The 57671-nt window shown below is 39.7% G+C and carries 49 protein-coding genes and 4 tRNA genes; 27 read left to right on the top strand and 26 right to left on the bottom strand.

Annotation, left to right across the window (positions count from 1 at the left end):
* Position 1: 1 nt before the first annotated feature.
* The 4 genes from uvrD (at position 2) to pgi (ending at position 6569) form a co-directional block, all read left to right on the top strand.
* Positions 2-2182, top strand: a complete 2181-nt coding sequence (uvrD, locus tag ACWIT3_RS08795; RefSeq protein ID WP_457162345.1) for a DNA helicase II — start codon at positions 2-4, stop codon at positions 2180-2182.
* A gap of 208 nt (positions 2183-2390) precedes the next feature.
* The gene (locus ACWIT3_RS08790; RefSeq protein ID WP_457162344.1) at positions 2391-3794 is read left to right on the top strand and encodes a replicative DNA helicase; all 1404 of its coding nucleotides are present in this window, start codon (positions 2391-2393) and stop codon (positions 3792-3794) included.
* 5 nt (positions 3795-3799) lie between these two features.
* A complete protein-coding gene (alr, locus tag ACWIT3_RS08785; protein WP_457162358.1) occupies positions 3800-4876 on the top strand; it encodes an alanine racemase in 1077 nt (358 codons plus the stop codon).
* A gap of 43 nt (positions 4877-4919) precedes the next feature.
* The gene (gene pgi / locus ACWIT3_RS08780) at positions 4920-6569 is read left to right on the top strand and encodes a glucose-6-phosphate isomerase (RefSeq protein WP_457162343.1); all 1650 of its coding nucleotides are present in this window, start codon (positions 4920-4922) and stop codon (positions 6567-6569) included.
* A 112-nt stretch (positions 6570-6681) separates the two neighbouring features.
* Here pgi and ACWIT3_RS08775 read toward each other — a convergent pair whose 3' ends face one another.
* Positions 6682-7383, bottom strand: coding sequence for a helix-turn-helix domain-containing protein (locus ACWIT3_RS08775; protein ID WP_457162342.1), 702 nt, complete (start codon positions 7381-7383; stop codon positions 6682-6684).
* A 198-nt stretch (positions 7384-7581) separates the two neighbouring features.
* Here ACWIT3_RS08775 and ACWIT3_RS08770 point away from each other — a divergent pair, with 198 nt between their 5' ends.
* Positions 7582-7791 carry a helix-turn-helix domain-containing protein gene (locus tag ACWIT3_RS08770; protein ID WP_457162341.1) on the top strand — a complete coding sequence of 70 codons (210 nt, stop codon included), beginning with the start codon at positions 7582-7584 and terminating at the stop codon, positions 7789-7791.
* A 1635-nt stretch (positions 7792-9426) separates the two neighbouring features.
* A complete protein-coding gene (locus ACWIT3_RS08765; protein ID WP_457162340.1) occupies positions 9427-9651 on the top strand; it encodes a hypothetical protein in 225 nt (74 codons plus the stop codon).
* 49 nt (positions 9652-9700) lie between these two features.
* Here ACWIT3_RS08765 and ettA read toward each other — a convergent pair whose 3' ends face one another.
* Positions 9701-11371, bottom strand: coding sequence for an energy-dependent translational throttle protein EttA (gene ettA / locus ACWIT3_RS08760; protein ID WP_457162339.1), 1671 nt, complete (start codon positions 11369-11371; stop codon positions 9701-9703).
* Positions 11372-11771: 400 nt separating this feature from the next.
* Here ettA and zevA point away from each other — a divergent pair, with 400 nt between their 5' ends.
* Both zevA and zevB read left to right on the top strand, forming a co-directional pair.
* Positions 11772-12419 carry a zinc transporter binding subunit ZevA gene (gene zevA / locus ACWIT3_RS08755; RefSeq protein ID WP_457162338.1) on the top strand — a complete coding sequence of 216 codons (648 nt, stop codon included), beginning with the start codon at positions 11772-11774 and terminating at the stop codon, positions 12417-12419.
* Positions 12410-13423 carry a zinc transporter permease subunit ZevB gene (zevB, locus tag ACWIT3_RS08750; RefSeq protein WP_457162337.1) on the top strand — a complete coding sequence of 338 codons (1014 nt, stop codon included), beginning with the start codon at positions 12410-12412 and terminating at the stop codon, positions 13421-13423. Before zevA ends, zevB begins: the two co-directional genes overlap by 10 nt.
* Before the next feature lie 81 nt (positions 13424-13504).
* On the opposite strand, the gene ACWIT3_RS08745 is transcribed toward zevB, so the two are convergent.
* Positions 13505-14473 (bottom strand): calcium/sodium antiporter, encoded by a 969-nt coding sequence (locus ACWIT3_RS08745; RefSeq protein ID WP_457162336.1) that lies wholly within the window; start codon positions 14471-14473, stop codon positions 13505-13507.
* A 180-nt stretch (positions 14474-14653) separates the two neighbouring features.
* A tRNA-Asn gene (locus ACWIT3_RS08740) sits at positions 14654-14729 on the bottom strand.
* Between the two features lie 398 nt (positions 14730-15127).
* Here ACWIT3_RS08740 and uvrB point away from each other — a divergent pair.
* The 3 genes from uvrB (at position 15128) to ACWIT3_RS08725 (ending at position 20356) form a co-directional block, all read left to right on the top strand.
* Positions 15128-17161 carry an excinuclease ABC subunit UvrB gene (uvrB, locus tag ACWIT3_RS08735; protein WP_457162335.1) on the top strand — a complete coding sequence of 678 codons (2034 nt, stop codon included), beginning with the start codon at positions 15128-15130 and terminating at the stop codon, positions 17159-17161.
* A gap of 14 nt (positions 17162-17175) precedes the next feature.
* Entirely contained in the window at positions 17176-17955 is a 780-nt protein-coding gene (locus ACWIT3_RS08730; protein ID WP_457162334.1) for a hypothetical protein, read from the top strand.
* Positions 17956-18586: 631 nt separating this feature from the next.
* Entirely contained in the window at positions 18587-20356 is a 1770-nt protein-coding gene (locus ACWIT3_RS08725) for a TadE/TadG family type IV pilus assembly protein (RefSeq protein WP_457162333.1), read from the top strand.
* 54 nt (positions 20357-20410) lie between these two features.
* On the opposite strand, the gene phoR is transcribed toward ACWIT3_RS08725, so the two are convergent.
* From phoR to pstS, 8 genes are all read right to left on the bottom strand, one after another.
* Complete coding sequence (gene phoR, locus ACWIT3_RS08720; RefSeq protein ID WP_457162332.1) at positions 20411-21706, bottom strand: phosphate regulon sensor histidine kinase PhoR; 1296 nt, start codon at positions 21704-21706, stop codon at positions 20411-20413.
* A complete protein-coding gene (gene phoB / locus ACWIT3_RS08715) occupies positions 21703-22398 on the bottom strand; it encodes a phosphate regulon transcriptional regulator PhoB (RefSeq protein WP_457162331.1) in 696 nt (231 codons plus the stop codon). Before phoB ends, phoR begins: the two co-directional genes overlap by 4 nt.
* A 43-nt stretch (positions 22399-22441) precedes the next feature.
* Positions 22442-23263: an ATP-binding cassette domain-containing protein gene (locus tag ACWIT3_RS08710; RefSeq protein ID WP_457162330.1), complete on the bottom strand. Its 822-nt coding sequence runs from the start codon at positions 23261-23263 to the stop codon at positions 22442-22444.
* Positions 23260-25116, bottom strand: a complete 1857-nt coding sequence (locus ACWIT3_RS08705) for a glycine betaine ABC transporter substrate-binding protein (protein ID WP_457162329.1) — start codon at positions 25114-25116, stop codon at positions 23260-23262. The genes ACWIT3_RS08710 and ACWIT3_RS08705 overlap by 4 nt, the downstream gene beginning before the upstream one ends.
* Before the next feature lie 77 nt (positions 25117-25193).
* Positions 25194-25973 (bottom strand): phosphate ABC transporter ATP-binding protein PstB, encoded by a 780-nt coding sequence (gene pstB, locus ACWIT3_RS08700; RefSeq protein ID WP_046340033.1) that lies wholly within the window; start codon positions 25971-25973, stop codon positions 25194-25196.
* 18 nt (positions 25974-25991) lie between these two features.
* Complete coding sequence (pstA, locus tag ACWIT3_RS08695) at positions 25992-26834, bottom strand: phosphate ABC transporter permease PstA (RefSeq protein ID WP_457162328.1); 843 nt, start codon at positions 26832-26834, stop codon at positions 25992-25994.
* The gene (pstC, locus tag ACWIT3_RS08690; protein WP_457162327.1) at positions 26834-27799 is read right to left on the bottom strand and encodes a phosphate ABC transporter permease subunit PstC; all 966 of its coding nucleotides are present in this window, start codon (positions 27797-27799) and stop codon (positions 26834-26836) included. Before pstC ends, pstA begins: the two co-directional genes overlap by 1 nt.
* 55 nt (positions 27800-27854) lie before the next feature.
* Positions 27855-28889 carry a phosphate ABC transporter substrate-binding protein PstS gene (pstS, locus tag ACWIT3_RS08685; protein ID WP_457162326.1) on the bottom strand — a complete coding sequence of 345 codons (1035 nt, stop codon included), beginning with the start codon at positions 28887-28889 and terminating at the stop codon, positions 27855-27857.
* Between the two features lie 266 nt (positions 28890-29155).
* On the opposite strand from pstS, the gene rlmE reads away from it, so the two are divergent.
* The 6 genes from rlmE to ACWIT3_RS08655 all read left to right on the top strand — a co-directional run bounded on the left by rlmE (position 29156) and on the right by ACWIT3_RS08655 (position 35692).
* Complete coding sequence (gene rlmE / locus ACWIT3_RS08680; RefSeq protein WP_457162325.1) at positions 29156-29785, top strand: 23S rRNA (uridine(2552)-2'-O)-methyltransferase RlmE; 630 nt, start codon at positions 29156-29158, stop codon at positions 29783-29785.
* Between the two features lie 134 nt (positions 29786-29919).
* The gene (gene ftsH / locus ACWIT3_RS08675) at positions 29920-31824 is read left to right on the top strand and encodes an ATP-dependent zinc metalloprotease FtsH (RefSeq protein WP_457162324.1); all 1905 of its coding nucleotides are present in this window, start codon (positions 29920-29922) and stop codon (positions 31822-31824) included.
* 142 nt (positions 31825-31966) lie between these two features.
* Complete coding sequence (folP, locus tag ACWIT3_RS08670) at positions 31967-32794, top strand: dihydropteroate synthase (protein ID WP_457162323.1); 828 nt, start codon at positions 31967-31969, stop codon at positions 32792-32794.
* A gap of 17 nt (positions 32795-32811) precedes the next feature.
* Entirely contained in the window at positions 32812-34146 is a 1335-nt protein-coding gene (gene glmM / locus ACWIT3_RS08665) for a phosphoglucosamine mutase (RefSeq protein WP_457162322.1), read from the top strand.
* Between the two features lie 63 nt (positions 34147-34209).
* Positions 34210-34668: a phosphohistidine phosphatase SixA gene (gene sixA, locus ACWIT3_RS08660; RefSeq protein WP_457162321.1), complete on the top strand. Its 459-nt coding sequence runs from the start codon at positions 34210-34212 to the stop codon at positions 34666-34668.
* Between the two features lie 301 nt (positions 34669-34969).
* Positions 34970-35692, top strand: coding sequence for a hypothetical protein (locus tag ACWIT3_RS08655; RefSeq protein ID WP_457162320.1), 723 nt, complete (start codon positions 34970-34972; stop codon positions 35690-35692).
* Between the two features lie 62 nt (positions 35693-35754).
* Here ACWIT3_RS08655 and minC read toward each other — a convergent pair whose 3' ends face one another.
* Positions 35755-36426, bottom strand: coding sequence for a septum site-determining protein MinC (gene minC / locus ACWIT3_RS08650; protein WP_457162319.1), 672 nt, complete (start codon positions 36424-36426; stop codon positions 35755-35757).
* A gap of 93 nt (positions 36427-36519) precedes the next feature.
* Between minC and ACWIT3_RS08645 the strand changes: the two genes are divergently transcribed.
* On the top strand, positions 36520-36771 hold the full coding sequence (locus ACWIT3_RS08645) for a YcgL domain-containing protein (protein ID WP_046340052.1): 252 nt from the start codon (positions 36520-36522) through the stop codon (positions 36769-36771).
* Here the strand turns inward: ACWIT3_RS08645 and ACWIT3_RS08640 are convergent.
* From ACWIT3_RS08640 to ACWIT3_RS08600, 9 genes are all read right to left on the bottom strand, one after another.
* Positions 36766-37149, bottom strand: a complete 384-nt coding sequence (locus ACWIT3_RS08640; protein ID WP_457162318.1) for a pyrimidine dimer DNA glycosylase/endonuclease V — start codon at positions 37147-37149, stop codon at positions 36766-36768. The genes ACWIT3_RS08645 and ACWIT3_RS08640 overlap by 6 nt on opposite strands.
* A gap of 55 nt (positions 37150-37204) precedes the next feature.
* Positions 37205-37510, bottom strand: coding sequence for a c-type cytochrome (locus ACWIT3_RS08635; protein WP_046340054.1), 306 nt, complete (start codon positions 37508-37510; stop codon positions 37205-37207).
* Positions 37511-37513: 3 nt separating this feature from the next.
* On the bottom strand, positions 37514-38014 hold the full coding sequence (locus ACWIT3_RS08630; protein WP_457162317.1) for a TlpA family protein disulfide reductase: 501 nt from the start codon (positions 38012-38014) through the stop codon (positions 37514-37516).
* Complete coding sequence (locus ACWIT3_RS08625) at positions 38004-38675, bottom strand: ABC transporter ATP-binding protein (protein ID WP_457162316.1); 672 nt, start codon at positions 38673-38675, stop codon at positions 38004-38006. The genes ACWIT3_RS08630 and ACWIT3_RS08625 overlap by 11 nt, the downstream gene beginning before the upstream one ends.
* A 70-nt stretch (positions 38676-38745) precedes the next feature.
* Positions 38746-39888: an ABC transporter permease gene (locus tag ACWIT3_RS08620; protein ID WP_457162315.1), complete on the bottom strand. Its 1143-nt coding sequence runs from the start codon at positions 39886-39888 to the stop codon at positions 38746-38748.
* The gene (locus ACWIT3_RS08615) at positions 39875-41197 is read right to left on the bottom strand and encodes an ABC transporter permease (protein ID WP_457162314.1); all 1323 of its coding nucleotides are present in this window, start codon (positions 41195-41197) and stop codon (positions 39875-39877) included. The genes ACWIT3_RS08620 and ACWIT3_RS08615 overlap by 14 nt, the downstream gene beginning before the upstream one ends.
* Complete coding sequence (locus ACWIT3_RS08610) at positions 41197-42594, bottom strand: Fe-S-containing protein (RefSeq protein ID WP_457162313.1); 1398 nt, start codon at positions 42592-42594, stop codon at positions 41197-41199. The genes ACWIT3_RS08615 and ACWIT3_RS08610 overlap by 1 nt, the downstream gene beginning before the upstream one ends.
* 136 nt (positions 42595-42730) lie before the next feature.
* Positions 42731-43252 (bottom strand): iron transporter, encoded by a 522-nt coding sequence (locus tag ACWIT3_RS08605; protein ID WP_457162312.1) that lies wholly within the window; start codon positions 43250-43252, stop codon positions 42731-42733.
* Between the two features lie 39 nt (positions 43253-43291).
* Positions 43292-45163: an FTR1 family iron permease gene (locus ACWIT3_RS08600; RefSeq protein WP_457162357.1), complete on the bottom strand. Its 1872-nt coding sequence runs from the start codon at positions 45161-45163 to the stop codon at positions 43292-43294.
* Positions 45164-45468: 305 nt separating this feature from the next.
* On the opposite strand from ACWIT3_RS08600, the gene pepE reads away from it, so the two are divergent.
* Together pepE and ACWIT3_RS08590 are read left to right on the top strand one after the other, a co-directional pair.
* Positions 45469-46173: a dipeptidase PepE gene (gene pepE, locus ACWIT3_RS08595; RefSeq protein ID WP_457162311.1), complete on the top strand. Its 705-nt coding sequence runs from the start codon at positions 45469-45471 to the stop codon at positions 46171-46173.
* A gap of 95 nt (positions 46174-46268) precedes the next feature.
* Positions 46269-47159 carry a Dyp-type peroxidase gene (locus ACWIT3_RS08590; RefSeq protein WP_457162310.1) on the top strand — a complete coding sequence of 297 codons (891 nt, stop codon included), beginning with the start codon at positions 46269-46271 and terminating at the stop codon, positions 47157-47159.
* Positions 47160-47229: 70 nt separating this feature from the next.
* Here ACWIT3_RS08590 and mrcB read toward each other — a convergent pair whose 3' ends face one another.
* The 3 genes from mrcB to erpA are packed head-to-tail and all read right to left on the bottom strand — an operon-like array spanning position 47230 to position 50290.
* Positions 47230-49560: a penicillin-binding protein 1B gene (mrcB, locus tag ACWIT3_RS08585; protein ID WP_457162309.1), complete on the bottom strand. Its 2331-nt coding sequence runs from the start codon at positions 49558-49560 to the stop codon at positions 47230-47232.
* 28 nt (positions 49561-49588) lie between these two features.
* Complete coding sequence (locus tag ACWIT3_RS08580) at positions 49589-49945, bottom strand: YacL family protein (protein ID WP_457162308.1); 357 nt, start codon at positions 49943-49945, stop codon at positions 49589-49591.
* A gap of 3 nt (positions 49946-49948) precedes the next feature.
* The gene (gene erpA / locus ACWIT3_RS08575) at positions 49949-50290 is read right to left on the bottom strand and encodes an iron-sulfur cluster insertion protein ErpA (RefSeq protein WP_046340066.1); all 342 of its coding nucleotides are present in this window, start codon (positions 50288-50290) and stop codon (positions 49949-49951) included.
* Between the two features lie 138 nt (positions 50291-50428).
* Between erpA and map the strand changes: the two genes are divergently transcribed.
* Positions 50429-51232 (top strand): type I methionyl aminopeptidase, encoded by an 804-nt coding sequence (gene map / locus ACWIT3_RS08570; protein ID WP_457162307.1) that lies wholly within the window; start codon positions 50429-50431, stop codon positions 51230-51232.
* Between the two features lie 61 nt (positions 51233-51293).
* Positions 51294-53882, top strand: a complete 2589-nt coding sequence (gene glnD / locus ACWIT3_RS08565; protein ID WP_457162306.1) for a bifunctional uridylyltransferase/uridylyl-removing protein GlnD — start codon at positions 51294-51296, stop codon at positions 53880-53882.
* Positions 53883-53929: 47 nt separating this feature from the next.
* On the opposite strand, the gene hemL is transcribed toward glnD, so the two are convergent.
* The gene (gene hemL, locus ACWIT3_RS08560) at positions 53930-55213 is read right to left on the bottom strand and encodes a glutamate-1-semialdehyde 2,1-aminomutase (protein ID WP_457162305.1); all 1284 of its coding nucleotides are present in this window, start codon (positions 55211-55213) and stop codon (positions 53930-53932) included.
* Between the two features lie 131 nt (positions 55214-55344).
* On the opposite strand from hemL, the gene wecA reads away from it, so the two are divergent.
* From wecA to ACWIT3_RS08535, 5 genes are all read left to right on the top strand, one after another.
* Positions 55345-56424 (top strand): UDP-N-acetylglucosamine--undecaprenyl-phosphate N-acetylglucosaminephosphotransferase, encoded by a 1080-nt coding sequence (gene wecA, locus ACWIT3_RS08555; RefSeq protein ID WP_457162304.1) that lies wholly within the window; start codon positions 55345-55347, stop codon positions 56422-56424.
* On the top strand, positions 56421-57245 hold the full coding sequence (locus ACWIT3_RS08550; RefSeq protein ID WP_457162303.1) for an LPS O-antigen chain length determinant protein WzzB: 825 nt from the start codon (positions 56421-56423) through the stop codon (positions 57243-57245). The genes wecA and ACWIT3_RS08550 overlap by 4 nt, the downstream gene beginning before the upstream one ends.
* A gap of 147 nt (positions 57246-57392) precedes the next feature.
* Positions 57393-57469: transfer RNA gene (locus tag ACWIT3_RS08545), tRNA-Arg, on the top strand.
* A 42-nt stretch (positions 57470-57511) separates the two neighbouring features.
* A tRNA-His gene (locus ACWIT3_RS08540) sits at positions 57512-57587 on the top strand.
* Positions 57588-57595: 8 nt separating this feature from the next.
* Positions 57596-57669 (top strand) — tRNA-Pro (locus ACWIT3_RS08535).
* Positions 57670-57671: the final 2 nt, after the last annotated feature.

Raw genomic sequence — 57671 nt, 5'->3', positions numbered from 1 at the left:
CATGGATATTTCAGAATTATTAGATGGACTAAATGATAAACAGCGTGAGGCAGTCGCTGCACCATTAGGCAACTATTTAGTCTTGGCGGGAGCAGGCAGTGGTAAAACGCGCGTGTTAACTCATCGTATTGCTTGGTTAATTGCTGTCGAACGGATTTCTGAAGGGAGCATTATGGCGGTGACATTCACCAATAAAGCCGCGGCAGAAATGCGTCATCGTATTGAACAGACACTTGCAAATCATGAGGCTCAACGTCTATTCGGCATGTGGGTCGGGACATTTCACAGTATTGCCCATCGTTTATTACGGGCGCATCACCTCGATGCAAACTTGCCACAAGATTTTCAAATATTAGATTCTGACGATCAACTTCGTTTAGTCAAACGCTTACTGAAATTACACAATTTTGATGAAAAAGTATTTGTACCAAAACAAGTATGCTGGTACATCAACAATAAAAAAGACGATGGTTTAAGAGCACATCAAATTGATGATAATAACGATAAGCATGAGCGAGAATGGATCAAAATTTATCAAATTTACCAAGAAACTTGTGATCGTGCTGGACTGGTGGATTTTGCTGAGTTGTTATTACGTGCTTATGAATTATGGCTGAAAAAACCAGTTATTTTGCAACGTTATCAGCAACGTTTTCAGCATATTTTAGTTGATGAATTTCAGGATACCAACAAAATTCAATATGCCTGGGTGAAATTGTTAGCTGGCGAGCAAGGCCACGTTATGATTGTCGGAGATGATGATCAATCTATCTATGGCTGGCGTGGTGCAAAAATTGAAAATATCCAACGTTTTCTTGATGATTTTCCAAACGCTAAAACAATTCGTTTGGAACAAAATTATCGTTCAACAAGCAATATTCTCGAAAGTGCAAACCATTTAATTGCAAATAACAGTAACCGCTTAGGTAAGAATCTATGGACTGATGGCGAAAAAGGCGAGCCTGTGGGGATTTATGCAGCGTTTAATGAGCTGGATGAAGCCCTATTTGTTGCATCACAAATCAAACAATGGGTGGAGACAGGTGGAAAATTAAATGATTGTGCTATTTTATACCGTAGTAATAGCCAATCACGTGTTATCGAAGAAGCCCTTATTCGTGCGCAGATTCCATACCGTATTTATGGCGGTATGCGATTCTTCGAGCGCCAAGAAATCAAAGATGCTTTGGCATACCTTCGCTTAATTGCAAATCGTCATGATGATGCAGCCTTTGAACGTGTGATTAATACGCCTGCGAGGGGGATCGGCGATCGTACATTAGATACTTTGCGCCAATTGACCCGCGAGCGTTCAGTGACATTGTGGCAGGCAACACGTTTAGCGATCGATGAAAATCGATTAACAGGACGTGCGGCAACGGCGTTGCAGCGTTTTATGGAATTAATTCATTCATTACAACAAGATAGTGCAGAAATGCCTTTATTTGCGCAAACAGACTTCGTGATTAAGCATTCTGGTTTATATGAAATGTATAAACAAGAAAAAGGTGAAAAAGGCGAGGTACGTATTGAAAACTTGGAAGAGCTTGTGACTGCGACAAAAGAGTTTGTGAAGCCAGATGAGGCCGAAGATCTTTCCGATCTTACTGCATTCTTAACTCATGCATCACTTGAAGCAGGTGAAGAACAAGCTTCACCACATCAAGACTATGTGGAAATGATGACATTACATTCAGCAAAAGGCTTGGAGTTTCCACGTGTACTTATGGTGGGCGTTGAAGAGGGACTTTTTCCAAGCTTTCGTTCTTTTGAAGAACCTGGACGCTTAGAAGAAGAGCGCCGTCTTGCTTATGTGGGCATTACTCGTGCAAAACAAAAACTGACAATTTGCTATGCAGAGAGTCGTCGATTATATGCTAAAGAAGAGCGTCATTTACCTTCTCGTTTTATCGCAGAATTACCAGCCGAGTGTATTCAGGAAATTCGTTTGCGTGGTACCGTGACACGTGCCATGAATCAACAAAAAGTTGGAACACTGACGCCTTCGCTCAGTGATAGTGAATGGAAAATGGGACAAAAAGTGTTACATGCTAAATTTGGTCAAGGGACGATCATTAATGTCGAGGGCGCAGAGAACAATACACGTTTACAAATTGCTTTTCAAAATCAAGGTATTAAATGGCTAATTGCTCACTTAGCAAAATTAGAAAAAATTCGTTAAGGAATGGATTTCGTGCTGCCGCACTTCAATAACACCTTTGGAAAAAGATCGCCTTAAGTAGACCAAAAAGTGCGGTCTTTTTTTAATGCCATGTTGTATCAACTAATAAATCGTTTTCCTCTGTTTTATCGTGAATTGGTGCTTAAACAAAAAGGAGAATTGGTATATGATATAGGCTAATTTTGACTCGACTAATAAACCAATTCTTATGGCAAAAAAAAACGCCCCACTTTCGACCAAACCTCATGAGCAAGGTATTGTCCCCCCTCATTCTTTAGAAGCTGAACAGTCTGTTTTGGGGGGAATTTTGATTCATCCTGCACACTGGGATAGCATCAGTGATATGTTGATTGCTGATGATTTCTATTTGGCAGCACATCGTGTTATTTTTCAGGAAATGGAAAATTTGGTTCGTCAAGGAAAACCGATTGACTTAATCAATATTTATGAATTTCTTAGAGAGAAAAATTTAAGCGAAGACGTTGGGGGATTTGCCTATTTAGCAGAGCTGTCTAAAAACACACCAAGTGTATCTAACATTGTTTCTTATGCTACGATTGTGCGTGACCGTGCGATCCTGCGTGATTTAATTAGTGTGAGTAATGATGTTGCCCAGAGTTGTTACACAACAAAAGGGATGGAAGTGAAAGATATTTTGGATGAAGCAGAGCGGAAAGTATTTGCAATTTCTGAAAAACGGACAACCTCGCATGAAGGGCCACAAAATATTTGTGCCATTTTAGAAAAGACCATTGACCGTATTGAACTCTTAAGTAAAGCAGAAGGGCATAATGGGATTACTGGGGTGAGCACAGGGTTTGATGCGCTTGATAAAAAAACAGCAGGGTTACAACCCTCAGACTTAATTATTGTTGCCGCCCGTCCATCTATGGGGAAAACCACATTTGCGATGAACTTGTGTGAAAATGCAGCATTGAAAAGTGACAAACCTGTTCTAGTATTTAGTTTAGAGATGCCCGCAGAACAAATTATGATGCGTTCACTTGCCTCATTATCGCGCGTGGATCAAACGAAAATTCGTACGGGACAGGGGTTAGATCAAAGCGATTGGTCTAAGATTGGAAGTACAATGGGACTTTTCGCAAATAAACCTAATTTATATATTGATGATTCTTCTGGACTGACGCCTACTGAATTACGCTCAAGAGCAAGGCGTATCTATCGTGAAAACGGTGGGTTAAGTTTAATTATGGTCGATTATTTACAATTAATGCGTGCGCCAGGATTTGCGGATAATCGTACACTTGAGATTGCTGAGATTTCTCGTTCTTTAAAAGCATTAGCGAAAGAATTAGAGGTCCCTGTTATCGCCTTGTCGCAGCTTAACCGTACGCTTGAAAACCGCGCTGATAAACGCCCTGTGAACTCAGACTTGCGTGAATCTGGCTCTATTGAACAAGATGCGGACTTAATTATGTTTATTTATCGTGATGAAGTGTATAACGAAAACTCGGAAGATAAAGGGATTGCCGAAATCATCATTGGTAAACAACGTAATGGACCGATTGGGCGTGTCAGACTGGCTTTCCGAGGACAATATTCCCGCTTTGATAATTTAGCGGATCAACGAGATATGAGAGACGATTACTAATGGATATGAAACCCGCAACGGCAAAAATCAGTTCCGTTGCATTAAAACACAACATTCAAACAATTAAACAAAAAGCCCCGAATGCAAAAATTATTGCAGTAGTAAAAGCGAATGCGTATGGGCACGGCGTGGTTTTCGTGTCTTCTGCGGTTGAGCAAATGGTGGATTGCTTTGGGGTCGCCCGTTTAGAAGAAGCGTTAAGTTTACGTTCAAATGGGATTACCAAGCCAATTTTGTTATTAGAAGGCTTTTTTTGCAGCAAAGATTTACCGATTTTAGCCGTAAATAATATTCAAACTGTGGTGCATAACATTGAGCAATTACAGGCATTACAAGACGCTGAATTACCTCATCCAATTAAGGTATGGCTAAAAATTGATACGGGGATGCACCGATTGGGCGTGGATTTAGATCAGGTAGATGACTTCTATCAAGCGCTCAAAAACTCCCCAAATGTCGATCCTAACATTGGTTTTGTCAGCCATTTCAGCCGTGCTGATGAAATTCATTCTGATTACACCGCACTTCAATTAAGCCGTTTTTTACAAGCGACAAAAGATAAAAAAGGCGAGCGCAGTATCGCTGCTTCAGGCGGTATCTTATTTTGGGAAGATTCTCACTTAGACTGGATTCGCCCAGGTATCATTATGTATGGCATCGCGCCAATTAATGTGCCAGCACAGGAATATGATTTAACGCCAGTTATGACCCTAACGTCTTCGTTAATTTCCGTCAAAGCACATAAAAAAGGCGAGCCTGTAGGTTATGGTGGTGTTTGGGTGAGTGAGAAAGACACCAAAATTGGTGTGGTTGCGATCGGTTATGGTGATGGTTATCCGCGCGACATTCCAACTGGTACGCCTGTTTATTTAAATGGTCGTCGTGTGCCAATCGTTGGTAAAGTCTCAATGGATATGCTCACCGTGGATTTAGGTCAAGACAGTCAAGATAACGTGGGCGATGAAGTGATTTTATGGGGCAAAGAATTGCCAATTGAGGAAATCGCTGAACTTAGTGGTGTGATTAGCTATGAGTTGATCACAAAATTAACTCCGCGTGTGCTTACAGAATATGTCGATTAATTAAATTAGTTATTTTTATATTTGGAAATTAAGGAAAACAACAATGAAAAACATCAACCCAACTCAGACAAATGCGTGGAAGGCATTAGAACAGCACCATAAAGCGCAAAGTGCGGTCACAATTCAACACCTTTTTGCGCAAGAAAAAGATCGTTTTACAGATTATTCCTTGTCTTTTAACAATGAAGTGTTAGTAGATTTCTCAAAAAACAATATCACAAAAGAAACATTAGGTTTATTACGTCAGCTTGCAAATGAATGTGCATTATCTGATGCGGTTGAAGCAATGTTTACTGGTGCAAAAATCAATAAAACAGAAGATCGCGCTGTATTACACACTGCACTTCGTAACCGTTCGAATACCCCAGTTTTAGTTGATGGCAAAGATGTGATGCCAGAAGTGAATGCTGTGTTAGCAAAAATGAAAGACTTCTGTCATCGTGTGATTTCAGGTGAATGGAAAGGGTATACTGGCAAAGCAATTACTGATGTGATCAATATCGGTATCGGTGGTTCAGACTTAGGTCCTTATATGGTAACTGAAGCATTACGTCCATATAAAAACCATTTGAATTTACACTTTGTGTCTAACGTTGATGGTACACACATTGCAGAAGTATTGAAAAAAGTCAATCCAGAAACGACCTTATTCTTAGTTGCGTCAAAAACCTTTACTACACAAGAAACCATGACTAACGCATTGTCTGCACGTGATTGGTTCTTAGCAAGTGCAAAAGAAGAAAGCCACGTGGCAAAACACTTTGCAGCACTTTCAACAAACGGTAAAGCGGTTGCTGAATTTGGTATTGATACCAATAATATGTTTGAGTTCTGGGACTGGGTTGGTGGTCGTTATTCATTATGGTCTGCAATCGGCTTATCTATCGCATTATCCATCGGTTTTGACAACTTTGAAGCACTTTTAGCCGGTGCGCACGAAATGGATAAACACTTCCGCAATGCGCCAATTGAGCAAAATATTCCAACTACATTGGCATTAGTCGGTTTATGGAACACTAATTTCTTAGGTGCACAAACTGAAGCAATTTTACCTTATGACCAATATTTACACCGTTTTGCGGCATATTTCCAACAAGGTAATATGGAATCAAATGGTAAATACGTTGATCGTAATGGCGAAGTGATCGATAACTATCAAACGGGTCCAATTATTTGGGGTGAACCAGGTACGAACGGTCAGCACGCGTTTTATCAATTAATTCACCAAGGTACAACATTAATTCCTTGTGATTTCATTGCACCAGCGCAAACACATAACCCATTAGCAGATCACCACCAAAAATTGTTATCTAACTTCTTTGCACAAACTGAAGCATTAGCGTTTGGTAAAACGAAAGAAGAAGTCGAAGCAGAATTTGTGAAAGCGGGCAAATCATTAGATGCTGTAAAAGACATTGTGCCATTTAAAGTGTTTACGGGTAACAAACCAACTAACTCAATTCTAGTGCAAAAAATCACACCATTCACATTAGGTGCATTAATTGCGATGTATGAACACAAAATCTTTGTTCAAGGCGTGATTTTCAATATTTACAGCTTTGACCAATGGGGCGTTGAGTTAGGTAAACAATTAGCAAACCGCATTTTGCCTGAGTTATCAAGTGATGAGAAAATTACAAGCCACGACAGCTCAACCAATGGCTTGATCAATCAATATAAAGCATGGCGTTAACGCTATTATAAATTTAAAAAAACAAAAGTGCGGCAATATTGACCGCACTTTTTTTATAAGCAGAAAAAGGAGCGTATTACAGCGAATCGCGCAATGTATCACACATCTTTGGTTAGATTAAATCATGTCCAATAAAAATTACGCGTCCAATGATTTCAATATGTTTATTTTTGTCGAATTCTAAATCGATTTGGGAGTAGATAAGTTGATTGTCACTAATTAAGCGTAATCCATTTGGTAATCCTTGAATGCGCTTTACCCATATTTGCGTGTCATTGCGCATCAGATAAATTTCCCCATCTTTTGGCGTTGTGACTGCTCGATTAACTAATAAAATATCGCCTCGCTGAATTGTAGGGTGCATTGCATCACCTCGTGCAACCATAAAGAGCAATTTTTCAGGCTCAACTCCTCTTATCTTCAACCAGTCCAGACTCAGCCCAATATAGTCATCAGGTCTATTCTGAATGCTATCAAGCGTAAAGTGGTGATAGAAAGGAATTTGGGCTTGTGCCTCATTCCCTTGCATCTTTGAGAGAGGAAATTGAGTCGAATACGTATTAGCTCGCTCGTTTATCTGATCGGAATGGAGAGCGTGGTTATTATTTTCGTCATAAAGGCCTAGCTGTTTTTGTACTGCAACAGGAAATGAAGAATAATGATATTCAAAGGTTTTTCCTTTCACGCCTTCTCTTTGGCGCTTTATCCATCCTTCGCGCGCTGCTTTTTTGACAATACCTTTGTCTGATGAAGGTAAATACAACTCTTTGTCCATGAGTTCTTTTATTGAAAACCACTCTTGAAAGTTCTGCATAAAGACCTTTTTAGGAACTCTAATGTGATTTAAGTTAGTGAGAATTTAAAGTTTTGACTTAAAATTAAATAATATCAAAGAAATAAATTTTTTAGAAAAGAACTGTTGAGTTCCTGTGAAAATAATTGTATAGTTCTTATCAGTTACTCACATGCGTAATCAAAAATGAATTAATCTAAGTCATAAGGATATCACATAATGAAAAAGAGTAAAAAGAATATGCATCGTGCATATATTATCGCTGCTGTTAAGGAAAAGGGCAGTTCACTCGCTCAGCTTTCAATTCAGGCAGGGTTACACCCGAGAACGTTAAATAATGCGTTAGATCGAAAGTATCCTAAAGGAGAAAAAATCATCGCTGATTTTATTGGTATTCCTGTTCAGGATATCTGGCCAGAACGCTACTAGGTTAAAATGAGAGCTATTTTTGTTTAAAAACTCATCTCTTAAACATTTTTTCGTAAAAATTTTGCTTTTAATTTTGGACATTATGCAAAGAGATGAGTAGAATACGCCCCCCACGATTTTGGAAATACATGAAATTTATTTTTATTCTTTATTTTTGGGCTGTTTATTTTTTATATAAAAGGGACTTTATGAATTTATCTGAGACATTATTGAAAAAACAAACAAGACATTCACGATAATCCATTACGTATTATCAAAGATCATAATCAATTATCTTCTTCTACTTTTATCCAAGTAGTTCAAATAAAAATAATTCAAGTTTAAGTTAATTACATTACTTTCATTTTAATTTATACCGCGACTCACAATGAGTTTAGCCAAAACTTCAAAGAAACACTAAAGACAATACGTCGACAAAATATAAGTAATACGCTATCCGATATGTAAAAAATACATTCGCCTTATACCCTTGCGAACCTCTAAATGAGGGAGAGTTATATCAATTAACAAAATAAAAAAGGCGCAAGGTCAACATAGCGACACTCTCTTTTAATGAGATGATTTTTGTGATCGACATACTTTTGTTTTGTGTCTACTGTAAATGCTGAAACGGATCAGTTCAATAAAAAGAAAAGTCATTGTGGGAAAGGGATTATAGAGATGCGTAGAGCCGTAGAGGCTGTAGTGAGTTCGAAATACAAAACGCACAGTTAGCGAGAATGTTTGGGCCATAACTGACTAAAAACGAATGTGCATGCACATAAGGTCAGCACTGATAAGGAGTAAATCCTGATGATTCAAGCAGGCGTTACAACAAGGGAATAATGGGAAAGATTTCATCAAATATGTTGTGTTGGACAGGATTATGCCACACGAGATATTGAATGAAAAAAAGAGATAAAATTTCATGGAAGGAAAAGACAGCAAGGATGCAGTCAACTCCATTCTCGTTAAAAAGGACGTAAATGCACTTCGTTTTTCAGATAAAAGAGAAACAATATTCTTTTTTGATAAAGCGGTGTAGTGATGACGAAGTAATAGGAGGAAATGAAAGACAAATAAACAAAAGATAAACGGATAGGGCGCCATTGTCTAAACATAGCGAAAGCCAGGATGGCAGATATGACAGAGAAGTCGTGTAAATACTTTAAGCTAGTTACAGGGCGAACTGGTAATCAGTGATGGAATCACATTTGATCGCGCATCATGTATTTGTGATCACCATTTCACTATCCGTGTTTCACAGGATGTTAGAATTAAATAGAATGAATATGAGTATCCGTTTTATTTAACTCAACAAATTACAGCAGGATGATATGTAATTATATTGCCAAGGATGGCATAACTGTGAGGCGTCAATTTGCAAGGATGCCGTTATCTTTCTTTGATTAAGTGAAAGTATTTCACGTTTTGACTTATGCGTTAACGAACGTTGAATGCGAGTTTAGTCGCTCATTTGAATCGAATTTGTTTTTATTTTGTTCAAGAAATATGAGTTAGATTGCTTTAGTGAAAAAAATAAATCAATTTATTTTTTGCAACCGTTTGCTTACTTATCGTGCCCTTTTAAGTAGGGATAAAATCCTTTATTATTTTGCCACATGCTAAATAGAGAATTTATTTTAAAGGGGCAATATGGAATTTAACGTAAATGAATTGTTAGGCTATGCAGCAGGAGTGCTCGTTGCTATTTCATTCCTATTTAAAAATATCGTTTTTATCCGAGTGGTCAATGGTATCGGTGCAATTTTGTTTGTTATTTATGCGCTCAGAATTGAAGCTTACCCTATTGCAGGGCTGAATACCTTTTTAGTTTTTATTCATCTTTACCAATTGTGGCGTTTAAAACAAGCAAAATAAACCACGAGAAATATAAAAAAACCGCACATTAACGTGCGGTTTTTTGTTTTTATTTAGCAATACGTTTGTATTTCATACGATGTGGCTGAGTTGCTTCAGCACCAAAGGTTTTCTTTTTCCATTCTTCATAGTCAGAGAAGTTACCTTCGTAGAACGTGACTTTGCCTTCATCACCGTAGTCTAAAATGTGCGTTGCGATACGGTCTAAGAACCAACGGTCGTGTGAGATCACCATTGCACAGCCTGGGAATTCTAAGATCGCATTTTCAAGTGCACGTAAGGTTTCAACGTCAAGATCGTTGGTTGGTTCGTCTAGTAATAGTACGTTACCGCCCGCTTGTAAAAGTTTCGCTAAGTGTAAACGACCACGTTCACCACCTGATAATTCACCTACACGTTTTTGTTGATCAACACCTTTAAAGTTGAAACGACCTACATAAGCGCGGCTCGGAATTTCAAAGTTTCCAATGCGTAAGATATCTTGACCATTAGAGACTTCTTCCCAAACAGTTTTTTTGTCGTCCATTGCATCGCGGAATTGATCCACAGAGGCTAACACAACAGTATCACCTAAGGTTACTCTCCCAGCATCTGGTTTTTCTTGACCTGAAAGCATACGGAATAGGGTGGATTTACCCGCACCGTTTGGACCGATAATCCCTACAATTGCCCCTTTCGGAATGCTAAATGAAAGATTATCAATTAACGTACGATCACCATAAGATTTTGTTAAACCTTGAACTTCAATCACTTTATCACCTAAGCGTGGACCAGGTGGAATAAAGAGTTCGTTAGTTTCGTTACGTTTTTGATATTCGCCACTGTTAAGTTCTTCAAAGCGCGCCATACGTGCTTTGCTTTTCGCTTGACGACCTTTTGGATTTTGGCGAACCCATTCTAATTCTTTCTCAATGGATTTTTGACGCGCTGATTCTGCAGCTTGTTCTTGGGCTAAACGTTTCTCTTTTTGCTCTAACCAAGAAGAGTAGTTACCTTCCCAAGGAATACCTTCACCGCGGTCAAGCTCTAAGATCCAACCTGCTACGTTATCTAAGAAGTAACGGTCGTGGGTAATTGCCACAACGGTACCTTCATAGTCATGTAAGAAGCGCTCTAACCACGCCACCGACTCCGCATCTAAGTGGTTGGTTGGCTCGTCTAACAATAACATATCTGGTTTTTCGAGTAATAAACGGCAAAGTGCAACACGGCGACGTTCACCACCTGATAAGTGTTCAATTTTTGCATCCCATTCTGGTAAACGTAATGCATCCGCAGCACGCTCTAATTGGTTATCAAGATTATGCCCATCGTGTGCTTGAATAATTGCTTCTAACTCAGCTTGTTCTGCAGCAAGTTTGTCAAAATCCGCCTCTGGATCTGCGTATAATGCATAAACTTCGTCTAAGCGAGTTAAGGCATTTTTCACGTCGCCAACGGCTTCCTCAATGGCTTCACGCACGGTTTGTTGCGGATCTAATTTCGGCTCTTGTGGTAAATAACCAATTTTAATGCCAGGTTGTGGGCGTGCTTCCCCCTCGATTTCTTTATCGATTCCCGCCATAATACGTAGTAAAGTCGATTTACCCGCACCGTTTAAACCAAGTACACCAATTTTTGCACCTGGAAAGAAGCTTAAAGAAATGTCTTTTAGAATATGACGCTTCGGTGGGACGATTTTGCCCACGCGATGCATCGTATAAACAAATTGTGATGACATAATTTCTCTCGTGATCTCTGTTAATGAATAGAAAAAAAGTGCGGTTATTTTACTTGAAATTTGTTAGATTAGCCAAGTACAGATAAAAAAAACCCTCCGAAGAGGAGGGTAGGAAAGTAGTTTAGCTATTTATGATTATTTTATTTAGGAACTTTATGAATATCAAGCAATCACTTGACGATTTGTATTTTACATAAATTTACACTCATGTGAAACAATTTTTACATTATTTTTGAAGTTCGTCACAAAAATAGATATAAATGGCTATTTTTTATTCATTTTGTAATCGTTTCTACAGCTTTTTGGATTGAAAAATAATCATTTCTTTTAGTTGGAGGGCGATTTTTAGTCGGGTTTATCGGATAATGTTACTAAAATCACATTTTTTAGGCGGTTTAGAATGAAAGCGTTTTCTTTTGGTTGTTTTTTGTGCGTTTTTGTGGTTTTTTTTTCGTCAACTCTCTCTGCACATCCGCACGCATTTATCGAAATGAAAACGAAAATTTTAGTCAAAGAACAACAATTGACAGGATTTTCGGTTGAATGGATTCTCGATGAGGCGAGTTCTGCTACGATGTTATATGACATCAAGCAAGCTCGTGGAGATAAAAAAGCACTACAGAAATTAATTGATGAAGTAATGGGGAATATTGTGCATGAACATTATTTCAGTTATTTGTTTGATAAAGACGGAAATAAAGTCAAATACAGTGCTAAACCACAGCATTACGGGATGAAGTCAAGTCATAATCAAGTGATGTACTATTTTGACTTTTTGTTGTCTAAACCACGGCAATTAACTGACAATACTTTTACGCTGTTGACTTACGATCCAACTTATTATGTCTCAATGTACTATGATCAAGAAAAGCTAAAAAGTGCGGTCGATTTTTCACATCTTCCAGCGCAATGTCATGGTAATGTGATTGAACCTGAAGTCGACAGTAAAGTCCGACAATATGCAAATTCATTGGATCAAACTCAGCGCGATGAGGATGATTCCTTGGGTGTTTTATTTGCACAAAAAGTGGTATTAGTATGCGAATAACGTTTCCAATCAAATATGTGTTTATCTTATTCGGGTTAGGGGTAAGTGCATATTTTTTACTACCTTATTTATTTTTCCATGTCGCGAGTTGGCAACGCGAATTTAACCAATTAATGTCAGGTTATTTGCATCAAATTAATGAAGACAAAACCTCGGCAGGAAGTTGGTTAATTTTGATCAGCTTTTTGTATGGTGTGTTTCACGCACTAGGACCAGGACACGGCAAATTTATTATTGCCACGTATTTATCTACGCATCAGACACAATTGAAAACCAGTATGAAATTAACGTTACTGTCTTCTTTCATGCAAGGCGTGGTGGCGGTGACAGTTACTTCAATTGTTGTCGTGTTATTGAGTCTCTCCTCTCGTTATTTTCAGTTAACACAACTTTGGTTAGAACGGGTTGCTTTTCTTTTTTTATTGCTGCTGGGGGTAGCGTGGTGCTATCAACATGGAAAAAAATTAGTTGGGCAATATTGGACTAAGCGTTCTGCTTCACCTCGTATTGTGGCAATGAATGTACCGCATGGAGCATCAATGAAAGTTGGACAGCGCGTCATGAGTACAGCGCATAGTCATGATGCATACTGCGGCTGTGGTCACCAACATGCCCCTAATGAAGCGCAATTAGCACAAGCAAATGATTGGAAATCACAATTTTTCGTGATCTGTAGCATTGGTTTACGTCCTTGTTCTGGGGCGATCTTTATTTTGTTTTTGGCATATATGCTTGATCTTTACCAATGGGGGATTATTGCGACCTTTGCTATGGCGATGGGGACAGGGCTGACCTTATCTGGCTTTGCTTTAATCGTATTATATGCACGTCATACTGCCATTAAAATTGGTCATTGGTATCAGCTATCACCTGGCGCTCAATCTCATGTGACACATATTGTGAAGTTTATTGCTGGAATCGTTTTGATATTCTTTGCGATGAGTTTGTTATATGGAACAACCTTGTCAGTCACTGGGGGAGCTGCCTTATTTGGTCGTCAGTAAAATGAATATCGCGTATGGATAGAATCGGGTTTGATGGCAGAAATATGAAAAAGCAGATCGTAATGATCTGCTTTTTTCATTTTAAAGTGCGGTTTGAATCAGATAAAGCGTGTAGCCAATGTAGCTACTCAAAAAGAGAAAACCAGCAAGTCGTCCAATAGGACGATGGCGTTTGTAAGCGAAAAAGCCGAGTACAAAGAGCGCAATCGTGAGTGAAGACATGACGAGCATATCACGTGAAAGAACTTCCTGTTCAGCTTGAATTGGCATAATCACACCCGCTAATCCAACGACCGCTAACGTATTATACAAATTTGAACCAATAATATTACCAACCGCGAGGTCGACTTCCCCTTTGCGTGCTGCTGCAATGGAGGCAGCAACTTCAGGTAATGATGTACCGACGGCAACGACAGTCAGTCCAATGACTAAATCGCTTACACCAATATAGTTCGCGATTTTAATTGCGCCCCAAACGAGTAATTGAGAGCTCACCATCAATAAGAGTAGTCCTGCGATAAGCCAAAATAGTGCAGCTTTAAAGGAAATCTGCTGTACAGCGTCCGCTTCTTCATAGGCGGCTTGAACGGATGCGCGTTGTTTTTTGCTTGACCAAATGGTCCATACCACATAAGCCGTGAAAAGCACTAATAATAAACTGGCTTCCCATCTTGTGATATCCATGTCTAATAAAAAGTAAGCGGATAAGCCTGTCACAGCAAGCAAAATAGGGAGTTCTTTTTTAATGACGCTACCGTGAACGCCAAGCGGTTTAATCAGGGCTGTAATCCCTAATATTAAGGCAATATTTGTAATATTCGAACCGTACGCATTACCTAAGGCAATACCTGGGCTACCGTTAAATGCCGATAAAGCAGATACCACCATTTCTGGCATAGATGTGCCAAAACCAATAATTAAAATACCAATTAAGAGTGGCGACATTCCTAAATAACGGGCTAATGCCGCGGAACCGTCCACAAAGCGATCTGCACTCCAGACTAAAATAATTAATCCAATCACAATCGCAAGAGAAGCTTCGAGTAACATCTGAAATCCTATATAAAAAATAGTCAAATTAGGACGCGTATCATATCTGTAAACGTTGGGAAAGAGAAGATGAGAGATAAAAAAATAAAAGCCCATAAGGAGGATATGGGCTCAAATTCTTTTGGTCAAAAAGAAACTTTTATAAAAGGAGACAAATAAAAGTTTACCAAAAGAAAAAATTGGCTCCTCCTGCTGGACTTGAACCAGCGACATACGGATTAACAGTCCGCCGTTCTACCGACTGAACTAAGGAGGAAGAATTCTGTATCACAAAGAATTTAGGTGGCGTATGATAATGTGCTTGCTACCCCTTGTCAACCGTAAGAAAACAAAAAAGTGCTCTTTTTTTCTGGTTATTTTTATATCCACAGAGGCTGTGGATAACTCTGTGAGTTATTATGCAAAAAACTCGCAAAAGCTAGGTCATTACTGGTGTTATTCTGTTTCATTATTGAATTGGTTGTAAAATGACATCTTTTTATTTATCAATGAGTTATTAAAACTCCACAAAAATTTTTAAAATTTTTTTCAAATTTGAGAGGTTTAAATCTTGACAATTATAACTCTGTGTAAAACCTAGCTTTTTTAAATCAAGATTTCACTTGAAATTATGTTAAAATTGACCGCACTTCTAAATCATGTGTATGAGAGAATATGGCACATAAAATTAATACCAAACCTTTTATACTTCACTCTGATTTTCAGCCTTCAGGTGATCAACCCCAAGCAATTCAACAATTGATCGATGGGTTAGAAAATGGTCTTGCGCACCAAACCTTACTTGGTGTAACAGGTTCAGGTAAAACGTTTACGATTGCGAATGTGATTGCCAAATTAAACCGACCTGCAATGTTGCTTGCCCCGAATAAAACATTGGCAGCCCAGCTTTATGCAGAAATGAAAGCGTTTTTTCCAGAAAATGCCGTAGAGTACTTTGTTTCTTATTATGATTATTATCAGCCCGAGGCTTATGTACCAAGTAGCGACACGTTTATTGAAAAAGATGCCTCAATTAATGACCAAATTGAACAAATGCGTTTATCAGCAACGAAGTCATTTTTAGAGCGTCGCGACACCATCGTTGTGGCGTCGGTTTCTGCCATTTACGGTTTGGGCGATCCCGATTCCTATCTCAAAATGATGTTGCATTTACAAACGGGCGCCATCATTAACCAACGCCAAATTCTTGCGCAATTAGCGGAATTACAATACACCCGTAATGATCAGGCATTTCAACGTGGTACTTTCCGTGTTCGTGGTGAAATCATTGATATTTTCCCAGCAGAATCAGATGATCGTGCGATTCGTATCGAATTGTTTGATGATGAAATTGAACGCTTAACCCTGTTTGATCCGCTCACTGGAAGCGGTTTTGGTACAGTGCCGCGTTATACCATTTACCCCAAAACACACTATGTCACACCGCGTGAACGAATTTTAGATGCTATTGAGAAAATTAAAGCGGAATTAACCGAGCGTAAGCAATTCTTATTAGAACATAATAAATTGCTTGAGGAACAGCGGATTACTCAACGGACACAATTTGATATTGAAATGATGAATGAATTGGGGTATTGCTCAGGGATTGAAAACTACTCACGTTATTTATCTGGACGCCAAGAGGGTGAACCGCCACCAACACTGTTTGATTATATGCCAGCAGATGCGTTATTGATTATTGACGAATCGCACGTCACCGTACCACAAATCGGCGGAATGTACCGAGGCGACCGTTCGCGTAAAGAAACCCTTGTTGAATACGGCTTTCGTTTACCTTCTGCCTTGGATAACCGTCCACTACGTTTTGAAGAATTTGAGCGTTTAGCCCCACAAACGATCTATGTTTCTGCGACGCCAGGACCTTATGAATTAGAAAAATCAGGGGGGGAAATCGTCGATCAAGTTGTGCGTCCAACGGGCTTGTTGGATCCTGAAATTGAAATTCGTCCCGTGGCGATTCAAGTCGATGATTTATTATCGGAAGCGCGTCAAAGAGCGGACCAAAATGAGCGCGTTTTGGTCACAACACTCACGAAAAAAATGGCGGAAGATTTAACCGACTATCTGGCAGAACATGGCATTCGAGTACGTTATTTGCACTCCGATATTGACACAGTGGAACGGGTAGAAATTATTCGCGATCTGCGTTTAGGCGAATTTGATGTCCTGGTCGGGATCAACTTATTAAGAGAGGGGCTTGATATTCCCGAAGTATCCTTAGTTGCCATTTTAGATGCAGACAAAGAAGGGTTTTTACGTTCGGAACGTTCATTAATTCAAACTATAGGACGTGCGGCGCGTAACTTAAAAGGAAAAGCGATTTTGTATGCAGATCGCGTGACGAACTCCATGGAAAAAGCCATTGGTGAAACGAATCGCCGCCGTGAAAAACAAATGAAATATAACGAAGCGCACGGTATTACGCCACAAGCACTGAATAAAAAAGTGGGAGAGATGCTGGATATTGGGCAAGGGGCAGCGAATAAAGCGAAAGCCAATCGGACAAGTAAAAAAGTCAGCGAACCTACCGCACTTTATCAAATGCCGCAAACACCAAAAGAATATCAACAACAAATTAAAAAGCTTGAACAGCAAATGTATAAATATGCGCAGGATCTGGAATTTGAAAAAGCCGCGGCAGTACGTGATCAATTACATCAACTGCGTGAGCATTTTTTTGAAGTGTAAAATATGAGTGACAAATGATGGATGACAAATTAAGCCAACGATTTTTAGCGGTTGCGGGTCCCGCAATTGAATTAGCCAAACAAAAAAAAGTGAAAGCGGCGCTCTTAATGTTAGAGAAGATGGATATTGATATCACCGCCGAACGCGATTTGTATCATTTGATTCAAATACAAAAAGCCGCGTTATTAGAACTGTTAGAAAAAGAAAAACCAGTAAAAATGTCACGACATTTTGAACATGTGGTTGAGATTTATCGCAGTATCCCAAATGAAAATAAAACCGTATACCGTTCTGCACAAATGCAACTTGCTAATTTATTCATTAATTTGAAAAAATTTGATGATTTGGAACAGTTATATGCAGACTTTTCTCGCCAAGCCAGTGTAGATGCGGAGGATAAACTTTTTTTAAGCTCTGTATTGCTGAGTTTAAATAAAGTAGAGGCATCGCTGACATTGCTGGATTCGATTAAACAACGAGATGGTGCGACTTTGTTCGCGACGGCGAAAACCAATGCTGCGCTCATCTTAAAACAACTAAAACGCTATCAAGATTGTATTGCAACTTGTTCTCTTGTTTCTGCCGAAGACGACATGAATATGTATGCCAAAACACAGCTAATTTGGGCAGAGGCATTATATCGCTTAGGGCGTCGAGAGGAATCTTTTCAAGTCTATCATCGACTAAAACCCTTTCATCAACCCTTTTATTCCGAAGCGAGATGGCAACTGTTTATTAAATTCCCTGTAAAAGCCATTCGACAGAATGTCTTGGAATTTTTTGGTAAAGCCTAGTATTGCATTGAACGAAGGCATTCAAGAAGAAAAAAGTCCACAGGCGAATGTCTTCGTGTATAACAACGCGTTATTTTTTTCCTACCGAGTTATTATTTTAAAAATAATAGGAACTTCATTGTTTAAATAAAGAGAACGATGGTGGTTCTTTTTGTTTAATAAATAATAGGCTGCGTTATTAATCATATTATTCTGATTATTTTTAGTCTTTATTTTGTTTATTTTTTCATTGGTTGGTGCATTTTAATGATTATTTTATTTTTATCTTGAGGCATCTTGCAGTAAAATTCATTCGCCCTTTTATTTTCTTATTTAAGAGTAAAGTGTCGTAATTCATTTTAGATAGTGAGTATAATACTGATGGAATGCATACTAAACGTATGCTGATCTCTATTAGGTGATGAGGTACTAAGATTGGTCATTAATAGCGTTATTCAATGTTTCTATTTAAAATATCATGCCTATCTCTTTTCCCTCCCTTCCGTACGATTAAGATGTAATATGATTGCCTGTTATTTTTTATTTCTTCTTTTCAGTGAAGTAAATAATATCAGGCGATAATCATCGCGTCTTTTTATATTGTGTGTTTATTTCTCATTGAATGAGAAGTTAAAAGTTAAATGGATTTATTATGAAAAAAAATGACTTAATTTATCACTATTATTCTGTGATAAAACGATTTTATCGAAATCAACATGGTGTTTATACGGTGATGACCGCATTGCTCACCTTTCCGTTATTAGTTGCCATTGCTTTTGCCGTAGATGGTACGGGGATCTTGTTAGATAAAGCACGCCTAGCACAAGCAACAGAACAAGCCGCACTGATGCTGGTAGCTGAGAATAACAAGTTTAGAAAAAATAAAAAACATAATGACGTAACTCAACAGAGTGTTTCAAGTGAGGATATTGTACAGCATCAAGGCTCTCAAATTGAGGCACAACAAGATAAGCGCAATTTAGAAATGATTCATGGTATGGTCAAAGTCTATTTACGTTCTGAAGATCGTTCTTTACCAAATGGATATCAACAGGTAGATAAGCCCGTGACTATTCCAAAACCATTTTATTATCACTGTGATCAAGATATTAGTGCTAAAACGGAGATTCAAAGTCCAACGAAAACCGTAACTTGTGTAGTGAATGGGGATATTCACCGTCAATTTTGGTTACCCTTGAGTGAGCAGTTAGTGAAGCCACAAACAGTAGCTGGACGTTTACCGATTTCATCGGGGATGTCTATGGCGGTGAAAGAAAATGGTTTAACTGCCCCGATAGATTTAATGTTAGTGTCTGATTTTTCTGCCTCGATGTTATGGGAGGTCGGGAAAGACGAAGTAACAGCTTATCCACCACATCGTAAAATAGATATTTTACGTAATGTTGTTAAAGAAATTTCTGAGATTCTTCTTCCTAAAGGAGAAGTTGAAGGAGTGAGTCCATATAACCGTATGGGATTTACGACTTTTGCTGCAGGAGCAAGACAAAAAGGTGATAAATATAATTGTGTTTTACCTTATTATCTAAAAGATGAGAAAAAGAAATTCTTTGTCAAAAAATTAGTATTAGATAGACAAGATCGATATCGTTATTTTTACCGAGAATATGATGGGGTTGCTAATGAAGTTAACAGTGGAGATTCATGTAAAACAGATTACTATTATGGTTCAAGTAATGTTAATGAAATGTGTCAAGTTGAAGCTAAACCTAAAAAACTCCTTAAAGAAGCATTAAAAATAGGGGATTGGGACACAGTGAATCGTGTTTTTGATAATTTTCTTGATGTTAAGAATACGGTTGAACATGTAAAAACGTTTACTGGAGATAATAAAGATTATGAGATTAAATTTGTTGATGAACGCTTTTGTTTAGGTGGAAATCAAGGGACTGAAACTACACAAGCTTGGTTTGATAAAAGTAACCCAGATATTTTTGGGGCATTAGAAAAAGTTAATCCAAAAGGCGGAACAGCCGCCACATCAGGATTGATTATTGGTGCTAATGTTATGATGAATAAAAATGAAAATATTAATGCTCAACCTCAACAAGCAAAAAGTAATACTCAGCGTATCCTTTTAGTATTGTCTGATGGTGTAGACAATCAGCCATCAGATAAAACTTTAGTTAGATTATTTGAGGGTGGATTATGTAACACAATCAAGGAGCAAATCAATTCATTGCAAGATAAAAACTTTCCGAGTTTACCAACGCGTATTGCATTTGTTGCATTTGGTTATAACCCACCTCAAAGTCAGGTAGACGCTTGGAAAGCGTGTGTTGGTAATCATTATTATCAAGTTAATAATAAGGAACAATTGTTAAAGAGCTTCCAACAAATCATCAGCTTAGATGAAGAAGTGGGACGTGCAGCAAATGCTAAAAAGAAAATTGTAAAAAAATAAATAGGTAGCTAACTCAAAAAAATCTCTTAGGCAACTAAGAGATTTTTTTATTGGCTATTGGTTAGGGCGTTTAGCTAACAGATGGCTTGGAAGAATAAAAGAAAAACGGCTGCCTTTTTGTTCTTCACTTTCAATTTGCAATTGGGAATGGTGATGTTCAAGGGCGTGTTTGACGATTGCCAGCCCCAAGCCATTTCCGCCTGTTTGGTTACTGCGCGACTCATCGACACGGTAAAAACGCTCCGTTAAATGATATAAATGATGTTGGGCGATCCCGATGCCATTGTCTTGTACACTGAACTCTGCGCCTTGCTCACAGTATTGCCAACGAATGTTGATTTGGCAATGTTGTCCTGCGTGTTTTATCGCGTTGTAAATTAAATTGGATACCGCACTTTGTAGCTGACTTTCATCGCCTCGGACATAAATATCAGGGGTAATTTCAAAATGGATTTGATGATCGTAGTGATTTAAAAACGTGGCGTTTTCTTTTAGATTTAGAATTAAACGTGACATATTGATGATGTCATGTTCTGTATTCGAGGCATTTTCAATTTTCGCCAGTAAGTTGAGTTGGTGCAATAAGTTTGCCATCCGTTTGCTTTGTTCTTGCATCGCATGTAGTGCTTTTTGAGTCAGCGCACTTTGATTGGGCTCCGCTTCAAGTAGCTCTAGATAACCTTGTAATACAGTAAGTGGCGTACGCAATTCATGGTTAATATTGGATAAAAACGTTTGACGAGAATGCAATAAGCGGATCATCTGTGTGACATCTCGCGCGATGATGACACGGGATTGATTGTCATCTTGATGAATATTCATTTCAATATAACGATTTTCATTGGTTAATAAGACTAAAGGGCGTTTGCGTACCGTTTGATAAAAATAATGTTTAAATTCATTGTAAAAAATCACACTAAAGATACTTTTATGGGTAACTTTTTTATTCCAGTAAAACAAAAACATTTCTTGTGAGGCATGATTACACCAAGAAATCGTGCCCGATTGGTCACAAATTAAAATCGCATCAGGTAAATATTGAATATTTTTATTTAACTTTGAAAGTAAACGTAGGGCTTTGATTTTGTCCCGACGGTTTTTACTTTTGTAATAGGCGGTCGTTTGAGAAATGTTTTCTAACAAAAGGGTTTTCTTTTTAGTTGGTACTTCTTCGGGAGTGAGCATGTTGAGTAACTTAAACTCGTTGTAATGATGAAACACGAGTAAGCAAATCAAGGCGATAATGAACCAAAATGAAAAGGATTGGGCAAAATAAGAAAACAGACTTGCCACCGCAACAGCAAGGATTAATTCGATGGCGAGGTATTTACTGGAAAAGGTTCTTTTCATTTGCTGTCATCCTGTAGTTGACTCGAAAAACGGTACCCCGCTCCACGAACAGTTTGAATGTAGCGATCGAAACCATAGTGTTCGAGGCTTTTGCGTAAGCGGCGGATATAGCTGTCAACCGTTCGATCTTCCACATAAATATCATTTCCCCAGATGAAATCCAGTAGCTGCTCTCTGGTGTAGACTTTTTCGGGGTGAGTCATGAAAAATTTGAGTAATTTAAACTCGGTGGAGCTTAAGGTGATCGGTTGTTTGTTGTAACAGACTCGTAGCGCATCTTGATCTAAACTAAGCCCATCAATTTCGATCAGGTGGCTGCTTTGTTCGTACACGCGGCGAATTACGGCTTCGATGCGAGCGAGCAATATTTTCGGTGAAAAAGGTTTAGTAATATAATCGTCAGCCCCAGTATTTAGGCATGTAATACAGTCTTCTTCTTCGCTACGCGCGGTCAGCATGATGATGGGAATGGTGCTAGTTTCTTCGTTTTTCTTGAGAAATTGAATTAACTGGATGCCAGAACGTCCTGGTAGCATCCAATCTAATAAAATCAAGTGCGGTTTTTCAGCGAGTTTTTTGATCGCACTTTGATAGTCTGATGCTTCAATCATCTCGTAACCTTGCTGGGTCAAGAATAAAACGATCATTTCTCGAATCGCGCTTTCATCTTCAACAACTAATATTTTTGTCATGCTTTCCTCGTTTATGTCAGTGCGGTTTCTTTTTTAACTATTTTTAGCCTATGTGGTTACATTTCGCGGTTTGCATAAATTCTGCCACATAGTCATTCGCGGGGTGGTAACGTAATTGCTGTGGTCTGCCGACTTGAACTAACTCTCCTTCATTTAAAATGGCAATTTGGTTGCCCATTTTTATTGCTTCATCAATGTCATGCGTGATAAATACAATACATTTATTTAATCGTTGCTGTAAGTCTAAGACTAAGTCCTGTAATTTGATCCGAATCAGTGGATCAAGCGCAGAAAAGGCTTCGTCCATGAGAACAATATCGGTATCTGCAGTTAATGCTCTTGCTAATCCTACGCGTTGACGCATACCGCCTGAAAGTTGGGCAGGATAGGCGTTTTCGTATCCCGCTAATCCGACTTCGTTTAACCAGTAGTCTGCTTGTTGTTGACGCGCTTTTTCTGCTATACCTCGTACTTTTAACGCATAAGCTACATTTTGTCTCACAGTTAAGTGAGGTAATAAGCCAAAATGTTGAAACACCATACTCACACGTTGTTGACGGAATTGGCGTAATGCGTGTGGATTTAACGCCGTGACGTTGGTGTCACATACCCAGACTTCGCCTGAACTTGGTTCAATAAGACGGTTAATATGGCGCACGAGTGTGGATTTCCCTGAGCCAGATAAACCGATGATACAAAAGATCCCGTTACCGTGAATTTGTAAATTGATATTGCGTAATCCAATTTGACAGCCTGTTGCTTGAAAGATCTCAGCATTTGACGCATTGTCTTTGAGGAGACTGAGTGCTTGGTGACAGGCTTTACCATAAATTTTGTTGATATTTTTAAATGTAATTTGTGTCATTTATGTTCACTCTCATGGTGTTGCCCACGTCCGTAGGCTTGTGTAATGCGGTCGATGATAATAGCTAAGATCACAATGGCGGTGCCCGCTTCTACACCTTGTCCAATATTGAGTGTTTGGATAGCTTGTAGCACGTATTCACCTAATCCCTTTGCGCCAATCATTGAGGCGAGAACAACCATCCCTAAAGACATCATCACTGCCTGATTGATGCCTGCGAGAATACTGGCTTTGGCTTGTGGTAGCAGTACCCAGAGTAATAATTGCCAGCGTGTACTTCCGAATGATTGTGCAGCTTCGATCATTTGTGGGCTGACTTGGCGGATACCGAGCGCAGTTAAGCGGATCAGGGGAGCAATCGCATATACGACTGTCGCGAATAACGCAGGCACTTTGCCGATACCAAATAGCATCAGTACAGGGATTAGGTACACAAAACTTGGCATGGTTTGGATTACATCCAAGACAGGTTGTAACACTTGGTGGAGCCTTTTGTTTGATGCCATAAGGATGCCAATTGGGATACCAAGTAAAATAATGAAAAAAGCAGAAACAATGAGCAGGGCTAAGGTTTGCATTAACGGGATCCAAAGTCCAAATGCACCAATTAAATAGAATCCTGCGCTGCAGAGTAGCGCAAACCAAACTTGACGAGTCGCGTGCCAGGCAAGGAGCGCAACAAGTAATAACATGATCCAGGTGGGAATTGATTCAAGTGTTTTTTCCACTGGAATTAATACATAGTCTAGGGAAAATTGGCTCACTTGGCGGAAATGGCTGCCATAGTCTTGGACGGTATTGACTAAAGCATGGTTCAGTTTTTCTGCAATGGACCAGGCAGCAAATACGCTGTCTGATGCCGTATTTTGTTGTAAGTATTGCTGTAATTTTTCACGAGCGGTAGGCGCAAGCCAAGGTTGCCATATTTGTGGTGAATGTTGTAAAAAAAGATGGGCTTGTTCTAAACCATGACGCTTATTTTCCGTCATCTCTAATATTGCTTGATTTAATGTCTGAGGTTCCAATTGGATCTGGTTTATTAACGCCACTAAATCAGGATGATGTGTCGCGAAATGGCTTGAAACGGACATGGCAAGTTGAGAGTGAGGAAAGCCGCTTATGCAAGGTGTGGTGTTATTTGTGGGGCGCAATAGACGCTCCCAGCATGTCGCTTGATAAGCAGGGAAATGAATCGGAGAAAATTCATACTTCGCCATCAATCCCGTCGGCTGCCAATAATAAAAAAGAATTGGTTTTTGCTGTGTATATGCTGAGGCAATTTCAGCATCCAATGCGGCTCCTGTGCCAGGATGCACATTGTTGAATTGTTGGCTGAGTCCAGTCGCGTTTAAGAGATGTGTATTAAATATTTCACAAGTCCAGCCCGTTGGACAATTCAGGAAACGCGCTTTGTGAGGTTGTTCGGGATCAGAAAAAAGGTGAGCAAATTGCGCGAGATCCTGTACCTGATCTAATTCTGGATATTGTTCTTTTACGTAACGTGGAATATACCAACCTTGTGTTGCACCACCTTTGAGTGTGTCACCGATAATTTGTACTTTTCCTTCACGTTGTCCCTGTTCAATAATCGGGGAGCGCCCAACCCATTGTTCTGCGATAATTTGAATGTCATCTTGTACTAATGCTGTTTCTAAGGCATGGGTTGCACCGGGTACGATTTCTGTTTGGCATCCATAACCTTCACGTAAGATTAGATCCAAAAGTGCGGTAGAAAATTGTCCACTTTCCCAATCTAATGCGCCTAACTTGATTGGCTTGTCGGTATCGCAGGCATAAAGCGTGCCACTAAAGAGTAAAAAAAACGCGATACCTAAGCATTTTAAGCTGTTCATGTTGAATCCTTTTCGATGATTAGGTATCGCAAATTGTAATCAAATACATCTTAGATGCAATGGATTATTCCGATTGGTTAGCCCATTCGTCCTTTGATGTAATCTTCAGTACGCTGAATTTGTGGTTTATCAAAGATTTTTTGAGTCTCATCAAATTCAATTAATTCGCCTAAATACATAAACGCAGTGTAGTCAGAACAACGAGCAGCTTGTTGCATATTATGTGTGACCATGGCAACGGTATAATCATGTTTTAATTCGGAAATCAACTCTTCGATCTTTGCCGTGGAAATAGGGTCTAATGCTGAACAGGGTTCATCAAGTAACAGGACTTCAGGTTTGATGGCTATCCCTCGAGCAATACATAAACGTTGTTGTTGTCCGCCAGAAAGACTATCACCACTTTGGTGGAGCTTGCCTTTTACTTCATTCCAAAGCGCTGCTTTGGTGAGTGCCCATTCTACGCGGTCATTGAGTTCCGATTTGCTTAATTTCTCAAATAAACGGATGCCAAATGCCACGTTGTCATAAATTGACATTGGAAAAGGTGTCGGTTTTTGGAACACCATGCCCACTTTGGCACGGATTAAGGAAATGTCCATTGGGGACGTTAACAAGTTTTCGCCATCTAATTTAATTTCACCAGTCGCATGTTGATTCGGATAGAGCTCAAAAATGCGGTTAAATGAACGCAGTAAAGTGGATTTACCACAACCAGATGGACCAATAAACGCGGTCACTTTGTTTTTGGCAATGCGCATATTGATATTTTTTAACGCATGAAATTCATTGTAGTAGAAGTTAAGCTGATTAATTTCTAATTTTGTGTCTTCTAGTTTAACAATCTGATGAGCCATTCTTCGTATCTCCATGGATTATTTTGTTTTCTGTGGAAAGAAAACACGAGCAAAAACGTTAAGTAATAAAACAAATAGGGTGATTAAGGTAGCGCCTGCCCAAGCGAGTTCATTCCAATCTTGGAACGGGCTGGCGGCAAATTGGTAGATCACCACAGGAATATTTGCCATTGGACCATTCATATCAAAAGAGGTGAATTGGTTTGATAAGGCGGTAAATAAGAGCGGTGCAGTTTCGCCAGAAATCCGAGCGATCGAGAGCAGTACGCCAGTTAAAATGCCGGAACGCGCTGCGCGATAACAAATCATGGTGATAACGCGCCATTGTGGGCAACCTAGCGAGGCAGCAGCTTCGCGTAAATTATTGGGGACTAAATTGAGCATATTATCTGTCGTACGTACGATGACTGGGATCATGATCATTGCTAAGGCTAATGACCCCGCCCAGCCTGAGTAGTGTTTGACTTGTGACACATAAATAGCGTAGATGAATAAGCCAATGACAATCGATGGTGCGGAAAGGAGGACATCATTGAGGAACCGCGTCACTTGTGCTAATTTGCTATAGCGTCCATATTCTGCCAAGTAAGTTCCCGCAAGAATTCCGATAGGTGTACCGATCGCTGTACTGACGATAATCATCATTGTGGAGCCAATGATGGCATTGAGTAAGCCGCCTGATTCATTTGGTGCTGGTGTTGGTTGTAAGAAAAGCTGCATAGACAGAGCAGGGATGCCTTTTGTAATTAAGGTAAAAAGAATCCAACATAGCCAAAATAACCCGAATCCCACCGCAAGAAATGAGAGGGTTAACATTAATTTATTTTTCAGTTTACGACAATGAAAGTGAGTTTTACTCATTAGCGACGTCCTTCTTTTTTCTCAATACGCATAATTAAGAGACGGGAGAGTGATAACACAACCGTTGTAATTAAGAATAAAATCAAACCAAGTTCCATTAAGGCAGCTTTTTGTAGCCCACTTGCTTCGTTAAATTCGTTAGCAATCGAAGAAGCAATGGAGGTTGACGGTGAGAATAAGGATTCTGGTAATTGGAAGGCGTTACCGATCACAAACGTGACAGCCATGGTTTCACCTAATGCCCGTCCAAGACCCAGCATCATTCCACCCACGACACCTGTTTTGGTATAAGGTAAGACCACTTTCCACATGACTTCCCAGGTGGTTGCACCTAAACCGTAAGCGGATTCTTTTAAGATTGCTGGCACAATAGTAAATACATCACGCATTACTGACGCGATGAACGGAATAATCATGATGGCGAGGACTAAACCTGCGGTGAATAAGCCGATACCAAAAGGGGCACCAGAAAAAAGGTAGTGCAATACGGGAATTTCGCCAAACCAGTCGATGAGAGTGGGTTGGACATGTTCTTGAAAGAGCGGAACAAAAATAAATAATCCCCACATTCCGTAAATAATTGAAGGAATGGCAGCCAGCATTTCGATTGCTGTACCAATCGGGCGTCTCAACCATTCAGGTGCTAATTCTGTGAGAAAGATGGCAATCCCAAAAGAAATTGGCACAGCGATCAATAATGCTAATAATGAAGTAATTAACGTACCAATAATAGGAACCAGTGCACCATAGCTGTTTTGTACTGGGTTCCAATCGTTTGTCCAAAGAAAAGCGAGTCCAAATTGACGTAGTGAATCCCAACTTCCTACTACTAATGAAATCATCACTGCAGCTAACAGCAAAAAAACTAACACGGCAAAAAAACGTGTCATGTTTTTAAAAAAAAGTTCGATGATGTGATGATTTAGCTTATTCAGTTCTGTTTGTGTTTTATGATCGCGTGACATAATCACCTTCTTATTTGCGTGAATAATTAGGGCAGAATCTCTCTGCCCTAAGCGCTTATTGCCAAATAACCGCTCCATTCGTTGCTTTTACATCCGTTTTCCATTGTTGTTGAATTTTCTTGACAACTTCATCTGGTAAGGGGACGTAGTCAAGTTCTGTAGCAGCGTGTTTACCTTGTTTAAATGCCCAATCAAAGAAACGAAAGACGGATTGAGTTTGTTCTGGTTTTTCTGCGTTTTTATGTAACAAAATGAAGCTAGCTGCGGTGATCGGCCAGGATTTCTCTCCTGCTTCATTCGTTAAAATTACGCCCATGCCAACCGCACTTTCCCAATTGGCATTGGCCGCTGCCGCCATAAAGCTATCGCCAGAAGGCTGAACAAAGTGTCCAGTTTTATTTTGTAACGCTGTCCAAGCTAAGTGATTTTGTTTAGCATACGCATATTCCACATAACCAATGGAATACTTGATTTTGCTAACATAAGCCGCAACGCCTTCATTACCTTTACCACCTTGACCCGTTGGCCATTTCACTGATTTCCCTTGTCCTACTTTTTCTTGCCATTCTGTTGAGATTTTTGATAAGTAATTGGTCCAGCCAAATGTTGTGCCAGAACCGTCAGAGCGATGGACGACAATGATCGTTTTATCGGGCAGTGCAATGCCATCATTCAGTGCAGCGATTGCGGGATCGTTCCATTTTTTGATTTTGCCTAAGAAAATATCGGCGAGGAGGCTGCCTGACAGTTTGAGTTCCCCAGCTTTGATGTCAGGGATATTCACGACAGGCACTGTGCCACCAATAATGGCAGGGAATTGGAGAAGTTGATGTTGTGTGAGTAGTTCGGCTTTCATTGGATCGTCGGAAGCACCAAAATCAATGGTTTTCGCGATGATTTGTTGCTGTCCACCACCAGATCCAATAGATTGATAATTAACTTTATTGCCCGTTTCTTTTTCATACATGGATGCCCATTTGGCATAGATTGGGTAAGGAAAAGACGCCCCCGCACCTGTAATCGTTTCTGCGTTGGCGGTGAAAGTGAATGCACCTAAAACAATCGATAAAAGCATTGCACGTTTTGTCATAAACATTACTCCTTTTGAGTTTTCAACGACTACCTCGTGGTAGCGGGAGCCATTGTAGAATGCAAATATGACAGTTTTATGACAGTTTAAAGGCAACTTTGTACAGATAAAGTGCGGTGATTTTTCTGCAAGTTTTCTACAAGAAGAGAATGTGAGAGGAGATTTATTATTAATTATTCGGCAATCTATTTTTTCTACTAAATTAGCCTTGAAACTTGTGTATAATGCCCCATATTCAAAAAACGTTTAAATAATAGAAGTCATTTATGGGAAAGAAAAAACGTTCAGCAAGTTCTTCTCGCTGGTTAAATGAACACTTTAACGATCCTTTTGTGCAAAAAGCACATAAGCAGAAATTGCGTTCGCGCGCGTATTTTAAATTAGATGAAATTCAACAAACGGATCGTTTATTTAAGCCTGGTATGACGGTTGTCGATCTGGGCGCTGCGCCAGGCGGATGGTCGCAATATGTGGTGACACAAATTGGCGATAAGGGACGCGTGATTGCCTGTGACATTTTAGAAATGGATCCTATCGTGGGGGTGGATTTCCTGCAGGGCGATTTCCGTGATGAAAATGTGTTAGCCGCACTGTTAGAACGTGTTGGTGACGGGAAAGTCGATGTGGTGATGTCTGATATGGCACCAAACTTCAGCGGCATGCCATCCGTTGATATTCCACGCGCTATGTATTTAGTAGAACTGGCACTGGATATGTGCAAACAGGTGTTAGCGACAAAAGGTAGTTTTGTCGTCAAAGTTTTTCAGGGTGAAGGTTTTGATGAATACTTAAAAGAGATTCGTTCTCTCTTTAGTGTTGTAAAAGTACGGAAACCTGAGGCTTCTCGAGGGCGTTCTCGTGAGGTGTATATTGTTGCAACAGGCTATAAACAGTAGAATAGCGCAATATTGACATGTCATGATTGCTAGCTAATGGCTATTGATAGGATAATTTCCAATTTCATAACAAATATAGTAATCTTGCAACAAATTATTAACGTTAAACAAAAAGAGGTCAAACCTTGAACGATATGGTAAAAAATTTGGTTCTTTGGATTGTTGTTGCCGTTGTGATGATGACAGCATACCAAGGCTTTAATTCAACTTCGTCAGGAAACACCACTGACTATACGACGTTTATTACTGATGTAGGTAATGATCAAGTTCGTCAGGCTCGCTTTGATTACAATGAAATTTATGTAACTAAAGCGGATGGCTCAAAATATATGACAGTGATGCCGTTGAATGACGATAAATTACTGAACGATTTATTAAATAAGAAAGTAAAAATTGAAGGAACGCCGCCAGAAAAACGTGGGTTATTCTCGCAAATCTTAATTTCTTGGTTCCCGATGTTATTGTTAATTGGGGTCTGGCTGTTCTTTATGCGCCAAATGCAAGGTGGCGGCAGTAAAGCAATGAGTTTTGGTAAAAGCCGTGCACGTATGATGACACAAGAGCAAATCAAAACAACCTTTGCTGATGTGGCTGGCTGTGATGAAGCGAAAGAAGAAGTGGCAGAAATCGTCGATTTTTTACGTGATCCTGGTAAATTCCAAAAATTAGGGGGAAAAATTCCTAAAGGGATTTTAATGGTTGGACCTCCAGGTACTGGTAAAACCTTATTAGCGAAAGCGATTGCGGGTGAAGCCAAAGTGCCTTTCTTTACTATTTCTGGTTCTGACTTCGTTGAGATGTTTGTCGGGGTTGGGGCATCACGTGTACGTGATATGTTTGAACAAGCAAAGAAAAACGCACCGTGCTTAATTTTCATTGATGAGATCGATGCAGTCGGTCGTCAGCGTGGCGCGGGTTTAGGCGGTGGACATGATGAACGTGAACAAACCCTTAACCAAATGCTTGTAGAAATGGATGGTTTTGAAGGGAATGAAGGTGTTATTGTCATCGCGGCAACTAACCGTCCAGATGTACTTGACCCTGCATTGACGCGTCCTGGTCGTTTTGACCGCCAAGTTGTTGTGGGTTTACCTGATGTGCGTGGTCGTGAACAAATCTTAAAAGTGCATATGCGTAAAGTCCCCGTTTCACCAGATGTGGATCCAATGACGTTAGCACGTGGTACGCCAGGCTATTCTGGGGCTGACCTTGCGAACTTAGTAAATGAAGCCGCATTGTTCGCTGCGCGTACGAATAAACGTCTCGTGACGATGTTGGAGTTTGAAAAAGCAAAAGACAAAATCAATATGGGACCTGAACGTCGTACCATGATCATGACCGATAAACAAAAAGAGTCAACGGCTTATCATGAGGCTGGGCATGCAATTGTAGGCTATATTGTGCCTGAGCATGATCCCGTGCATAAAGTGACGATCATCCCTCGTGGTCGTGCATTAGGGGTAACTTTCTTCTTGCCTGAAGGCGATCAAGTTAGTATTAGCCAAAAACAATTAGAAAGTAAGCTATCGACGTTGTATGCGGGTCGTATCGCGGAAGATTTAATTTATGGGGAAGAAAACATCTCAACAGGGGCATCAAATGATATTAAAGTGGCGACCAATATCGCACGTAATATGGTGACCCAATGGGGTTTCTCTGACAAGCTGGGTCCAATTTTGTATTCAGAGGATGAAGGCGAAGTCTTCCTTGGTCGCTCCATGGCAAAAGCAAAACATATGTCTGATGAAACGGCTCATGCGATTGATGAGGAAGTCCGTGCCATTGTGACTCGCAATTATGCGCGTGCAAAACAAATCTTAATCGATAATATGGATATTTTACATGCGATGAAAGACGCATTAGTAAAATATGAGACAATCGAAGAAGAACAAATTGAGCAATTAATGAAGCGTCAACCTGTGACGCCACCATCGGGTTGGGAAGAAACAGAATCTTCTCCATCTCCGCAGGCTCAAGCGCCGAAAGCCGCGTCTGAAGATGTGGCAGAGTCGACACAACAGACTCAAGACGAAGAATAATTTATCGTGAATGAAAAACCTCTTTAATCAATATTAAAGAGGTTTTTTTGTTAGTTCATCCAACTCGTTTTGATAAGAAATGATTTTTTCCCTTTCAATATTTCGCTATAATTAACCGCACTTTTTTTGATAATTATAACCCATGAAATTATACGCAAATAATAAAGTCTTAGACCTATCCACGCCTCAAATTATGGGGATTTTGAATTTCACACCTGACTCATTTTCAGACAGTGGTCAGTTTTTTGATTTAGATAAAGCACTGCGGCATGTCGAAAATATGTTGAGGGCGGGAGCGACAATTATTGATATTGGGGGAGAATCTACGCGTCCAATGGCAGAAGAGGTGACGGTAGAGCAGGAGTTAGATCGTGTTATTCCTGTTGTTGAGGCAGTAAAACGTCATTTTGATTGTTGGATTTCTGTTGATACTTCAAAGGCAGAGGTGATGAACGCCGCGGCTGAAGTGGGGATGGATCTAATTAATGATATTCGTGCATTACGTGAACCCCATGCACTAGCGACCGCCGCAGCTTTGGATTTACCCGTCTGTATTATGCACATGCAAGGTCAACCTCGTACGATGCAGCAGAATCCACAATATGATGATGTGGTTGCAGATGTTTTGGCATTTTTACAACAACGAACGGCGCAATGTATTGATGCAGGTATTCGAGCAGAAAATCTGATTTGGGATATGGGATTTGGGTTCGGTAAAACCGTTGAACACAATTATAAATTGTTGCAAAACTTATCGCACTTTTGTGAGCGCGGTATACCTGTTTTAGCGGGACTATCAAGAAAATCGATGATCGGTGCGGTATTAAATAAGCCCGTTGAGCAACGCGTGATTGGGAGTGTGACTGGTGCGCTCATTGCTGCGATGCAAGGCGCAAAAATTTTACGAGTGCATGATGTAGATGAAACCGCTGATGCACTAAAAGTCTGGTTAGCAACACAACAAGTTTAATAAAAAGGATAATTCAAATGGCAGAACGTAAATATTTTGGTACGGATGGCGTACGTGGAAAAGTGGGGACAGCGCCCATTACCCCTGATTTTGCACTGAAGTTAGGCTGGGCAGCGGGTAAAGTTTTAGCCACACAAGGATCTCGTACCGTTTTAATTGGTAAAGATACCCGTATTTCTGGTTATATGTTGGAGTCAGCATTAGAAGCAGGACTCGCCGCAGCTGGTTTATCTGCTGCATTCACGGGACCTATGCCAACACCTGCTATCGCTTATTTAACACGTACGTTCCGTGCAGAAGCGGGAATTGTGATTTCCGCCTCGCATAATCCGTATTATGACAATGGGATTAAGTTTTTTTCGGCACAAGGAACAAAATTACCAGATGATGTAGAAGAGGCAATTGAAGCGATGTTAGATGAGCCGATTGATTGTGTTGAATCGGCAGATCTAGGGCGTGCAAGTCGAATTACTGATGCAGTAGGACGTTATATTGAATTTTGTAAAAGTACGTTCCCCGCACATTTAAGTCTTGAAAATTATAAAATTGTTGTCGATTGTGCGAATGGCGCCACTTATCATATCGCGCCTAATGTAATGCGCGAGTTAGGTGCTGATGTGATTGAGATTGCCACTCAGCCGAATGGTATGAATATTAATGAAAAGTGCGGTGCAACGGACATTAAAGCGTTACAAGATAAAGTGTTAGAAGTGAAAGCAGATGTCGGTTTAGCGTATGATGGCGATGGTGACCGTTTGATCATGGTGGATCATTTAGGTAACAAAGTCGATGGTGACCAAATTTTATTTATTATTGCTCGTGAAGCATTACGTGCTGGCCATTTAAAAGGTGGGGTTGTTGGGACATTAATGAGCAATATGAGCCTTGAGCTTGCATTGAAACAATTGGGGATCCCATTTGAACGTGCGAATGTTGGCGATCGTTATGTGCTAGAAAAAATGCAAGAAAAAGGATGGTCATTTGGTGGCGAAAATTCAGGTCATATCATTATTGCAGATAAAAATACGACAGGTGATGGAATTATTGCCTCTCTGGCCGTTTTGACAGCCATGGTGGAACACAATTTATCGCTAAATGAATTAGCTCGAGCAGTTCCTTTGTTTCCACAAGTATTAATTAATGTGCGTTTTGCAGGTGGTGCAAATCCATTAACATCTGAAGCCGTAAAAAAAGTGGCGGCTGATGTTGAGCAGCGTCTTGCTGGTAAAGGGCGTATTCTATTACGTAAGTCAGGTACAGAGCCATTAATTCGTGTCATGGTTGAGTGTGAAGAAGCGGAATTAGCACAGCAATGTGCTGAAGAAATTGCGGATGTTGTTCGCGCCAACTAATTTTTTCTGATGAATAAACTGTGCATGAATTTGTACAGTTTATTTTTTTATGGAGAATCATTTATGGATATTTTTGTGATGCGTCATGGTGAGGCGGAGTTAATGGCGAAATCTGATAAGGATCGTCACTTAACCTCTCGTGGCATACAGCAAGCCATTGCACAGGGAATGTGGTTAAAATCTAACGCACAATTAGACAAAGTGCTTGTCAGTTCTTATGTCCGTGCACAAGAAACATTTGAGCAGATTAATCTTGTTTATGATAATCAGCTTGTTAACTGTGCAGAAGTATGGGAGGGGATTACGCCTTATGGCAATGCACACACCGTCGTGAGCTATTTAGATTGGTTAGCCGAGCAGGGCGCAAAATCCGTTCTATTGGTGTCGCATTTGCCTTTGGTGGGGGAAATTGTTTCAGCACTTTGTGGGCGTAATCCAGTTAGTTTTTACCCTTCTACAATTGCGAAAATTGAGTGGAATCAGTCCTCAGGTATTCTCATTCAGGCGAAATACCCAGAATAACGAAACACAGCCTATTGTGCTTAAATGAAGAATAATGTGCTAATTTGTTTTAAAATTAAACAATTTTAAAAGTTCAATGATTTACATTAATTCACAAAGAAAAAAGAAGTATCCTTATTTTTATTATCTTTTTCAATGGGTTAATTATTTATTCTGTCGGAATGAAATGTGATTAATAAATGTTAACTGAGTAAAAAAGTGTAAAGAATGATGTATTTTTTTGCCAATTTAATACACACTATATGAAGCAAAGTGAGATGCTTTGTGAGTTTTTTATTTTAAACCTCAAAATTTAGGAGAAATGATGAAAAAATCAGTATTAGCTGCATTAGTATTAGGCGCAAGTTTAACTGTAACGGGTTGCTTTGATAAAGAGAGCAAAGCGGGTCAAGAAGTTGAAAAAGCAAAATCTAGCGTTGTTGAAGCGAAAGATGCCGTAGTAAGCGCAGCTGGTGAAGTGAAAAACTCCGCAGCAGAGACCGCAAAAGAAGTGAAAGACGCGGCAGCAGTGAAAATGGAAGAAGCCAAAGCTGCAATGACCGAAGCAAAAGAAGCGGTTGTTGAAAAAGCGACTGAAATGAAAGATGCTGCAGCAGCGAAAATGGAAGAAGCCAAAGCTGCAATGACCGAAGCAAAAGACGCAGCAGCTGAAAAAGCAACTGAAATGAAAGATGCTGCAGCAGCGAAAATGGAAGAAGCGAAAGCTGCAATGACAGAAGCAAAAGACGCAGCAGCTGAAAAAGCAACTGAAATGAAAGATGTTGCAGCAGCGAAAATGGAAGAAGCGAAAGCCGCAATGACAGAAGCAAAAGACGCAGCAGCTGAAAAAGCAACTGAAATGAAAGATGCCGCAGCAGCGAAAATGGAAGATGCTAAAGCAGCGATGACGGAAGCAAAAGACGCGGCTGCTGAAAAAACAACTGAAATGAAAGATGCTGCCGCTGTGAAAGTAGAAGAAGCGAAAGCTGCAGTAAAAGACGCTAAAGATGCTGTTGTTGAAAAAGTGGAAGAAGCAAAAAAATAAGTTATTAGTTTAAATAACGAAATGTTTTTATTAAAAATAGCGGAATATTCCGCTATTTTTATTTATTGAGACAAGAGATATTGGAAATTGAGTTTATCTTTTTCTGCAAAAATTCGTACCGCTTGGTGTCGGTATTCTGATGGGAGCTTTTCTTGATATAAAAAACGACTACTCACGGCGACAAATTCCGCATCTAAATATTGGGTATACACTGAACCAGTGTTGGTATTAACGCCTGCCATTGCTCGCCCTAATAATTTTCCATAAATATGTACATTCCCATCTGCAGCCACTTCTGCGCCCGCTTCAACATTGCCATGAATAATTAAATCACTATTTTTGGCATAAATGACTTGTTTTGCTTGAACATCTTGATGAATGATTTTTACTGGTAAATAGCGGGGTTCAGGCAGAATGTCAGATAATTCTCCACTTTTGCCTAATAAAGGCAGATTTGCTGTCAAAATCAATTCTTTTTGTAAATGATTTTGCCAGTCTGATACTCCGATAATTTGGATATTAAACTCAGTAAATAATGCTTTTAATGCGGTTAGATCCATTTTTTCAAGCGTAGGGGTAAATTGAATAATGACAGCAATATTTTGAAACATAGAGGGAGAGGATTTGACTTTCTTTGCTAATGAACGTTTGATGGTCGTCAGGCTTGCGCTATTTAATGTAATAAAGATCGATGAAAATTGTCCTGTTCGAAACTCTACAATATCCTGTGCCATAATTAATTCCAAATGTTCAAATTGCGTGTTTCAATCATAAATAATTGTGTTAGGATCAGCAAATCTTTTTTGGATAAATTGAGAGCAAAATCAATGTTATGTGCAATTTATAAAAGTAAACGAAAAGTTGGTACTTATCTTTATGTTGCGAAGCGTGATCACTTTGATGCTGTACCTGATAGCTTACGGGAAGTCTTTGGAACGCCTATTTTTGTGATGATGTTTAATTTAGCGGGCAATAAACCCCTTGTGAATGCCGATAAAACAGAAGTAGAGGCAAAAATTCGTGAGCAAGGGTTCTATTTACAGATGCCAAAAGAAGATGATTGGCTATTTAAGTTATAAGTGAGTTGGTGTAAATCGTGCTTTAGCTGGCATCCTGTCTAAAATACGTGCTTTATTGGCTTTGAGTGCCTCTTCTGTTGGAATATAGTCTAACCAAAGACTTGCATCAGAAGGTAGGTTTTCTGGCCAATAGTATTGCACATTAAATCCACGGGCTTTGCATTCTTGGTGTAATAGGTCATAACGTTTCTTTAGGAAGGTGAGCTTGTTAAAGAAAAAACGAACATGCCCTGTTCCTAATTTATAGTCGGTTGGTTGACCTTTTAGATCAAATTTTCCTTTTGCAACCGCATTGGGAATCCGTGTTAATTCGCGATGTTCTGCAAGTAAATGTTGGTCACAAAGCTCTGTTGGAGGAATGAGATTAATGCGTGTCATAGTCAATAAGCTAAGAGAAAGAGGGAGAAAGGGCGTAAAAACTACGCCGCTTGGATTATTTTAATGTTTCAATAAAGGCAGCAATACTTTGCATGTCTTCTTCAGATAAGCGAGATTTGGCGGCATTTCCTGCGCCGACAATTTGTCCTTCTTTGCGTGCGGTTAATCCTTTCACAATCTCATCGGCTGTGAGGGATTTTAAGGGACGAGATTGGTTCAACGCTGATTTTTCTGCTTGGTTACCGTGACAAAATGAGCAAGGTTTAAAAAGCTGTTTGCCACGTTCAGCACTGACTTCTGCTTGTGCGGGTGTGGACATGGCATAAGCCATAAGAAAGAGAGTCGCGTAAATTTTTTTCATTCATTAACCTTTAAAAAGTGTATCTAAAGTCTGATGGGGAATCAGACCCTCGAATTTATAAAGGATTTTGCCCTCTGGGTCAATAACGAAAGAGGTGGGGGTACCGATTAATTGATAGCGCTCAGCAGTCATTTTAAGTTGATCCTTGACGATGAAGAGCTGGATTTCTCGTTTACTTACAATTGCTTGTGTATCTGCTTTTTCACCGTCTACATTCATTGCAATAATATGTAAATTATTGTTAGGGTGGCGATGTTGATATTGTTCAAAGGTTTTTAATTCATTAATGCATACTCCGCACGTTTCTGACCAAAAATTGAGAAGGATCGTTTTCCCTCGCCATTCGGTCAGGCTCACTTTGTTGCCTTGTAGATCAAAGGCTGCAATCTCTGGGGCGGGATGCCCAATGACTGCGATCTCATCTTTGCATGAAAACGTGACAAAACAGAGCGCACTTAATAGGAGCGATTGGGTTAGCGTGAGTAAAAAAGCTTTAATGCGCATTGATTTCCTCTCGTAAAAATTTGCCATGTTGCAAGAAAATAGTACGGTGGGAGAGTTGACCTAATTCTGGATTATGGGTCACCATTACAATTGTTCTGCCTTGTTTATTCAGCTCCATCAGTAAATCGAGCACGAGTTGTTCATTTTTCTCATCGAGATTGCCAGTCGGTTCATCAGCGAAGATAACGGGAGGTTGGTTCACTAAAGCACGCGCAATGCAAACACGTTGTTGTTCTCCGCCTGAAAGTTGACTAGGTCTGTGATCAACGCGGTGGGCGAGTCCGACTTGTGTTAAGACTGCTTTAGCGGCGTCCTCATCCACTACACTGTGATAATGTTGTGCCAGCATGACATTTTCGAGAGCAGTTAAGTAAGGAATCAAGTGAAATTGTTGGAAAACGAGACCAATTTTTTCAGCTCGGAAACGTTGTCTTCCAATTTCATCCAACTGTGCGGCATCAATACCATCCAGTATCACTTTCCCTTCTGTTGCGGTATCTAGTCCAGTTAAGATATTCATTAATGTGGTTTTCCCAGAGCCAGAAGCGCCCATAATAGCAACAAATTCGCCTTGCTTAATCTGGATTGTAATATCTTCCAGAGCAGTCACTTGGTCAAATCGTTTATATAAATGTTGTGTTTCAATCACATAGGCTGACATAGTTTACCTTTCTCTCATTTATCATCGCAGTGAGACACTACGAGTTTGGGGTTATAGGAATGAAGTGGGGTTATTCTTCCCCTTTCAATACATTTGCAGTTTGGATTTCCAATGCGCGACGTGTAGGCACAATCACTGCAATAAAGGCGACCAATAGGGATACGATGATCGTTATCGGAATAACAGGTAAACGCATATCAATAGATGCTTTAAATACCGTCAATCCCAAAATTTGTGCGAGTAAATAACCAATTATGATGCCTGCGAATATTGCACACACGGCAATAATGAAAATTTCTGTTCCGATTTGTTTAATGATATCTTGTCGTTTGGCACCCAGTGCTTTTTGTAGGGCGAATTCTTTTGCACGTTCACCTACAATCGCAATTAATGTGGTGTTGACGCAGAGCGTCGCGAGAATGAGGATCACAATTGAAATTAGCCCCATTAAACCTTTTATTTTCTCTAGAATTTGTCCTTCTGAGGCGGAAACTTTGCGGATTGGATGAATGGTGAGATCAGGGTATTGTTGTTGTAATTGGTGCGCGAACTGTTCTACTTGTCCCTCGTCATTTTTAACATTTAGGAGCGCGTTAGTTGCTTGTCCTTCTTTTTCTAACCAATGTTGTGCAAATGAGATATTCACGATTAACATGTTGTCTGTTGCATCACCTGATTCAACAATCGCTTTAATATTAAAACGGTGCTTTTCAACTGCATTTTTACTTAACGTAATCTTATCTCCTACTTTGAGATTCAGCCGATTCGCAAGCGTTTTACCAATCATGGCATTGCGTTCATCAAAATTCACACCAATTTGTGAACCTGTGATTTGCCAATAGGGTGCTAAGGTTTTCATTGCGTCAAACCATACGCCCATAATGACGATTTTTTCTAATTCGCTACGTGTTACGCCATATAAATAAGGACTTGCTGCACTGATTAATCCTGGTGGGGCATTGTGTATGATCTGTTGTAGTTGTTGTTCTTGAATGACGCCATGCGTAGTCGAACCTATATAAAAATTAGCACCGAACGTGCGTAGTTCTTGGCTCATTTTAGTATTGATATCAAAATATACGGCTGCCATGGCGGTCACAATACTGGCACCCACGGTTAGCGCAGCAAAAATAATCAATACGCGTTGTAGACGTAAGCGTAATGCGCGAAAAATTAAGCGCCAAAACATCGAAGTTGTGCTATTGGCGACCATATAACACCTCGACAGGATATAAACGCGCGATGCGGTGGGCAGGGAACCAAGTACCAATCAAAGCAATCAATATTGAGAGTACTAATACACAGGGGACAACGATCCAGGTAAAGTCGAGCGGGGCACCAAATAATGTACTACCAATAAATTTTGCTAATCCCCACCCTGCAATACAGCCGAGAATTCCCCCTAAAAATCCACTGATCATTGCTTCACAATAAAATAATAAAACGATCTGCCATTGATAAGCGCCGAGTGCTTTCATTAAACCGATTTCTTTACTGCGTTCAATAATTGTAGTTGTCATTAACGAAGCAATGCCCATCGCCGCGGCAAAGATGGCGGCAAGTGTAACGACGGCTAATAACAGTTGAATTTTTTCAATCACGACACCTTCTGAGGCGGCAACTTGCCAAATGGGGCGTACGATGGCGCCAGAAATCGCTTCTTCTAATTGGTGTGAAATGGAGGAAACATAAGCAGTACAATACCAACGATCGTATTCTTCAGCATCTAATCCGTCGACATTAGCACGCGCTTTGCGTGATAATTCATTTTCTGGCACGGTTAAAGCAGAGACTTTAATCGCTTGTACTTTACCGTGTAAATTAAGCAGCGTTTGTACCGCACTTAGTGGCATAACCAGTTGTTGCTCTTCTGTTCCTCCTGTTGAGAGAATCCCTTTAATTTCAACATGGAGCTGGTTATTTGTTTCGTTGTCTTGGTAAGAAAGTCGTAAACGATCGCCCATTTTCCATTGTGATGTTTTTGCTAATTGTTCTCCAATCAAAACAGGAACAATTTCTGTGGTCATTTCTTGTCGATCATCAACCCATTCTCCTTGTACTTTCCAGTAAGGACTGATGATTCGCTGTCCAGTGTGATATGTTTCTTCATCAGGAATCGCAATGTGATGATCGAAGAATGTGCCTAAAATTTGAATCGTTTGCAGAGGAGAGTGCATTTCTTTTTGGGCTTGAACATCTGCGCGAAGTAGAGGGGCAAAACCAACAATATTATTGCGCCAAAAAATATCTTTTATATTCGGTAACTCTTTTTCATCTAAAAAATCTTGGTTTGCTAGTAGGTTAACCCCGTTCGCTTCCTCTGGTAAAACGGCATGGCTTGCTGGTTCAATTAAGATATTGGCACCATAAGACTTTAATTCGCGTGCCATTTTATCTCCGATATCAATAGATACTGCAAGGAGTGCAGAGACCAACCCCGCAGCAAGAAAGATCGTGGTGATCGCCAATAATTTACGCTTTAAACCAAAGCGCCAAGATTGGAGTAGCATACGAGCAAGCATTATTTTCCCCCTTCAATGCTGAGGTAGTGTTCTGGTGCATCTCGGAATGCATTGAGATTCTTTTCACTGGCAAAGAAATACGTTTTCCCTTCATAGCTGTATTTATGCTCAGTTTTCGTATTTTTGAGTGGTGTGTGATCCACGGGATCAATCACATCAATTTCAACGATAGTAGAAAAATAGTTTAATCCTTCTTCTAAATTTTGTTTGTTAATCACAACGTGCGTTGCGGTTTGTTGCCAATTTTCAATTGGGACTGGGTTGCAACCACCAGGTTTACCAATGGAAGGAATAAACATCCGTACTCCACATCCAACACACACAACTTGATCTCCTTCCATTACATAACCTTGATCACCACATAAAATACATGCGTCAAAAACAGCCGCTAAACTCAAGCGATCAGGAAGACGATTGATCAAGAAGAAACGCACTGCTTTGCCGTCATCAGCAATCCAAACAAAACGATGTAACTTGCCATCTTTCACTTGTTCAATGGGAATATGGATTTGGTTGTTTTGATCCAATTTAACGGGAGTTGCTTCTGATAAACGCGGGGGTTGTGAGGCGATGCGATCCCAATAAAGCTGGCTACTGCAGACGATAACTAAGATAACTGTACCCCAGAGAAGTAGACGCTGTGAGACCAAAAGTGCGGCTTGTTTTTGGCGTTTTTCAATTGGGTGAGGCGTTTTTTGTACTGCAGCTTTACGTGGGATGTGAATTTTGATGATGAACACCAGCAGAATAATCAGTAATAGTGCACAACTGATATAGTTAAAGAAATTTGTGAGATTACCTGATTTGGCAACAATGCTGAGACGAAGTTTAGTTAATTCTAAGACTTGCAGTTTCATCAAAGTGAGGAGAACATCACTGAGTAAGGGGGTGATGAGTAACAGTAAAGTGATTGTGCTGATAAACCAAGAAAGTGCGGTATGTTTTTGTGAGGTTTGATTTTGTTTTAATAATAGGGTGAGCCAAATAGTGACGAATAAGCACAGAAAGAAACCTAGAGCAATCGCACTACTATGTAAAATAAAATCCGTATTGATGACATCGGTATGTGTGATTGCCGTCAAGTTAGGATCTTTTCCCCATATAAGCCCAGCGATAAACACGAATAGGATATGACTAAAATAGGCAAAGTGGAGAATTCGTAAAAATTGACTGACATAAAACAGGATTAAGCCAGTGATCATAAATAAAGTGAGCGCTAACGTGATGAATTGGCTTTTGGGTAATGTTAAGCTTGTGATACTCCCGAATATAAATGCAATCAGACTATACCAAATAAGTGATTTGATGTTGATTCTTGGATAGTATGCCCACGCGATTCCGAGTAAGAGGGCAAAAGGTAAGTTATGTTGCAGGAAAAACGTAAAAAAATAATTCATGATCTTTTCCACAGGTAAAAAAGCGGTTGCTTAACATCATCACATTGCCAATGTGCATCGCAATATTTGAATACCCATTGGGAATAAGAAAATGTATTTGATGAGGGAGGTGCGTAAAGGCGCACCTCCACTTAATTTATTTTAAGCCAGTGAATTTAAATTCATAGCTAACATCAAAGGGTTTCCACCAGCGACCAACGCCTGTTTCTTCATCAGTATGACGGTGCATACCTGCTTTTGGTGGCGGGTCAATATGATAAGTTAATTTATAGTTGCCGACGCCCATCATTTTGATATTTAAGCCATAGTGTGGACCATCACCCGCAACCATCGGCATAAAAGTCCCTTCTTGTTTTTCACCTGTATCGGTATTGACTAAAGTATAGTTGATGGTTAAATAAGGCATCCATTCTCCTTCACCAAAACCATTCACATTACCTTTAATCGCATGAATGTCCGCTTCTAAGTGAATATCCGATTTAGCCGCAGGTAAGCCCATGCCACGAGGCTCCATATCTACAGGTTGCAGGTAAACCGCTGCAATTTCCATCCCATTCATTTCTACGGGTTCGCCGATTGGGAACTCTTTAAATGCTAATGCCGAAGGGGCGGCTAAAATGCTGGCGAGCAAGGTTGTAGTTAAAAGTGTTTTTTTCATACTTAATCTCCTTTGAATAGGTAAGTCTGGTTTACGATATTAAACCGTTTTTCTACTTTGGTATTTCATGTAGAACAAAGCAAAAATAGCAGCAAAAATTAATACAACTTGTGGAAGTAAGGTTTCAAGATAAGGGTAGATCCCCAACCAGCTAATTTCTGGGATCCCCGTAATCAGTGTCGGTTCGAATAATTTGCCTTCGATGAGCTCTAGTACACTTTTGCCCGCAAAAACAAATGCCATGAGATACATAAAGGTGCCCGTAAACATGAAGAATGGTTTTAAAGGGAGTTTTACTACGGTATAACGCATGACAACATAGCATAATGCGAGTATGACGCACCCTACTGCGAAGCCCGCGAAAAGATAGAGATAACTGACCGCACTTGTCGCATCACTTACTAGCGCGTAATAAAATAAGACGGTTTCAGCACCCTCACGATAAACGGCTAAGAAGCTGGTTAGCCACAAACCAATTAATGAGCCCGTTGTTAGTGCGACAGACAATTTGCCTTCTAAGTAGCGTTTCCAGTTTTGCGCTTCGACTTTTGAGAGTAACCAATAACTCATCATAAATAACATGACGACCGCGAACATCATGGTAAACCCTTCTAATAATTCACGACTTGCTCCCGCATTAGCGAACAGCAATTGGAATGCCGCCGCAGTGACTATACTCGCAATTAAAGCAATATAGACAGACTGGCGAATAACAGGCAACTTATCTTGATGATGATTTTTAATGAGATATGTCACAATTGCCGCGACGATCAATAAGGCTTCCAACCCTTCTCGTAAAATAATCAATAGGCTATAAATGAACATTGACCAGTGGCTTTGCTGCCCACCTTGTAACATATTGACCGCTTGAGTTAAGCCTTGTGCAAGACCTAAAGCCTGTTGGTGTAATTGTTCATTATTTGCGTGAGTGTTCATTAAACTCACTAGGCGGGTAAAGTACCCCTCCAATTCTGCTTTGGTATGGCTGTTTCGTGAACCGATTTTATTTTCCATTCCGCTGCTTTCAAACACGTCAAAGTAGGTATCTTGGACGGCAAGCATGGCTTTTTTCTGTTCGCCTTGTTGATATAACGTGATAGCTTGCTGAATACGCTGGTTAATTTCTGTGGTAATTTTATGCCAATCTTGTTCGGCGTGAGAGAGGGCTAATTCGTTATTATTTGTTTGACGCGTTTGATGTTCACGGGTCGTCGGTAAACCAGGTAATTGTTCCTCAATGTCTTGTAATAAAACGGTGATTTGATAGCCAAGATGATTCATTTGATCTGGTTTATCACTTAATCGGATGAGATCATAAAATTGTTGATTAATACGTGCTGAAATTGATGCAGAACGATTTTGGCGAATCGACATTTCCATTTCGGAGTTCTTGAAACCATCGTATTGTGCTTGTTGAATGTGTTTTTTGGCTTGAGCAAAATCTTGCTTTTCATATGCGGAGATAGCTTGAGCAAAGAGATCATCGATGGTTTTAAAACTTTGCTGCCAATAAGGTGAAATTGCTTGATTGGTGTAGACGTCATGTTGTGCCGAGGCATTTAATTGGTGCCCCTCTGTCAGTGCAGGTAACACGGCTTGTAGGTCTGCTTTTAGACCATTAATTTTACTTTGAACCTCTGAGAGTGGTTTTGCTTCTCCGATCATCTTACGAATTTCTGCAAAAGTGGCTTCCATTTGGTAACTTTTTTGTGCTGAAAAGTTAATTCGGATAGGCCCTTCTAAATTTTCAAATACTTCAAAGTAGGCCATTTGTACTTCAGTGCGTGCTTCGTCTAGCTGCTGTTGTTGGTAAAGTTGAGCGGTTTTATCTAAGCGGTTTTCTATTTCCTCAACCCAATTGGCATAATTATCTTGGGCATATGCGGAAGAAAACAAAACGGTTGCAATCATGAAAAGAAGATATCGGACGCTAATCAAAGAATTCATATAATTCACCCAAATGATAGTGATTATTATCTTTATTGGCGTTAATTATGCGCTTATGATTTTTTTTCGCAACAAAAATCAATCAATTCTCATCAAAATGTGACCGTTAGCACAAGTTTCATCAGCATGTGTTTAGTTCACTTTATCGATGTTGTCTGGATAAATAGAATTATGTGATTCTTATCACGAAACAAACAACTTTATTTTATCTTTCTTTTTAAGCATTGCATAATGCTGACTGACATGTCACAAGTGAGGAGAGGTGCATCATGAAAAATATGTTATTAATGAGTGGTTCCAAATATCAGCAAACTGATTATTTAGTTCACACAATACCTTGGCTGAAAGACTTTTTAGCGGGCTACCAAGGTAAAAAAGTGGCGTTTATTCCTTATGCTGGGGTTCGCCAATCTTATGATGAATATGAAGCAAAAGTGCAAAAAGCGTTAGCTGAATTGAATCTTGATATTATTTCTGTGCATCGTGCAACAAAACATGTGCAACTTGTTGAACAAGCTGATGTGATTGCAATTGGTGGAGGAAATACGTTCTGTCTATTGAAAGGGATGTATGAGCATCAATTAATTGAAACAATTCGAGCCAAAGTGGAAGCGGGGACGCGTTATTTTGGTTGGAGTGCTGGCTCCAATGTAGCAGGCGCATCCATCATGACGACGAATGATATGCCTATCACTTATCCACCTTCATTTAATGCCTTGAATCTTTTCCCTCACCAACTTAATCCGCACTTTATTTCAGGTAAGCCACAGGGGCATAATGGCGAAAGTCGTGAAGAGCGGTTGGCTGAATTTTTGATTGTTAATCCAGCGGCTAAAGTCTATGCCTTACCTGAAGGAACCGCATTACGTATCCAGAATGAGCAAGCCACAGCATTGGGCTCACATGATATTTTAGTCTTTAGCGAGAATATGCAGTTAAGTACGATCCCCGCACATTCAACCTTCCGTTATTAGTGGTGTTCGTGCACTTTTCTCTAACTTCGTTTGGTGAAAAGATCATAACCGCTTATAATCAGCGTCGTTTTTTGATTATATAGAGAGAGAACAATATGACAGCTCAAAGTGGTGTATTATTAGAACATTGTAAAGCAGCCGTTTTTCTAGAAGCAAAGATTACGGACGTATTGGCTATTCCAGAAGCAAGTCGTCAATTTTGTGATAAGTTAGCCCAATTGCAGCAACAATATCCAGAAGCAAGGTTAGGTGCCGTGGTGGCATTCGGCGATAACGTTTGGAGACAACTCGCGGGGGAATGCAGTGCAAAAGAACTCAAACCTTTTGTAACATTAGGCAAAGGAGACGCGTCGGCACCAGCAACACAATGTGATCTCTTAGTACATATTCAATCATTACGTCCTGATGTCAATTTTTCAGTTGCTCAAGCGGCGATGTCTACATTTGGCGCTGCGATCGATGTAGAACAAGAAATTCATGGCTTTCGTTGGGTTGAGGAGCGTGATTTTACAGGATTTATTGATGGTACCGAAAATCCACAAGATGCAAAACGTGCTGAGGTGGCATTAATTGCACAAGGTGAAGATGCGGAAGGCAGCTACGTATTTACCCAACGTTATGAGCACAACTTAGCAAAATGGGAGAAATTGACTGACGCAAAACAAGAAACCGTGATTGGTCGTACTAAACCAGATAGTGTGGAGTTAGCCGATAAACTTGATACTTCCCATGTAGGACGTACAGATTTGAAAGAAAATGGCGTTGGGTTGAAAATCTTACGTCATAGCCTGCCTTATGGAACAGCAAGTGGTAAGCATGGTCTCTTTTTCATTGCGTATTGTGCAACGTTGTACAATATTGAGCAGCAATTACTTAATATGTTTGGGGAAAAAGACGGTAAAACCGATCGGTTATTAGGTTTTACGAAAGCGGTGACAGGCAGTTACTATTTTGCGCCGTCTTTGGATAAACTCCGATCATTATAAGATCTCAGCCCTATTTATTTTTCGCTTCACAAGTGCGGTCAAGATTTTTAAAATTTGACCGCACTTTTGTTTAATTGGCTGTCGCCTCTTCAACAGGTGCGGCTTGCTGTGAGGAATGCAATTCTGGACTTAATGCCTCCCATATACTTGGTTGGCGTGCTTCTGTCGGTGCAGTTTGGCAAAAAGACTGACCATTATTTATCCAGACTGGAATTTTTCTTGCGCTGTTACAATCCCAACTACCGTGTTCATTAATACCTACCCATTTTATTGTTTCCAACTGTGGCAAAGTAAAAGGCAAAGTGTGATTACGTTGTAAATAGTCTTGATAAATTTGTAATGCGCCAGATGCCCCTGTTAATTTTGTTTCTCCGTTGTCATCTCGTCCTAACCATACGGTTGCAAGGTGTCGTCCATCAATGCCCACAAACCAGGTATCTCTTGCTTCATTTGTCGTGCCTGTTTTACCCGCAAGATGCAAGTCACCAAACTTGTGTTGTAAACTCCTTGCGGTACCTCGTTCAACGGTTTGTTGCATGGCGTAGAGGGTTTGATAGGCGGCTTCTGCTGGAACCACTTGTTCTGGTTCTAAACGGCGCTGGTAGATTAAATTCCCTTGTTGATCCATCACACTCTCGATCGTGGCTAATGGTATTTTTTTACCTTGGTTTGCAATAACTTGGTATAAGTGCGTGACTTCATACGGCGAAATCGCATAAGCCCCTAATAATGTTGATGGGACCTGAGGAATATGTACTTTATCCCATCCCATCTTTTTCTGGGTATCGATCACATGCGTTAATCCGACTTGCATACCTATGTTAACTGTCGGAATATTTAATGAGCGAGCGAGGGCATCCATTAGCATGACTGAACCGCTATATTTACGATCATAGTTACGTGGTTGCCAAGGTGGGCTACCTTTAATATGAATGGTAATCGGTTGATTTTGGATCGGTGTATTTAAACGAAACTGATTAGGATCAGCAAGTGCGCTTAAATAAATCGCGGGTTTGACTAATGAACCAATTTGCCGTTTGGCACTGACTGCACGGTTAAATCCAGCATATTGGGTTTGTAATCCGCCCACTAATGCACGCACTTCACCCATTTGATAGTCTGCAATGACCATTGCTGCTTGTAAGTGAGGGTTTTTATATTTTGCTTGGAGTGTAGAGGTGGCACTCACTACCGCATTTTCTGCATAGGTTTGTTGTTTCACATCAAGCGTTGAAAAAATACGAGCCCCTAAGAGATTACTTGCTTTATTTTCTCCTAATTGTGCACGTAATTCTGCTTGCAATGTTTGCAGAAAAGCTGGGTATTTGCGTGTAATCTGCCCACGATCTTGCACGTTGAGTGGACGTTGAACGAGCAGCTGGTATAACTCATGACCAATGACCTTATGTTCTAATAACAAGTGTAGAACGACATTGCGTCGTTCTAAGGCGTGTTTAGGATTGCGCCACGGATTATACAAAGACGGACCTTTGACCATACCGACTAACAGGGCGATTTGATCGAGACTGATTTCTCGTGTTGAACGACCAAAATAAAAATGACTGGCTAATTCAAAACCGTGGATTTGTATATCGCCATTTTGCCCTAGATAAATTTCATTAAGGTATGTTTCTAAAATACGATTTTTATCGTAACGCCAATCAAGAATCAGTGCCATTAAAGCCTCATTGAATTTTCGAGTTAGCGTACGTTCATTCGTAAGAAATAAATTTTTGACAAGCTGCTGTGTTAAGGTGCTACCGCCTTGTACGGTGTGTCCCGCTTGAATATTCGTGATTGTTGCACGTGCAATACCCAGTAGACTAATTCCATCATGTTCGTAAAAACGGCGATCTTCTGTCAATAATAGCGCATCGATTAATAAGCGTGGATATTGTTGTAAAGCAATGGCTAAACGTTCTTCTTTGTCTGATTGAAGCATCGCAATTAATTTGGGTGCAAGTCGAAATGAGGAAACTTGGCGTTGATTAATTAAGTCTTCAATCACCGTCAATTTATCTTGTTCGAAACGGAGGCGAAATACACGTTGGGCTTCAGGTTGAACGGGGAAAGGGAAGGCACGTCGTAATAAGACGATAGTATTATCCTCTATTTTGAAGTCACCAGGCGCTGCGACCAGCTTGGTTTGACGATACTCATTGTCCAGTAGTTGCTGTTTGACTTGAGCAAACGTCAAATTGTCTTCAAGACGAATACTTTCAATACGACTGTATACTTCAGCGGGGAGTTGCCAGATTTGCCCGCGCATTTTCGTTTGGATTTGCCAGTCTAGATAAAGGGCATAGAACGTTAAAAGACAAGTCAACGTGAACGCGATTTTAATGAAAAAACGTATCCAAGCATGTTTTCGATGGGGTTTTGCTTTTTGACCTTTAGACATCGCGTATTCTCAAGTTGGGATGGCTCAATTAAGATTGAATGAAATCGAGGTAAGATTGAAGAAAATGAATGAAGTCATCTGTGCCACAAAACGCAATGCTTTCCTCGTCATAATAATGAAAGTCATCGTCAAGTTGTTGCTCACTTTCGATGTGTAAGTTATTTGCTCGTACCATGACTTCATCTTGGTTTACAAAGAGCGTGTATTCACAACCCACTAAAGTCAACTCTTGTTGAGGTTTGCATGCATGAATTTGTTGAAGTGCGTCTTCAATTTTTTGTGTATTTGACCGCACTTCGCTGTTAAACCAATTCGCGATAGCCTCATGTCCCATAGAACACTTAACCAACGTGGTGCCGAGATGAGAGGTGAATTGAAAGTCCATATTTTAAATGCTAAAGGAAGAACCACAGCCACAAGTTGTGGAAGCATTTGGGTTATTGACGATAAAGCGAGAACCTTCTAGTCCCTCAGTATAATCCACTGTACCACCAATAAGATATTGCAAACTCATTGGATCGATGACCAATTGCACACCTGATTTTTCAATGGTTAAATCGCCTTCATTTACTTTTTCATCAAAGGTGAAACCGTACTGAAAGCCACTGCATCCACCACCTGTAATATAAACACGCAATTTTAAGTTGGGATTTTCTTCTTCACTAATGAGTGTTTTTACTTTATTTGCGGCCGCATCAGTAAAAGTCAGTGGCACGGAAATCTCTGTCATAATTTATCTCGCTCTATTTTTAACTGAATTTGTATATTATCTAATAACCAACTAATCCGTTCAAGAATTTATCAAGGATTTTTGCTTGAGTTGGTGTTATAATTCGAACACGAATAGATTTTGTGGAGAAACTGTCTGATGGCAATTCCGTTAAGAACAGAACAAGAAATTGTGAAATTGCGTGAAGCATGTAAGTTAGCTGCTGATGTGTTAGTCATGATTGAACCTTATGTCAAAGCTGGTGTAAGTACCAATGAGCTCGATCGTATTTGTCATGATTATATGGTGGAACAACAAAAAACTATCCCCGCTTGTCTTGGTTATCATGGTTTTCCTAAAGCGACGTGTATTTCAGTTAATGAAGTTGTATGTCATGGGATCCCGAGCGAAGATAAGATTTTGAAAAATGGTGATATCGTCAATATTGATGTAACAGTCATTAAAGATGGATATTTCGGTGATAATTCAAAAATGTATATTGTTGGCGAGACCACAATTCGTAGTAAAAAATTATGTGAAGCTGCGCAAGAAGCTTTGTATGTGGGGTTACGTGTCGTTAAACCTGGGATTCGTTTAAATGAAATTGGTCGTGCAGTACAAAAATATACCGAGAGCCAAGGGTTTAGTGTCGTGCGTGAATACTGTGGGCATGGTATTGGCACGGAGTTCCACTGTGAACCACAAGTGTTGCATTATTATGCGGATGATGGTGGTGTGATTTTACAACCTGGCATGGCGTTTACTATTGAGCCGATGATTAATGCTGGCAAAAAGGAAGTGCGCTTAATGGGGGACGGTTGGACAGTAAAAACAAAAGATCGTAGCCATTCTGCACAGTATGAACATCAAATTGTCGTCACGGAAAAAGGGTGTGAAGTGATGACTATTCGTGATGAAGAAATTGCGGAAGGACGAATTAAACGTATTATGGTAAACGTTTAATTGAATTGACATCATGGCTGAATTTTTTCAGCCATTTTTTTAATTAATTGTTGAGATAAGCATGCTTTTCCCTTATTCCCCAGTAACCGAATTGAAAGCAAGTGCGGTTAAAATTCAAAAAGAAAATTTAAAGCAGTTTGAATATGAACATTTTATGCAATTCTCAATATATGCGTTAATTGAGAATCGTACGTTATTTTGCGATCACCTATTATGTGATCTTTGGCAAAAATTTAAACTGTCAGAACAGAAAAACTTGACACTGCTTGCCGTTGGCGGTTATGGGCGAGCGGAAATGTTTCCTTTATCTGATTTAGATTTTTTGATTTTAACGGAGCAACCACTTGATCAAGAAACAGAAGAGAATGTTCGTCAATTTATTCAATTCTTGTGGGACAGTGGTTTTGATGTTGGGCAAGCTGTACGTACCTTAACACAATGTCAAGAAGCGGGTTTACAGGATATTACAATAGCCACCAATTTACTCGAAGCGCGCTATTTAATGGGGAATTTTGCACAATTTACTCAGTTGATGCAACAATTACAACAACCCGATTTTTGGCCGTGTGAAACCTTTTTTAATGCGAAAACACAAGAGCGAACAGTACGTTATCAGCGTTATAATAATACTAGCTATAACCTTGAACCTGATATTAAACATAGTCCAGGTGGCTTAAGAGACTTACATCTATTGTATTGGATCGCTTTACGTCATACAGGCGCAAAAAATTTAGATGAAATTTTGGCATCAGGTTTTATTTATCCCGTGGAGTACAGGTTATTACAAGAAAGCCAACAGTGTTTGTTTAAAGTACGCTTTGCTTTACATTTGATCTTGAAACGTTACGATAATCGTCTTTTGTTTGAGCGTCAGATTCAAGTCGCTGACTTATTGGGCTTTAAAGGAGAAGGAAATCAAGGTGTGGAAAAAATGATGAAGATTTTTTTCCAAGCATTACAAACGATTTCTTTTTTGAGTGATTTACTTGTTAAGCATTATCGAGAACATTTTTTACAATCTTCTTCCCCCCTTCATATTGAAGTGCTCGATCCGTATTTTCAGTTAGTAAATCGTGCTATTTGTTTGCGTTATCCAACTGTATTTACGGAGAAACCTGAACAAATTTTAAATTTATTTTTTCATCTGACAGCCCATCCTGAAGCTGATATTCATTCCTCAACTTTGCGTCAACTCCATCTTGCGTTAGAACAATTACAAGGTCATTTGTGTGATGATGCGTTAGCGAGAGAAACTTTTTTACGTTTGTTTAATCAACCGAAAGCTATTGAGCGAGCATTCGTACCGATGCACAAATATGGAGTGTTGAGTGCTTATCTTCCCCAATGGAAACAGATTGAAGGCTTAATGCAGTTCGATTTATTTCATTGTTACACAGTAGATGAACATATATTACGAACATTATTGAAATTAGAGTATTTTTTGACGCCTGAAAGTGTTGAAGTTCATCCCGTTTGTAGTCGATTATTTCCTCGTCTCACTGACCGCACTTTACTCTATATTGCGGCATTATTTCATGATATTGCAAAAGGACGAGGGGGAGACCATGCTCAACTGGGGGCGATTGATGTAGCTGAATTTGCGCAATTACATGGTTTTGATCAACGTGAAATTCAAACGCTAGTTTGGTTAGTTGAACAACATTTATTAATGTCCGTCACCGCACAGCGACGGGATATCCATGATCCAGAAGTCGTGTTGAATTTTGCGGAAGCGGTACAAAATCAAGTCCGATTAGACTACTTAACCTGTTTAACTGTGGCTGATATCTGTGCTACGAATGAAACATTGTGGAATAGTTGGAAGCGAACATTAATTGCAACATTGTATCAATTCACCCACCAGCAGTTTGATCAAGGGATGGACTGTTTACTCGATCATCAACAAAAAATTGCTGAGCATCGTGAGCAGGCATTAGATCTATTGAGTAAAACATCTTTATTAACGGTGCAGACAATCAATGAAATCTGGCAAAGATGTCCAGATGAATATTTCTTACGTAATACGCCAAAACAAATTGCATGGCATACGCAATTATTGTCTGAATTAAAAGAGAATTTATTGGTTAAAATCAGTAATCGTTTTTCTGAGGGTGGAACAGAAATTTTTGTTTATTGTCAAGATCAACCAAACTTATTTAATCATGTAGTCACGACGATTGGGTCAAAAAAATTGAGTATTCATGATGCACAAATCATCACAAGTCATGATGGTTATGTTTTTGATAGTTTCATTGTGACTGAAGTTGATGGAACCTTATTGAAGTTCGATCGCCGTCGCAGCTTAGAAAAAGTGTTGACACATGTGTTATCGTCCCCCTCGCCAATGAAAAATACGCTTATTCCAAATCGTAAATTACGTCATTTTAGTGTGAAAACAGAGATTCGCTTTTTAAAGGAAAATCGAACGGATCAAACGGAAATGGAATTGTTTGCCTTAGATCAAACAGGGTTACTTGCTAAAGTGAGTCAGGTATTTACAGAGCTCAAATTGACTTTATTAAACGCCAAAATTACGACTATTGGTGAAAGAGCCGAAGATTTTTTTATTTTGACCAACGATCAAAATCGTGCTTTAACGGCAAGTCAGCGAGAAGAACTTGAAAAAAGACTACATCAAGTTCTCCGTTAAAACATGATGAAATGTGACCGCTCTTTCGTAGGCGGTCACCCGCTATTTTATTTCAAACTCGCAAATGCCACATCGGCGGCTTCTAATGTGCGTTCAATGTCTTGTTCTGAATGCGCTAAAGACATAAATCCTGCTTCAAAGGCAGAAGGGGCTAGATAAATACCTTGTGCTAACATCTTATGGAAAAATAGGTTAAAGCGTTGTATATCGCATGCCATCACATCTTGATAGGAAGAAACACGAGGTTTGTCTGTAAAAAAGAAACCAAACATTCCACCTACATAATTGACCACAAAGGGAATCTGATGTTTATCAGCGAGAGTTTTCAAACCGATTGCCAATTTTTCTGTTAATTGAGCTAAACGCGCTTCATTACCTGCTTTTTTGAGTTCAGTTAAACACGCTAAACCTGCCGCCATAGCGATAGGGTTGCCTGACAATGTCCCCGCTTGATAAACAGGCCCCGTTGGTGCAATGTGTGCCATGATCTCTTTTTTTCCACCAAAGGCACCAACAGGCATCCCACCACCGATCACTTTACCTAGGCAAGTTAAATCAGGTGTCACATGATAATAAGATTGTGCACCACGTAAGGCAACACGGAATCCCGTCATGACTTCATCAATAATTAATAGCGCACCATATTCATCACAAAGCTCACGCAAACCTTGCAGAAAATGCTCTTGTGGTGGAATACAATTCATATTTCCCGCTACAGGTTCAACAATAATACAGGCGATCTCTGTTGGGAATTGCATAAACGCCTGTTTGACCGAGTCTAAATCATTATACTGACAAGTGAGAGTATGCTTGGCAAAATCTGCGGGGACACCTGGTGAGTTAGGTTGACCTAGAGTTAGGGCACCAGAGCCTGCTTTGACTAACAATGAATCAGCATGACCATGATAGCACCCTTCAAATTTGATGATTTTATCTCTCCCAGTATAACCACGCGCTAAGCGAATAGCGGACATAGTGGCTTCTGTACCAGAGCTGACCATACGTACCATTTCAATAGAGGGGATGAGTGAGCAGACTAATTCTGCTAATTCAATTTCTAGTGGCGTAGGTGCGCCAAAGCTCAACCCTTTTTCAGCGGTTTTAATCACGGCATTTAAAATAGCTGGGTGGTTGTGCCCTAAAATCATCGGTCCCCATGAGCCCACATAATCAATATAATGCTTTCCTTCTGTATCAAAAATATAGGCACCTTGTGCTTTCTCAATAAAAATAGGTGTTCCTCCCACACCATTAAAAGCACGTACAGGAGAGTTAACGCCACCAGGAATTGTTTGTTGAGCACGTTGAAAGAGTGAGGTTGAAGTTGTCATAATAGCAATCCTAATAAATGATAAAAATTGTCTCTATTTTACTGTAAAAAGTGACAAAGAGATAAAATATTTATGGCAGAAAAAAGGCGTTGTGGTATTCTGCGAACATAAAAATTGATAGGACAAATCACATGTTTTTGAGTTTACTTGCCACTTTTTTAGGGGCGTTTTTTACTTTGCTCATTATGAGACCTGTTGCGAATAAACTAGGGTTAGTCGATAAACCGAATTACCGTAAACGGCATCAAGGTGCGATCCCGTTAATTGGTGGGGTATCATTATTCGTAGGTAACCTTTGTTTCTATTTATTAGAATGGGAGCAAATGCGTTTACCTTCGCTCTATTTATTTAGTATTTTTGTTTTATTAGTGATCGGGATGATCGATGACCGTTTTGATATCAGTCCATTCCTACGAGCAGGGATTCAAGCGCTATTAGCGATATTGATGATCGATCTTGGTAATTTATATTTGGATCATTTAGGACAGATTATCGGTCCATTCCAATTAACACTTGGATCGATAGGATTGATTATTACTGTACTTGCAACGATCGCAGCAATTAATGCTTTCAATATGATTGATGGTATAGATGGATTATTGGGAGGTCTATCAACAGTTGCTTTTGTCTCAATTGGTATTTTATTAGTAATGGATAACCAGCTGGATTTAGCTTACTGGAGTTTTGCATTAATCATTGCTATTTTGCCTTATTTCATGATGAATTTAGGGATTCCATTGGGGGCAAAATTTAAAGTGTTTATGGGCGACGCGGGGAGTACATTGATTGGATTTACGATTATCTGGATCTTATTATTAAGTACGCAAGGTAAAGGGCATCCAATGAATCCTGTGACCGCATTGTGGATTATCGCGATTCCACTCATTGATATGGTCGCGATTATGTATCGTCGCTTGCGAAAAGGGAAAAGTCCGTTTCGACCAGACCGATTACACGTCCATCATTTAATGATGCGAGCAGGGTTAACATCAAGACAAGCTTTCCTACTCATTACTTTTGCTGCAGCAGTGTGTGCTACTATCGGTATTCTCGGCGAAATTTTTTACATTAATGAATGGATCATGTTTGGTGGATTTATTCTTTTATTTTTTATGTATTCTTATTCAATTACTCGAGCATGGCGTATTACACGTTGGATTAGACGAATGAAACGAAGAGCAAAACGCGTTAAGACAGGAAACAAATCATGACACACACTGAAAATTCACAAAAAAATGACCGCACTTTCTTGGGGAGAATGTTTTTTATAATAGTCATCGTCGCGTTAAGTGCGGGGATTGCTTATGGAAGTAGCTTTTTAATCAATAAATCTTGGGTTGCAGAAGCAAAAGTAGAAAGACCTGATGTTGCTGCATTAGGTAATTATTATACATTATCTTCTACTTACCAATTTATTCATAACAAAGAAAATGCATTATCAGCAACAGACATGGCATATCATGAATTTATAAGACAGTTAACTTCTGAAAAAGCAAAACGTCATTTCTGGCAAACAAGTGAATATTATAAACAGAAGCAGACAGGCGAAGATCCAATTGACCTTATCTTATTAGAGAAACTGATTTCAAGCATACAATTCGAAATGGCATCCTCAAATGCGTTTGCAGATACTATTCGTCTTGAACTGGATAATCCTAAGTTAGCGACAGAATTACTTTCCTCTTATATTGAATATATCAATCAAGAAACACGTAAAGTGATTTATAGTGATCTCATTACTCAATGGAAAGTATTATTTGAACGAATCAAAAAAGCGACGGAGTTGAATTTAGGTAAAAATGGATCAACAACAAATTCAGCAGATGATTGGCAAGGAAAATTACAAATGATGCGAGCGGTGAACCCACTAGATGAGCAGTTTACAGCATATCGCTATTCTAAACAGCCAACACAGCCAGTTAGCCATTATGCCCCGAATCGCTTAAGTTGGGGAATCATCGGTAGTATCATCGGGGTATTCATTGCCTTATTATCTTTATCATCATTTAATTTACGCAAGAAAAATAATTAAACGGCTTCTATTTACTGAAAAATAGGCGTATATTTAATATTTATTGTTCAAATTGAACAAAAAACTATCTAATGAGATTTTTTTTCAAAAAAACACTAGACAACTGTTTGGGAACTCATTAATATACGCCCCGCAACGACGCGATGAGCGCTCGTAGCTCAGTTGGATAGAGCGTTGGCCTCCGGAGCCAAAGGTCGCAGGTTCAAATCCTGTCGAGCGTGCCAGAGGTTAAATGCATTGAAAACTAAACCTTGTATAAAATGATGGTGGCTATAGCTCAGTTGGTAGAGCCCCGGATTGTGATTCCGGTTGTCGTGGGTTCAAGTCCCATTAGCCACCCCAATTTCAGTCGGCGAGTAGCGCAGCTTGGTAGCGCAACTGGTTTGGGACCAGTGGGTCGTAGGTTCAAATCCTATCTCGCCGACC

Source organism: Pasteurella sp. P03HT (assembly GCF_054052285.1).
The sequence above is the reverse complement of the archived record's forward strand: the minus strand, read 5'-3'. Positions and strand labels throughout refer to the sequence as shown.

What these genes read in the sequence shown, in the direction of transcription:
- uvrD (WP_457162345.1), top strand. Translation starts at nt 2, where the DNA reads ATGGATATTTCAGAATTATTAGATGGACTAAATGATAAACAGCGTGAG.
- ACWIT3_RS08790 (WP_457162344.1), top strand. Translation starts at nt 2,391, where the DNA reads ATGGCAAAAAAAAACGCCCCACTTTCGACCAAACCTCATGAGCAAGGT.
- alr (WP_457162358.1), top strand. Translation starts at nt 3,800, where the DNA reads ATGAAACCCGCAACGGCAAAAATCAGTTCCGTTGCATTAAAACACAAC.
- pgi (WP_457162343.1), top strand. Translation starts at nt 4,920, where the DNA reads ATGAAAAACATCAACCCAACTCAGACAAATGCGTGGAAGGCATTAGAA.
- ACWIT3_RS08775 (WP_457162342.1), bottom strand. Translation starts at nt 7,383, where the DNA reads ATGCAGAACTTTCAAGAGTGGTTTTCAATAAAAGAACTCATGGACAAA.
- ACWIT3_RS08770 (WP_457162341.1), top strand. Translation starts at nt 7,582, where the DNA reads ATGAAAAAGAGTAAAAAGAATATGCATCGTGCATATATTATCGCTGCT.
- ACWIT3_RS08765 (WP_457162340.1), top strand. Translation starts at nt 9,427, where the DNA reads ATGGAATTTAACGTAAATGAATTGTTAGGCTATGCAGCAGGAGTGCTC.
- ettA (WP_457162339.1), bottom strand. Translation starts at nt 11,371, where the DNA reads ATGTCATCACAATTTGTTTATACGATGCATCGCGTGGGCAAAATCGTC.
- zevA (WP_457162338.1), top strand. Translation starts at nt 11,772, where the DNA reads ATGAAAGCGTTTTCTTTTGGTTGTTTTTTGTGCGTTTTTGTGGTTTTT.
- zevB (WP_457162337.1), top strand. Translation starts at nt 12,410, where the DNA reads ATGCGAATAACGTTTCCAATCAAATATGTGTTTATCTTATTCGGGTTA.
- ACWIT3_RS08745 (WP_457162336.1), bottom strand. Translation starts at nt 14,473, where the DNA reads ATGTTACTCGAAGCTTCTCTTGCGATTGTGATTGGATTAATTATTTTA.
- uvrB (WP_457162335.1), top strand. Translation starts at nt 15,128, where the DNA reads ATGGCACATAAAATTAATACCAAACCTTTTATACTTCACTCTGATTTT.
- ACWIT3_RS08730 (WP_457162334.1), top strand. Translation starts at nt 17,176, where the DNA reads ATGATGGATGACAAATTAAGCCAACGATTTTTAGCGGTTGCGGGTCCC.
- ACWIT3_RS08725 (WP_457162333.1), top strand. Translation starts at nt 18,587, where the DNA reads ATGAAAAAAAATGACTTAATTTATCACTATTATTCTGTGATAAAACGA.
- phoR (WP_457162332.1), bottom strand. Translation starts at nt 21,706, where the DNA reads ATGAAAAGAACCTTTTCCAGTAAATACCTCGCCATCGAATTAATCCTT.
- phoB (WP_457162331.1), bottom strand. Translation starts at nt 22,398, where the DNA reads ATGACAAAAATATTAGTTGTTGAAGATGAAAGCGCGATTCGAGAAATG.
- ACWIT3_RS08710 (WP_457162330.1), bottom strand. Translation starts at nt 23,263, where the DNA reads ATGACACAAATTACATTTAAAAATATCAACAAAATTTATGGTAAAGCC.
- ACWIT3_RS08705 (WP_457162329.1), bottom strand. Translation starts at nt 25,116, where the DNA reads ATGAACAGCTTAAAATGCTTAGGTATCGCGTTTTTTTTACTCTTTAGT.
- pstB (WP_046340033.1), bottom strand. Translation starts at nt 25,973, where the DNA reads ATGGCTCATCAGATTGTTAAACTAGAAGACACAAAATTAGAAATTAAT.
- pstA (WP_457162328.1), bottom strand. Translation starts at nt 26,834, where the DNA reads ATGAGTAAAACTCACTTTCATTGTCGTAAACTGAAAAATAAATTAATG.
- pstC (WP_457162327.1), bottom strand. Translation starts at nt 27,799, where the DNA reads ATGTCACGCGATCATAAAACACAAACAGAACTGAATAAGCTAAATCAT.
- pstS (WP_457162326.1), bottom strand. Translation starts at nt 28,889, where the DNA reads ATGACAAAACGTGCAATGCTTTTATCGATTGTTTTAGGTGCATTCACT.
- rlmE (WP_457162325.1), top strand. Translation starts at nt 29,156, where the DNA reads ATGGGAAAGAAAAAACGTTCAGCAAGTTCTTCTCGCTGGTTAAATGAA.
- ftsH (WP_457162324.1), top strand. Translation starts at nt 29,920, where the DNA reads ATGGTAAAAAATTTGGTTCTTTGGATTGTTGTTGCCGTTGTGATGATG.
- folP (WP_457162323.1), top strand. Translation starts at nt 31,967, where the DNA reads ATGAAATTATACGCAAATAATAAAGTCTTAGACCTATCCACGCCTCAA.
- glmM (WP_457162322.1), top strand. Translation starts at nt 32,812, where the DNA reads ATGGCAGAACGTAAATATTTTGGTACGGATGGCGTACGTGGAAAAGTG.
- sixA (WP_457162321.1), top strand. Translation starts at nt 34,210, where the DNA reads ATGGATATTTTTGTGATGCGTCATGGTGAGGCGGAGTTAATGGCGAAA.
- ACWIT3_RS08655 (WP_457162320.1), top strand. Translation starts at nt 34,970, where the DNA reads ATGATGAAAAAATCAGTATTAGCTGCATTAGTATTAGGCGCAAGTTTA.
- minC (WP_457162319.1), bottom strand. Translation starts at nt 36,426, where the DNA reads ATGGCACAGGATATTGTAGAGTTTCGAACAGGACAATTTTCATCGATC.
- ACWIT3_RS08645 (WP_046340052.1), top strand. Translation starts at nt 36,520, where the DNA reads ATGTTATGTGCAATTTATAAAAGTAAACGAAAAGTTGGTACTTATCTT.
- ACWIT3_RS08640 (WP_457162318.1), bottom strand. Translation starts at nt 37,149, where the DNA reads ATGACACGCATTAATCTCATTCCTCCAACAGAGCTTTGTGACCAACAT.
- ACWIT3_RS08635 (WP_046340054.1), bottom strand. Translation starts at nt 37,510, where the DNA reads ATGAAAAAAATTTACGCGACTCTCTTTCTTATGGCTTATGCCATGTCC.
- ACWIT3_RS08630 (WP_457162317.1), bottom strand. Translation starts at nt 38,014, where the DNA reads ATGCGCATTAAAGCTTTTTTACTCACGCTAACCCAATCGCTCCTATTA.
- ACWIT3_RS08625 (WP_457162316.1), bottom strand. Translation starts at nt 38,675, where the DNA reads ATGTCAGCCTATGTGATTGAAACACAACATTTATATAAACGATTTGAC.
- ACWIT3_RS08620 (WP_457162315.1), bottom strand. Translation starts at nt 39,888, where the DNA reads ATGGTCGCCAATAGCACAACTTCGATGTTTTGGCGCTTAATTTTTCGC.
- ACWIT3_RS08615 (WP_457162314.1), bottom strand. Translation starts at nt 41,197, where the DNA reads ATGCTTGCTCGTATGCTACTCCAATCTTGGCGCTTTGGTTTAAAGCGT.
- ACWIT3_RS08610 (WP_457162313.1), bottom strand. Translation starts at nt 42,594, where the DNA reads ATGAATTATTTTTTTACGTTTTTCCTGCAACATAACTTACCTTTTGCC.
- ACWIT3_RS08605 (WP_457162312.1), bottom strand. Translation starts at nt 43,252, where the DNA reads ATGAAAAAAACACTTTTAACTACAACCTTGCTCGCCAGCATTTTAGCC.
- ACWIT3_RS08600 (WP_457162357.1), bottom strand. Translation starts at nt 45,163, where the DNA reads ATGATTGCAACCGTTTTGTTTTCTTCCGCATATGCCCAAGATAATTAT.
- pepE (WP_457162311.1), top strand. Translation starts at nt 45,469, where the DNA reads ATGAAAAATATGTTATTAATGAGTGGTTCCAAATATCAGCAAACTGAT.
- ACWIT3_RS08590 (WP_457162310.1), top strand. Translation starts at nt 46,269, where the DNA reads ATGACAGCTCAAAGTGGTGTATTATTAGAACATTGTAAAGCAGCCGTT.
- mrcB (WP_457162309.1), bottom strand. Translation starts at nt 49,560, where the DNA reads ATGTCTAAAGGTCAAAAAGCAAAACCCCATCGAAAACATGCTTGGATA.
- ACWIT3_RS08580 (WP_457162308.1), bottom strand. Translation starts at nt 49,945, where the DNA reads ATGGACTTTCAATTCACCTCTCATCTCGGCACCACGTTGGTTAAGTGT.
- erpA (WP_046340066.1), bottom strand. Translation starts at nt 50,290, where the DNA reads ATGACAGAGATTTCCGTGCCACTGACTTTTACTGATGCGGCCGCAAAT.
- map (WP_457162307.1), top strand. Translation starts at nt 50,429, where the DNA reads ATGGCAATTCCGTTAAGAACAGAACAAGAAATTGTGAAATTGCGTGAA.
- glnD (WP_457162306.1), top strand. Translation starts at nt 51,294, where the DNA reads ATGCTTTTCCCTTATTCCCCAGTAACCGAATTGAAAGCAAGTGCGGTT.
- hemL (WP_457162305.1), bottom strand. Translation starts at nt 55,213, where the DNA reads ATGACAACTTCAACCTCACTCTTTCAACGTGCTCAACAAACAATTCCT.
- wecA (WP_457162304.1), top strand. Translation starts at nt 55,345, where the DNA reads ATGTTTTTGAGTTTACTTGCCACTTTTTTAGGGGCGTTTTTTACTTTG.
- ACWIT3_RS08550 (WP_457162303.1), top strand. Translation starts at nt 56,421, where the DNA reads ATGACACACACTGAAAATTCACAAAAAAATGACCGCACTTTCTTGGGG.